The 54,641-nt window shown below is 72.6% G+C and carries 51 protein-coding genes and 3 pseudogenes (2 of these 54 cut by a window edge); 28 read left to right on the top strand and 26 right to left on the bottom strand.

Annotated elements, in window-relative coordinates:
• Positions 1-447: the 3' portion of a TetR/AcrR family transcriptional regulator gene (locus ACTOQ1_RS12855; protein ID WP_440066826.1), read on the top strand. Its footprint begins 186 nt before the window's first position; 447 of the gene's 633 nt are visible here — the last part of the coding sequence; the start codon falls outside the window, past its left edge; the stop codon is at positions 445-447.
• A 183-nt stretch (positions 448-630) separates the two neighbouring features.
• Here ACTOQ1_RS12855 and ACTOQ1_RS12850 read toward each other — a convergent pair whose 3' ends face one another.
• Positions 631-1,200, bottom strand: coding sequence for a dihydrofolate reductase family protein (locus ACTOQ1_RS12850; protein ID WP_440066824.1), 570 nt, complete (start codon positions 1,198-1,200; stop codon positions 631-633).
• 373 nt (positions 1,201-1,573) lie between these two features.
• Here ACTOQ1_RS12850 and ACTOQ1_RS12845 point away from each other — a divergent pair, with 373 nt between their 5' ends.
• From ACTOQ1_RS12845 to ACTOQ1_RS12835, 3 genes and pseudogenes are all read left to right on the top strand, one after another.
• The gene (locus ACTOQ1_RS12845; RefSeq protein ID WP_440066822.1) at positions 1,574-2,161 is read left to right on the top strand and encodes a TetR/AcrR family transcriptional regulator; all 588 of its coding nucleotides are present in this window, start codon (positions 1,574-1,576) and stop codon (positions 2,159-2,161) included.
• 310 nt (positions 2,162-2,471) lie between these two features.
• A pseudogene (locus ACTOQ1_RS12840) lies at positions 2,472-2,840 on the top strand (VOC family protein); the annotation flags it as partial.
• 353 nt (positions 2,841-3,193) lie between these two features.
• Positions 3,194-3,733 (top strand): DUF1062 domain-containing protein, encoded by a 540-nt coding sequence (locus tag ACTOQ1_RS12835; protein WP_440066821.1) that lies wholly within the window; start codon positions 3,194-3,196, stop codon positions 3,731-3,733.
• Between the two features lie 583 nt (positions 3,734-4,316).
• Here ACTOQ1_RS12835 and ACTOQ1_RS12830 read toward each other — a convergent pair.
• Both ACTOQ1_RS12830 and ACTOQ1_RS12825 read right to left on the bottom strand, forming a co-directional pair.
• A complete protein-coding gene (locus ACTOQ1_RS12830) occupies positions 4,317-4,967 on the bottom strand; it encodes a cytochrome b/b6 domain-containing protein (protein ID WP_440066819.1) in 651 nt (216 codons plus the stop codon).
• Positions 4,924-5,637: a molybdopterin-dependent oxidoreductase gene (locus ACTOQ1_RS12825; protein WP_440066817.1), complete on the bottom strand. Its 714-nt coding sequence runs from the start codon at positions 5,635-5,637 to the stop codon at positions 4,924-4,926. Before ACTOQ1_RS12825 ends, ACTOQ1_RS12830 begins: the two co-directional genes overlap by 44 nt.
• A gap of 283 nt (positions 5,638-5,920) precedes the next feature.
• Between ACTOQ1_RS12825 and ACTOQ1_RS12820 the strand changes: the two genes are divergently transcribed.
• Positions 5,921-6,349, top strand: coding sequence for an organic hydroperoxide resistance protein (locus ACTOQ1_RS12820; RefSeq protein ID WP_440066815.1), 429 nt, complete (start codon positions 5,921-5,923; stop codon positions 6,347-6,349).
• 253 nt (positions 6,350-6,602) lie between these two features.
• Here ACTOQ1_RS12820 and ACTOQ1_RS12815 read toward each other — a convergent pair whose 3' ends face one another.
• Positions 6,603-8,099 carry a GMC family oxidoreductase gene (locus ACTOQ1_RS12815; protein ID WP_440066813.1) on the bottom strand — a complete coding sequence of 499 codons (1,497 nt, stop codon included), beginning with the start codon at positions 8,097-8,099 and terminating at the stop codon, positions 6,603-6,605.
• Between the two features lie 76 nt (positions 8,100-8,175).
• On the opposite strand from ACTOQ1_RS12815, the gene ACTOQ1_RS12810 reads away from it, so the two are divergent.
• Entirely contained in the window at positions 8,176-8,733 is a 558-nt protein-coding gene (locus ACTOQ1_RS12810) for a CGNR zinc finger domain-containing protein (protein ID WP_440066811.1), read from the top strand.
• Positions 8,734-8,767: 34 nt separating this feature from the next.
• On the opposite strand, the gene ACTOQ1_RS12805 is transcribed toward ACTOQ1_RS12810, so the two are convergent.
• The 3 genes from ACTOQ1_RS12805 to ACTOQ1_RS12795 form a co-directional block, all read right to left on the bottom strand.
• Positions 8,768-9,652, bottom strand: coding sequence for an SDR family NAD(P)-dependent oxidoreductase (locus ACTOQ1_RS12805; protein WP_440066809.1), 885 nt, complete (start codon positions 9,650-9,652; stop codon positions 8,768-8,770).
• A 138-nt stretch (positions 9,653-9,790) separates the two neighbouring features.
• The gene (locus ACTOQ1_RS12800; protein ID WP_440066807.1) at positions 9,791-10,369 is read right to left on the bottom strand and encodes a TetR/AcrR family transcriptional regulator; all 579 of its coding nucleotides are present in this window, start codon (positions 10,367-10,369) and stop codon (positions 9,791-9,793) included.
• A gap of 85 nt (positions 10,370-10,454) precedes the next feature.
• Positions 10,455-12,470, bottom strand: a complete 2,016-nt coding sequence (locus ACTOQ1_RS12795; protein WP_440066805.1) for an AfsR/SARP family transcriptional regulator — start codon at positions 12,468-12,470, stop codon at positions 10,455-10,457.
• Between the two features lie 117 nt (positions 12,471-12,587).
• Here ACTOQ1_RS12795 and ACTOQ1_RS12790 point away from each other — a divergent pair, with 117 nt between their 5' ends.
• Positions 12,588-13,484, top strand: coding sequence for an alpha/beta fold hydrolase (locus ACTOQ1_RS12790; RefSeq protein ID WP_440066803.1), 897 nt, complete (start codon positions 12,588-12,590; stop codon positions 13,482-13,484).
• Between the two features lie 163 nt (positions 13,485-13,647).
• On the opposite strand, the gene ACTOQ1_RS12785 is transcribed toward ACTOQ1_RS12790, so the two are convergent.
• The gene (locus ACTOQ1_RS12785) at positions 13,648-14,058 is read right to left on the bottom strand and encodes a VOC family protein (protein WP_440066802.1); all 411 of its coding nucleotides are present in this window, start codon (positions 14,056-14,058) and stop codon (positions 13,648-13,650) included.
• A gap of 166 nt (positions 14,059-14,224) precedes the next feature.
• Here ACTOQ1_RS12785 and ACTOQ1_RS12780 point away from each other — a divergent pair, with 166 nt between their 5' ends.
• The 4 genes from ACTOQ1_RS12780 to ACTOQ1_RS12765 are packed head-to-tail and all read left to right on the top strand — an operon-like array spanning position 14,225 to position 17,448.
• The gene (locus ACTOQ1_RS12780) at positions 14,225-15,214 is read left to right on the top strand and encodes an acyl-CoA dehydrogenase (protein WP_440066800.1); all 990 of its coding nucleotides are present in this window, start codon (positions 14,225-14,227) and stop codon (positions 15,212-15,214) included.
• Positions 15,211-15,987 carry a PIG-L deacetylase family protein gene (locus tag ACTOQ1_RS12775; RefSeq protein ID WP_440066798.1) on the top strand — a complete coding sequence of 259 codons (777 nt, stop codon included), beginning with the start codon at positions 15,211-15,213 and terminating at the stop codon, positions 15,985-15,987. The genes ACTOQ1_RS12780 and ACTOQ1_RS12775 overlap by 4 nt, the downstream gene beginning before the upstream one ends.
• 49 nt (positions 15,988-16,036) lie before the next feature.
• Positions 16,037-16,663, top strand: coding sequence for a class I SAM-dependent DNA methyltransferase (locus ACTOQ1_RS12770; protein WP_440066796.1), 627 nt, complete (start codon positions 16,037-16,039; stop codon positions 16,661-16,663).
• Entirely contained in the window at positions 16,660-17,448 is a 789-nt protein-coding gene (locus tag ACTOQ1_RS12765; protein ID WP_440066794.1) for a glycosyltransferase, read from the top strand. Before ACTOQ1_RS12770 ends, ACTOQ1_RS12765 begins: the two co-directional genes overlap by 4 nt.
• 87 nt (positions 17,449-17,535) lie before the next feature.
• On the opposite strand, the gene ACTOQ1_RS12760 is transcribed toward ACTOQ1_RS12765, so the two are convergent.
• Together ACTOQ1_RS12760 and ACTOQ1_RS12755 are read right to left on the bottom strand one after the other, a co-directional pair.
• On the bottom strand, positions 17,536-18,273 hold the full coding sequence (locus ACTOQ1_RS12760) for a sulfite exporter TauE/SafE family protein (RefSeq protein ID WP_440066792.1): 738 nt from the start codon (positions 18,271-18,273) through the stop codon (positions 17,536-17,538).
• A gap of 140 nt (positions 18,274-18,413) precedes the next feature.
• Positions 18,414-19,553: a TetR/AcrR family transcriptional regulator gene (locus ACTOQ1_RS12755; protein WP_440066790.1), complete on the bottom strand. Its 1,140-nt coding sequence runs from the start codon at positions 19,551-19,553 to the stop codon at positions 18,414-18,416.
• 103 nt (positions 19,554-19,656) lie between these two features.
• Here ACTOQ1_RS12755 and ACTOQ1_RS12750 point away from each other — a divergent pair, with 103 nt between their 5' ends.
• Together ACTOQ1_RS12750 and clpX are read left to right on the top strand one after the other, a co-directional pair.
• Positions 19,657-20,892, top strand: coding sequence for a cytochrome P450 family protein (locus ACTOQ1_RS12750; protein WP_440066788.1), 1,236 nt, complete (start codon positions 19,657-19,659; stop codon positions 20,890-20,892).
• Between the two features lie 48 nt (positions 20,893-20,940).
• Positions 20,941-22,227 carry an ATP-dependent Clp protease ATP-binding subunit ClpX gene (gene clpX / locus ACTOQ1_RS12745; RefSeq protein WP_440066785.1) on the top strand — a complete coding sequence of 429 codons (1,287 nt, stop codon included), beginning with the start codon at positions 20,941-20,943 and terminating at the stop codon, positions 22,225-22,227.
• 260 nt (positions 22,228-22,487) lie between these two features.
• Here the strand turns inward: clpX and ACTOQ1_RS12740 are convergent, their stop codons facing one another.
• A complete protein-coding gene (locus ACTOQ1_RS12740) occupies positions 22,488-24,011 on the bottom strand; it encodes a hypothetical protein (protein WP_440066783.1) in 1,524 nt (507 codons plus the stop codon).
• A gap of 151 nt (positions 24,012-24,162) precedes the next feature.
• Between ACTOQ1_RS12740 and ACTOQ1_RS12735 the strand changes: the two genes are divergently transcribed.
• Positions 24,163-24,825: a response regulator transcription factor gene (locus ACTOQ1_RS12735; protein WP_440066781.1), complete on the top strand. Its 663-nt coding sequence runs from the start codon at positions 24,163-24,165 to the stop codon at positions 24,823-24,825.
• On the top strand, positions 24,822-25,937 hold the full coding sequence (locus tag ACTOQ1_RS12730) for a sensor histidine kinase (RefSeq protein ID WP_440066779.1): 1,116 nt from the start codon (positions 24,822-24,824) through the stop codon (positions 25,935-25,937). Before ACTOQ1_RS12735 ends, ACTOQ1_RS12730 begins: the two co-directional genes overlap by 4 nt.
• A gap of 46 nt (positions 25,938-25,983) precedes the next feature.
• On the opposite strand, the gene ACTOQ1_RS12725 is transcribed toward ACTOQ1_RS12730, so the two are convergent.
• From ACTOQ1_RS12725 to ACTOQ1_RS12710, 4 genes are all read right to left on the bottom strand, one after another.
• Positions 25,984-27,237 carry an RNA polymerase sigma factor gene (locus ACTOQ1_RS12725; RefSeq protein WP_440066778.1) on the bottom strand — a complete coding sequence of 418 codons (1,254 nt, stop codon included), beginning with the start codon at positions 27,235-27,237 and terminating at the stop codon, positions 25,984-25,986.
• An 8-nt stretch (positions 27,238-27,245) separates the two neighbouring features.
• The gene (locus ACTOQ1_RS12720) at positions 27,246-27,662 is read right to left on the bottom strand and encodes a YciI family protein (protein ID WP_440066776.1); all 417 of its coding nucleotides are present in this window, start codon (positions 27,660-27,662) and stop codon (positions 27,246-27,248) included.
• Between the two features lie 175 nt (positions 27,663-27,837).
• Positions 27,838-29,202 (bottom strand): hypothetical protein, encoded by a 1,365-nt coding sequence (locus ACTOQ1_RS12715; RefSeq protein ID WP_440066774.1) that lies wholly within the window; start codon positions 29,200-29,202, stop codon positions 27,838-27,840.
• 153 nt (positions 29,203-29,355) lie between these two features.
• On the bottom strand, positions 29,356-30,291 hold the full coding sequence (locus tag ACTOQ1_RS12710) for a DUF4394 domain-containing protein (RefSeq protein WP_440066772.1): 936 nt from the start codon (positions 30,289-30,291) through the stop codon (positions 29,356-29,358).
• A gap of 583 nt (positions 30,292-30,874) precedes the next feature.
• Here ACTOQ1_RS12710 and recD2 point away from each other — a divergent pair.
• Positions 30,875-33,091 carry an SF1B family DNA helicase RecD2 gene (recD2, locus tag ACTOQ1_RS12705; protein WP_440066770.1) on the top strand — a complete coding sequence of 739 codons (2,217 nt, stop codon included), beginning with the start codon at positions 30,875-30,877 and terminating at the stop codon, positions 33,089-33,091.
• On the opposite strand, the gene ACTOQ1_RS12700 is transcribed toward recD2, so the two are convergent.
• From ACTOQ1_RS12700 to ACTOQ1_RS12685, 4 genes are all read right to left on the bottom strand, one after another.
• A complete protein-coding gene (locus tag ACTOQ1_RS12700) occupies positions 33,066-33,830 on the bottom strand; it encodes an ArsR/SmtB family transcription factor (RefSeq protein WP_440066769.1) in 765 nt (254 codons plus the stop codon). The two genes, recD2 and ACTOQ1_RS12700, sit on opposite strands and share 26 nt — an antisense overlap.
• A gap of 71 nt (positions 33,831-33,901) precedes the next feature.
• A complete protein-coding gene (locus tag ACTOQ1_RS12695) occupies positions 33,902-34,237 on the bottom strand; it encodes an STAS domain-containing protein (RefSeq protein WP_440066768.1) in 336 nt (111 codons plus the stop codon).
• Positions 34,238-34,243: 6 nt separating this feature from the next.
• Positions 34,244-35,347 (bottom strand): cobalamin B12-binding domain-containing protein, encoded by a 1,104-nt coding sequence (locus tag ACTOQ1_RS12690; protein ID WP_440066767.1) that lies wholly within the window; start codon positions 35,345-35,347, stop codon positions 34,244-34,246.
• Positions 35,344-37,020, bottom strand: coding sequence for a SpoIIE family protein phosphatase (locus tag ACTOQ1_RS12685; RefSeq protein WP_440066766.1), 1,677 nt, complete (start codon positions 37,018-37,020; stop codon positions 35,344-35,346). The genes ACTOQ1_RS12690 and ACTOQ1_RS12685 overlap by 4 nt, the downstream gene beginning before the upstream one ends.
• Before the next feature lie 382 nt (positions 37,021-37,402).
• On the opposite strand from ACTOQ1_RS12685, the gene ACTOQ1_RS12680 reads away from it, so the two are divergent.
• Together ACTOQ1_RS12680 and ACTOQ1_RS12675 are read left to right on the top strand one after the other, a co-directional pair.
• A complete protein-coding gene (locus tag ACTOQ1_RS12680) occupies positions 37,403-38,596 on the top strand; it encodes an Ig-like domain-containing protein (RefSeq protein WP_440066764.1) in 1,194 nt (397 codons plus the stop codon).
• Between the two features lie 208 nt (positions 38,597-38,804).
• Positions 38,805-39,497 carry an HAD family hydrolase gene (locus ACTOQ1_RS12675; protein ID WP_362692135.1) on the top strand — a complete coding sequence of 231 codons (693 nt, stop codon included), beginning with the start codon at positions 38,805-38,807 and terminating at the stop codon, positions 39,495-39,497.
• Positions 39,498-39,826: 329 nt separating this feature from the next.
• Here ACTOQ1_RS12675 and ACTOQ1_RS12670 read toward each other — a convergent pair.
• Together ACTOQ1_RS12670 and ACTOQ1_RS12665 are read right to left on the bottom strand one after the other, a co-directional pair.
• Positions 39,827-40,153 (bottom strand): annotated as a pseudogene (locus ACTOQ1_RS12670) (malic enzyme-like NAD(P)-binding protein); the annotation flags it as partial.
• 147 nt (positions 40,154-40,300) lie between these two features.
• Positions 40,301-41,263 carry a radical SAM protein gene (locus ACTOQ1_RS12665; RefSeq protein WP_440066762.1) on the bottom strand — a complete coding sequence of 321 codons (963 nt, stop codon included), beginning with the start codon at positions 41,261-41,263 and terminating at the stop codon, positions 40,301-40,303.
• A 142-nt stretch (positions 41,264-41,405) separates the two neighbouring features.
• Between ACTOQ1_RS12665 and ACTOQ1_RS12660 the strand changes: the two genes are divergently transcribed.
• Entirely contained in the window at positions 41,406-41,732 is a 327-nt protein-coding gene (locus ACTOQ1_RS12660; protein ID WP_440066760.1) for a DMT family transporter, read from the top strand.
• Positions 41,733-41,795: 63 nt separating this feature from the next.
• Positions 41,796-42,380 carry a GNAT family N-acetyltransferase gene (locus ACTOQ1_RS12655; RefSeq protein ID WP_440066758.1) on the top strand — a complete coding sequence of 195 codons (585 nt, stop codon included), beginning with the start codon at positions 41,796-41,798 and terminating at the stop codon, positions 42,378-42,380.
• Positions 42,381-42,570: 190 nt separating this feature from the next.
• On the opposite strand, the gene chrA is transcribed toward ACTOQ1_RS12655, so the two are convergent.
• Positions 42,571-43,761 carry a chromate efflux transporter gene (chrA, locus tag ACTOQ1_RS12650; protein WP_440066756.1) on the bottom strand — a complete coding sequence of 397 codons (1,191 nt, stop codon included), beginning with the start codon at positions 43,759-43,761 and terminating at the stop codon, positions 42,571-42,573.
• Between the two features lie 116 nt (positions 43,762-43,877).
• Here chrA and ACTOQ1_RS12645 point away from each other — a divergent pair, with 116 nt between their 5' ends.
• Positions 43,878-44,645, top strand: a complete 768-nt coding sequence (locus ACTOQ1_RS12645) for an arsenate reductase/protein-tyrosine-phosphatase family protein (RefSeq protein ID WP_440066755.1) — start codon at positions 43,878-43,880, stop codon at positions 44,643-44,645.
• Positions 44,642-45,049, top strand: a complete 408-nt coding sequence (locus tag ACTOQ1_RS12640) for a VOC family protein (RefSeq protein ID WP_440066753.1) — start codon at positions 44,642-44,644, stop codon at positions 45,047-45,049. Before ACTOQ1_RS12645 ends, ACTOQ1_RS12640 begins: the two co-directional genes overlap by 4 nt.
• Before the next feature lie 52 nt (positions 45,050-45,101).
• Here the strand turns inward: ACTOQ1_RS12640 and ACTOQ1_RS12635 are convergent, their stop codons facing one another.
• Positions 45,102-45,893: a CPBP family intramembrane glutamic endopeptidase gene (locus ACTOQ1_RS12635; protein WP_440066752.1), complete on the bottom strand. Its 792-nt coding sequence runs from the start codon at positions 45,891-45,893 to the stop codon at positions 45,102-45,104.
• A gap of 75 nt (positions 45,894-45,968) precedes the next feature.
• Between ACTOQ1_RS12635 and ACTOQ1_RS12630 the strand changes: the two genes are divergently transcribed.
• Entirely contained in the window at positions 45,969-46,241 is a 273-nt protein-coding gene (locus ACTOQ1_RS12630) for a hypothetical protein (RefSeq protein ID WP_440066750.1), read from the top strand.
• Between the two features lie 145 nt (positions 46,242-46,386).
• Here the strand turns inward: ACTOQ1_RS12630 and ACTOQ1_RS12625 are convergent, their stop codons facing one another.
• Together ACTOQ1_RS12625 and ACTOQ1_RS12620 are read right to left on the bottom strand one after the other, a co-directional pair.
• Positions 46,387-46,809: a hypothetical protein gene (locus ACTOQ1_RS12625; protein ID WP_440066749.1), complete on the bottom strand. Its 423-nt coding sequence runs from the start codon at positions 46,807-46,809 to the stop codon at positions 46,387-46,389.
• A 162-nt stretch (positions 46,810-46,971) separates the two neighbouring features.
• Positions 46,972-50,751, bottom strand: coding sequence for an nSTAND1 domain-containing NTPase (locus tag ACTOQ1_RS12620; RefSeq protein ID WP_440066747.1), 3,780 nt, complete (start codon positions 50,749-50,751; stop codon positions 46,972-46,974).
• 188 nt (positions 50,752-50,939) lie between these two features.
• Here ACTOQ1_RS12620 and ACTOQ1_RS12615 point away from each other — a divergent pair, with 188 nt between their 5' ends.
• From ACTOQ1_RS12615 to ACTOQ1_RS12595, 5 genes and pseudogenes are all read left to right on the top strand, one after another.
• Entirely contained in the window at positions 50,940-51,290 is a 351-nt protein-coding gene (locus tag ACTOQ1_RS12615; RefSeq protein WP_440066745.1) for a DUF952 domain-containing protein, read from the top strand.
• Complete coding sequence (locus ACTOQ1_RS12610; RefSeq protein ID WP_440066744.1) at positions 51,287-51,835, top strand: NUDIX domain-containing protein; 549 nt, start codon at positions 51,287-51,289, stop codon at positions 51,833-51,835. The genes ACTOQ1_RS12615 and ACTOQ1_RS12610 overlap by 4 nt, the downstream gene beginning before the upstream one ends.
• Positions 51,836-51,981: 146 nt before the next feature.
• Positions 51,982-52,251, top strand: a complete 270-nt coding sequence (locus ACTOQ1_RS12605; protein ID WP_440066742.1) for a hypothetical protein — start codon at positions 51,982-51,984, stop codon at positions 52,249-52,251.
• Between the two features lie 314 nt (positions 52,252-52,565).
• Positions 52,566-53,831: pseudogene (gene nhaA, locus ACTOQ1_RS12600) on the top strand (Na+/H+ antiporter NhaA); the annotation flags it as partial.
• 30 nt (positions 53,832-53,861) lie between these two features.
• Entirely contained in the window at positions 53,862-54,464 is a 603-nt protein-coding gene (locus ACTOQ1_RS12595) for a DsbA family protein (RefSeq protein ID WP_440067173.1), read from the top strand.
• An 86-nt stretch (positions 54,465-54,550) separates the two neighbouring features.
• On the opposite strand, the gene ACTOQ1_RS12590 is transcribed toward ACTOQ1_RS12595, so the two are convergent.
• Positions 54,551-54,641, bottom strand: partial view of a glycosyltransferase gene (locus ACTOQ1_RS12590; protein WP_440066740.1) — the final stretch only. It continues 1,169 nt past the right edge of the window; only the last 91 of its 1,260 coding nucleotides appear in the window; its start codon lies off the right edge, out of view; the stop codon is at positions 54,551-54,553.

The following is a 54,641-nucleotide window of genomic DNA, read 5'->3' as shown; positions in this document are numbered from 1 at the left end:
CTGCTGAAGGAACTGGTCGACGTCACGATCGCGGGCGACGAGGAGCCCGTGGCCACGATGGACCGGCGGTGGTACACCGACGCGCTGGCCGCGGACACCGCCCACGACATGGTCCGCGCCTACGTCGCCGGCACGACCTCCATCCTGGAACGAGCCGCGCCCATCGGCAAAGTCCTGGAAGGAGCGGTCGCGAGCGACCCCGAGGTCGCCGCCCTGTGGCCGCACGAGGTCGATCCGCGCTACGTCGTCCATCGAGAGGCCGCCGAAGCGCTGGTCGCCAAACCGGGCGCACGGGAACGACTGCCGGCGGAGGAAGCGGCCGATCTGCTGTTCGGCCTGCTCAGCCCCGAGCTGTACCTGCTGTTCACCCGCGAGCGGGGCTGGTCACGTGAGCGCTGGGAGCAGTGGGCCGGCCAGACCCTTCGCGCCCAGCTTTGTTCGGGCTAGGTCTGCCGGCGGGCAGCGTCGGGTTGTGGAGCGGGAGCCACCGCGCGCCGTGCTCACGGAAGGCGCGCAGGCTCGCGGCGAGCGGCTCGGCCGCGACCGCGATGCGGTCGGCGGCCGAGGCGTCCGCGTGCGGGCGGTCCAGGACGATGGGGTGATCGCCGGTGGATTGCCCCGCCACAGCGGTCACTTCTTGTCGTAGGTGAGGATGACCGTGCCGTTCTCGAGGGTGCGGGTGCCCGCGAGCTCGAAGTGGGTGGGGGAGAAGTCGGTGGTGAACAGGGGGATCCCGGCTCCGGCGACCACCGGGTAGAGCTTGATGACGAGCTTGTCGATCTCCGGGAGCAGGGTGCCCGCCAGCCGGGCGCCGCCCGTCAGGTAGACGTCCTTGCCGTCCTCTGCCTTCAGCCGGCGGATCCTGCCGACCACGTCGGTGGAGATGATCTCAACCGCGGGGTCCAGGGTCTCTTTCATGCTTTCCGAGACCACGTACTGGCGCAGGTGGGCGTACGGGCTGGTGACCCCGATCTCCAGGGCGGGCTCGTAGGTGACGCGCCCCTGCACTCCGGCGTCGAAGTTCCGGTTGGGGCCGTGCACGCCGAGCTGCTCGCGCAGGTGCGTCGGCAGGGTGTCGGGATAGTCCTCGACGATGAAGTCGATGACGTCCTGCGTCACCGGGAAGAAGTCGGCGCTCCCGTCGGGGGCGGCGATGCGGCCGTCGATGGTCATGCCGATGTAGTAAACGAGCTTTCGCATATCTAGTCCTGTTCGCGGTCTTTATTTGGTTTCAAGCGGGATGGCGTAAAGCGGCGGCGTCCTGGAGCCGGCCGCGCCGGACTACCGGTTGCCGCCGGGCTTGGGTAGGGGTTTGGGCCGCGGCACCGAGCGCGGTTGGGGATTCGGCTGCCGGCGACCCGGCTTGGCCTGGGGGAAAGGGCGTGAGGCCGGGCCGGCGGTCCATGACGGAGCGGCGGCGGACGGCGCGGTGAAGCCGGTCAGGGCGTTGAGCTGAACTCGCATCTCTGCGTTCCTCCCAGTTGGCGCTTTCGGCGTAGTACTCTGCCTGTAGTGGTTGAACCGTAGTACTATGATTGAAGTGGTGTCAACATCGATTCCAGGAGAGATCGCAATGCGGCAGAACCCGGCACGACGGGCGGCGCTCCTCGACGCGGCCATCGAGGTCCTGGCCCGCGAGGGCGCGCGCGGACTGACCTTCCGCGCCGTCGACGTCGAGGCGCGGGTGCCCAACGGCACGGCTTCCAACTACTTCGACAACCGCGACGATCTGCTCACCCAGGTCGGCCACCGCTTCTACGAGCGGCTGGAGCCCGACCCGGGGGTGATGGCCGCCGTCCTGGAGGGTCCGCGTGACCGCGACCGGGTCACCGAGCTCATGCACGACCTGGTGGACCGCGTCAGCCACTTCCGCTCCGGATACCTGGCACTGCTGGAGCTACGCCTGGAGGCCACCCGCCGCCCGGAACTGCGCCGCCTGCTCACCGAACGCATCCGTGCCGACGTCGAGGCCAACATCAGCCACCACACCCAGGCCGGCCTGCCCGGGGACGCGACCACCGTGGTCCTGCTCTACCTGGCGCTGAACTGGCTGATCCTGGAACGGCTCACGCTGCCCGACATCTTTCCCGAGGACCAGATCCACACCCTGGTCACCGACGTGGTCGAACGCATCCTGCCCGGCCCCCGACGCGCGACCTGACGCACGCGGCGTCAGGCGTCCCGGGCTCGGTCCCGAATCTCGCCGACCCCCTTCCGAGACGAGCTTCCGAGTCGTCTGGCCGGAGTGTCACCCACCTCCCGAGCCGGATCCGTCACACGGGTCCCGAGACCTGGCAGCGATCTCTCCGCCACGCACTGTCACCGCCGCGTTCGTGCCGGAGCCGTTCGATTGACGGCCCCGGTTGACGCGGGGATGCCTGGAGCGAGGTTCCGGCCGTCGCGGGACGGGCCGGCCTGCGGCAGGCGAAGGCGGACGGTTCCCTGGTCCGCGCGGGAATAAGACCGGCGGTATGGCATTGCGGCTTGTTCAGATTGCGATGAATGCCGGAGACGACTCCGCGGTCGGCCGGTTCTGGGCGGAGGCGCTCGGCTGGAGTGTCTCCAGCGAGGAACGCGGCGTGACCAACGTCGAGCCTGAGGGCTTCGTCCATCCCGACCCCGTCGCCGTCTGCGTCGACGTCCTTTCCGTCCCGGAGCCCAAGACGGTGAAGAACCGGGTGCACGTCGACCTCGCCACCACCTCCGTGGCCCATCAGGCGGAGTTGGTCGCGCGCCTCAAGGCTCTCGGCGCGACGCCCGTCGACGCGGGTCAGGGCGACGTCCCGTGGACGGTCCTGGCCGACCCGGAGGGCAACGAGTTCTGCGTCCTCACCCCGCGCTGACGCGGAGCCTTGCCGGCCCTCACCCTGGACACCGGCGACGGCCGGTGCGAGGAAGGGGAAGGAGAAGGGGCTTCCCCACCATGGCAGGGACCACTCGCCGGAAAACCGTTTGAGCCTTCCGCCCGCGTTCCCATAAGTTGCCTGCGACCGCGTCGCAGTGAGGACAGAGGAAAAACCGCGTGACCCCGCCTGCTCTTTAGACCTGACACCTTCTTTCGCTCACCTTCAAGCCGGCCCTTCCGTCGGCTCTGCCGGGCTGCCCGTGCGCGCCCGGTCATACAGCGTTTGAGGCCGCGCGCAATCGGCCTCGTGTCAGGTCTAGAGAGATCATGTCTTCACAACCTCATATCGTGCTGCCCTGGGTCGTTCGCCGGACCAGGCTGCCTCTGCTGTCGTTGCGGTGCGTGGACTGCCGGTCGGAGTCGGCCACCACCGGCGAGGGCAGGTTCCGCGTCAACGCCAACGGCAACCTGCTGGACGTGTGGCTGCTGGTCCGCTGCGTGTCCTGCGATCGGACGAGCAAGCTCACCGTGCACGAGCGAGCACCGGTCAGATCCTTCGATCCGGCCGAGCTCGACGGCTATCACGCCAACGATCCGGAGCGGGTGGCGTCCAGGCTGCTGGATCCGCTGCTCGCCCGGCGCAACCGCTTCACCCTGGACTGGAAGGGGGCCTGGCGGCTGGACACCCCGCCGGTATGGCTCGACGATGCGTGGCCGGTCCAGGTCGAGGTCGTCTTCGAGGATCCGGTCCCGGTGCGCCCGGACTGGCTCATCGCACGCGGGCTCGGCTTCAGCAGGAACGAGGTGCGGCGCCGGATCAAGTGCGACACTTCGTTGCGCCGTCCGACGAGCACCGGGTTCACCTTCACCGTGATGGCCGGGGACTAGCGGGGACTAGCGGGGACAGCGGGGACAGCGGGGACATGGCCGCGGCGCGCGTTCCTCGAGCGTCCGTGCGCGACACGCCTCGTCCGGCGGCGGCTCCGGCGGCAGGGAGTCGCCCAGGGCGGCCACGGTGCGCGGAGCGGGTCGGTGTGGCCCGCTCCGTCGGGGCCTTCATCACCGGTTCCACGACGGCACCGCGGCCGGCCGCTCATGTGCGTGATATCGGACCAGGTGTCACGTGCATGAGCGGTAGCCGATCATGGCAGAGCAGGCGATCCGGCCTCGAAGCCGGTCATCACCAGGGCGTCCGGCGGCACCGGGCCGGCGCGGGCGCTTGGCGCTCCCGTCAATGTCACGAGCAACACCGTGGTCCCCAGCGCAGTGGCCCCCGCCCGCGATCCCCGCCATGGCGGGGATCGACGACCCCGGCAAACGGGAGACGCAGGCACAGAACAACTGAAGCGACCGTGTCTCACCAAGCTTGACAAGTTGGTCTGGCCCGGGTCCTGTGGAGGCGCCGGTCCTGGCCCCACCGTTCTGGCGATCTTCGGGTTCCGGCCCGTGACCCGCCGCGGTGGGTCCGTGGTCACCGGTCCCTCTCCACCCACCTGGAGTGCTGTCTCCTCGCCCAAGCCGGTTCCACGTACCCGGTGCGCATCCCCCGCCGTGCTTGCGGATCCAGGTACGCCATCCGGATGTGCCCGAGCACCACGAGGGTGATGGCCAGGGCCGTCACGTCGTGCACGAAGATGGCGCTCGTCCGGGAGATCACCGGCAGGAGTCCGCCGAACCACATCAGCAGACCGGTGAACATCATGATCGGCACGGTTCCGGCCATCCACCCCGCGTAGATCTTCTGCCCGGCGTTGAACTTGCCGGCGGGCCGCCGATCAGGCGAGGTCCAGCCCTTGCGGACCGCGCGCAGCCACTCCTTGTCGTACCGCGCCAGCCGGTTCAGCCTGCGGAGGTCGGCGCGGAACGCCGACGAGGCGAGGCCGAGCAGGAACGGCGCCGGCAGCAGGATCCCCGACCACTCGTGGATGACGACCACCAGGTGGCGGCGGCCGACCAGTTGGGCAAGCGGCGAGAAGTACAGGCAGGCCGCCGCCGCCGCGCACAGCAACATGAGCCCGGCCGTGGCACGGTGGACCAGCCGCTCGGCGCGGGTGAAGCGCAGTATGCGCCCGGAGCGTTCAGACGGAGCGGTCGGCTCCGTCGAGCCAACCGTCGACGTCATAGCCGTACTCCTCCCAGTAGCCAGGAATGACCTTGTCGGTCACGGAGATACCGGAGAGCCATTTGGCTGATTTGTAGAAGTACATCGGCGCCGCGTACAGCCGGACGGGCCCGCCTTGGGGGTGCGAGAGCGGCTTGTCCTGCATCTTCAGGGCCACCAGCATGTCGGAACGGCGCGCCTGCGCGAGCGTGAGGCTTTCGCTGTACACGCCGTCGAAGCAGGTGAAGCGGACCGCTTTGGCCTCCGGTCGCACACCGGCCGCGTCGAGGAGGTGCGAGAGCAGCACCCCTTCGAAGGGCGTGTTCGGGACCCGCCAGCCGTCGGTGCACTCCACGTCACCGACGACCCGGGTCTGCGGCAACGCGCGCAGGGCGTCCAGCGTGTACGTCGCGGGGCGGTCGACGAGGCCGTCGATCGTCAGCCGGTAGTTCGTCCGGTCCTTCGGCGGTACCGAGCCCGCGACGCTGAAGTAGCGGAAGCCACTCGGATTGGGCAGGAGTCCGGTCAGTCCGCTGGGGTCGTTCTGGGAGACGGCTCCGAGGGCCTTCTCCCAGCCGCCCTGCAGGTAGGGCGCGGCCACAAGGCCGGCGGCGCCGGCGGCGAGCATCGAGAACATCACCCGCCGTGCGATGGGAGGGCCGCTTTCTGCTTCGTCTCGTGAATCGGTCACCCCGCCATTCGAGCAGCCACGACGGTGATGAGCCAACGGCGACGGGGAGCCGTAAGACTTCCGTCAGGCTTGCTCGGATGCCGGCGTTCTTGCGGGCGGGACGGTGTCAGCGGCCCGATCATCTCCCGTGGCGGGCCACCGTCGCGCGGCACGCCGGCCCTCCCCATGCGTTACCGGTTTGACAGGTGACGGGCGGTGCTGCCAGCATCGTCACCAGCCGAACAGGTGACGCCGGTGGGCGTGCCCGCCCGGACGACCGATCACCTCAGGAAGGAAGAACACCATGGCTGCCAGCTACACCGCGGTCGTCACCGTGACGGGAGAGGGCCGCAACGGGGGCCGCGTCACGGCCGACGACGGCCTGCTCGACACCACCCTCGCCGTCCCCAAGGAGCTGGGCGGGGCCGGGGGAGCCACCAACCCCGAGCAGCTGTTCGCCGCCGGCTGGGCCGCCTGCTTCCTCGGCGCGGTCAGGAGGGCGGCGGCCCAGCGCAAGGTGAGGCTGACCAGCACGAGCGTCACGGCCGAGGTGACCCTGAACCACAGCCAGGACGACGAGTTCGGCCTCGGCGCCGTCCTCACCCTCGAACTCGGCGGCGTGGACGCCGGGACCGCCGACGAGCTCGGCGCGGCCGCCCACCAGCTCTGCCCCTACTCCAAGGCGACCCGGGGCAACATCCCGGTCACCATCCGGGCGACCGCCGCCGCCTGACGTCCCGCCGCGTCGGCGGCGCCGGGCGCTCCGCAGCGAAGGAGTAGCGAAGGAGTACCGTGTCGCACATTCTGAATCTCGCAAGGGCCCTGTCGGTGGTCCTGCTCGCGTTGGCCGTCGCCATCGCCTGCTTCGCCCAGGTGTTCTGAACCCGGCGGCGCGAACGGGGAACGCGAGGGCCGCCGAGCCGGATCGGCCGCGGCCCTCGCGTCCCGCCTCACGGCGTCCGGCGTCCTCAGGACCGCCCGCCGCGTCAGGCAGGCGCGATGAGTTCCGCGGCCCGCTCCGCGATGCCGTACACGGTCGCGTTGGTGTTCCCCGACACGATCGACGGCATCACCGACGCGTCGGCCACGCGCAGGCCCTCGATGCCGTGTACCCGCAGTTCCTCGTCCACCACCGCGCCCTCGTCCCGGCCGATCGCGCAGGTGCCGGCCGGATGGAAGTACGAGGCCAGGCCCGCGCGCAGGTAGGCCCGCAGGGCCCTGGTGTCCCGCACGTCCGCGCCCGGCAGCACCTCGCCGCCGCGCCAGCCGTCCAGCGCCCGCGCCCGGCCGATCTCCCTGGCGGCCCCCAGGCCCGCGACCATCGTGGCCAGGTCGCGCGCGTCGGAGTAGTAGCCGGGGTCGATGACGGGCGGGGACGCGGGGGAGGCGGACGCCAGGCGTACGGTGCCGCGGCTGTGCGGGCGCATCAGGGACACGCGGATGGTGTAGCCCCGCTGCGGGCCGCCGAGCGCGGGGGAGTGGCTCGGGACGTCCACGAAGATGATCTGCAGGTCGGGACCGGTCCGCGCGTCCGGGCCGCGCAACAGGCCGAGCGCCTCCCCGTGGTTGTTCCTGGGCGTGGGGATGGGGCGGGCGGGCGCGTACACCAGGCCGGCCATGACGTGGTCCTGCAGGTTCGACCCGACCCCCGGCAGGTCGTGCACGACCTCGACGCCCGCCTCCCGAAGGTGCCGGTGCGGCCCGACGCCGGACAGCATCAGCAGGTGCGGTGTCCCGATGGCACCGGCCGCGAGCACCACCTCCCTGGTGGCCCGTACGGTGACCTGCTCGCCGCCGACGGTGCAGACCACGCCCACGCACCGGCCGCGTTCGACCAGGACGCGGCGGACCGGGGCGTCCGTCATGACGCGCAGGTTGCCGCGCCCGGAGGCCGGAGCCAGGTACGCGTCGGCGGCGCTCTGCCGCCTGCCGTCGACGATGTTCAGATCGGGCCATCCGAAGCCCTCCTCCACGCCCGAGGAGATGTCGGCGGCCCTGCGGTGCCCGGCCTCCACGGCCGCCTCCACGCAGGCTTCGAGCACGGGGTTCGGCTCCGCGGCGGGGGCGACGGTCAGCGGGCCGCGCCGGCCTCGCCACCTGGTGCCGCGCCCCGGCGCCCGTTCGCTCCGCTTGAGGTAGGGGAGGAGGTCGTCGAAGCTCCACCCCTTCGCCTCCCAGGCGTCATAGCCGGAGCGGTGCCCTCGGGTGAAGACCATGGCGTTGATGGCCGACGATCCCCCGAGCCCGCGGCCCCTGGCCAGCGGGATCGACGTCCCGGTCGACGCCTGGTCGGTGGTGCGCTCCCCCCAGTCGCGTGACGTCCCGAGCAGGCGCGGCCACGCGGGCGGGTCGGAGACGAACTCGGACGGGCCGGTGCCGCCCGCCTCCAGCAGCACCACGCGCGCGCCGGCGTCCTCGGACAGCCGGGCCGCCAGCACACTGCCCGCGGTGCCCGCCCCCACCACCACGTAGTCGTACTCCACCACGCCCCCTGACTCGTCACCGGTTCAAATGGTGACGACCATTGCACGACTGGAAGTCACCTGTCAAACTGGTGATGTGAATCATGTCTTTCTGTGCGGCAACCCCGCGCTCGACTTCGCCTGCACGGTCCGCGCGCGCCGCACCGCGCACGTGGAGACGCTCGACGCTCCCGACCGGCTCGACGCCTGGTACGTGGAGTCCGGCGTCGTCGACGTCGTCTCCTCCTGCACGGAAGCGGATCTGGTCCGGGCGGTGGCGCTGCGGGAGGCCGTCTACGGGCTGGTCACCTCCCGGCTGGCCGGTGACGGATACGACGACCAGGCGCTCGCCCTGGTGAACGAGACGGCTCGCAAACCCCCGGCGACGCCCCAGCTCACGGCCGAGGGGCGGTGGGTCGAGGCGACCCCGGCGCAGGCGCTGTCCACCGTGGCCCGGCACGCCATCGAGCTGCTCAGCGGGCCGGAGATGCCGCTGATGAAGGAGTGCGCCAACCCCGAGTGCACCAAGATCTTCATCGATCGGTCGCGCGGCGGGCGCAGGGAGTGGTGCGGCATGGAGTCCTGCGGCAACAAGATCAAGGCGGCGGCCTACCGGGCGCGCAAGAAGGAGGTGCGGGCGGCAGGCGCGCGCTGACCGCGACCGACGCCCTGGGTGGTGGCGGTTCGCCTCAGGTGATCGTGATGGCAGTCGGGGCCAGCTGCCGGCTGAGCCTCAGGACGGCCTTGGCCGTTCGCGGGTCGGCGGCCGGGGCGAAGGGGCGGACGGGACGGGCCCTGGGCCCGATGACCAGGCCGGTCCGCCCGTCGAGCGAGACGTCGGCCGCGGCGAGGATCGACGACCGTGCCGCCACCGCCGCGGAGCCGGACGTGGCGTATTCGAAGGTTCGCCGGAGCAGCGGCCAGAGCAGTCGCAGTCCCGGCGAGACGATTCTGGACGACAGCATGGTGCCGTTGGTCATGTCGGTGGCCGCCCCGCCAGGATCGGCCGCGAAGACCGAGACGCCCGTGCCTCGCAGCCGCTCCGCGAGATCCAGCGTGTAGGCGAGGTTGGCGAGCTTCGCCCGGCCGTACCAGTGGAAGCCGTAGTAGCCGCCCGGCGGCTCGACGGCGTCGAAGGAGCGTTTGGCGACCCGGATCGAACCCGAGGTGACGCTCACGATCCGGCCTCGTCCTGCGGCCTGGAGCGGTTCCAGCAGCAGTTCGGTCAGCAGGTACGGGGAAAGGTGGTTCACGGCGAACGACGCCTCGATCCCGTCCTCCGTCTGCTGCCGGTCCGCGAACATCGCCCCGACGTTGTTGACCAGGACGTTCAACGGTCCTTCCCCGGCGAGGCGGGTCGCGAGCGCCCGTACGGCATCGAGCGACGCGAGGTCCGCGGCGATGAACCTCGCCCCCGGGCCGGTCGTGACCGCGTCGATTCGCTCGACCGCGCGGGCACCCCGCTCTGCGTTGCGGCCCACCACGGTCACCGCGTGACCGATCGCCGCCAGCCCCATCGCGGTCTCCAGGCCGATTCCCCCGGTCCCCGCCGTCACCACAGCCCGTTCGTCCATGTTCTCGCCCTTCGCCGGCCATCCGTTAACGGATGGCTATCCGCTTTCTGGCTCGTACCGTAGCATAAGCGGATGGGTATCCGATTAGAAGGGCGGAATGCGGCAGCGAACCTACGAGCCGGAAATCTCAGACCGTCGTCAACGCGGAGGGCGCAGACCTTCGAGGAGAACGCCGAGGTAGAGCTCCGCGTGCCCGGCGTCGTCGTCACCGGAGCGGACCGCGTGCTCGACGCCGCAGAGCAGGCGGCGGATGTCGTCCGCCTCGATGCCATGGCGAACGGCCCCCGCGAGGCGAGCGCGGTCGAGCAGTTCGGCGACGGCGCGGTCGAGCTCGGCCTTCATCGCCGAGGTCCGCGCGTCGGCGTCGCTGGCGGATCCGAGCACCGCCGCGAACCCGGCGTCGTCCAGCGCGCGTCCGAGAGCGAAGCGCAGGAGGCGGTGCAGGCCCGCGAGCGGATCCTCGTCGGCCGCCGCGGCCTGCGCCTCACGGACCAGCTGCTGAAAGCTCTCCGCCAGCAGTGCTTCCAGCAACGCGTGCCTGTTGGGGAAATGCCGGTACACGGTCCCGACGCCCACTCCCGCGAGCCGGGCGATGGTGTTCAGCATGAGCGAGTCGTCACCCGCGGCCAGTTGCTCCCTGGCGACCTGCAACACCCGTGCGCGGTTGCGCGCGGCGTCCGCGCGCAACGCCGTCCCCCGCTCGACATTGGGTGTCACGGGCCCAGCCTAGGCCAAACTCGCCGAGCGTCGCCCGGCCGGCCACCGCGCCGCGGGTGCCGCGGTTCCACAAGGCCGGTCCGGGTCACCGCGCCCGCCGGGAGCGGGCCGTGGTGTCGTGGCGGGCGAGGGCGCCGGCGAGGTCGCCGAGGTGCCGGGAGACCGGCCCCAGGGTGAGCAGGCCGCTGCCCGCCCCGGCCAGCTCCGCCGCGGCAGGGGTGAGCTCCTCGCGCGCGCGTTCCATCGTCTCCCGGTCGCCGACGGCGATCGCGGCCCGCGCGACGAGGCACCACAGGGCCTCGGACATCAGGTCGCGGGGCGGGTCGGGGACGCCGCGCAGCGCCTCGGCGGCCTCGGCGGGACGGTCCCTGGACAACAGCACCAGGGGACGGGCCCATGACTCGTAGGGGCCCCAGTCGGTGATCTCGTCGGTGTGCTCGTCGGCGGGGGCGGGCGACGCGTGCCGCAGGCGCAGGCACAGCAGCGCGAGCGGCAGCAGGCCACCCTCCAGGCCGGGCATGCCGGCGCCGTCCAGCCGCGCGGCGGCGTCCCGGTAGGCCGCCTCGATCTCGGCCTCGGGTGCCCGCTCGGCCGCGGCGAGCCGCAGTGCCCGGTACCACTGGGTGAACACGCCCACCAGCGGCCGCTCGTGGCGCTCGGCCAGCCGGTCCGCGGCGGCCGCGTGCCGGTCGGCCTCGGTGAAGTCGGCGAGCGCGCCACGGGCCTGGACGCGGATGAGATGCCCGAGGATCTGGAAGGCCACCAGGTCGTGCCGGGTGGACAGGGCGATCAGCTCGGCGCCGATCTCGTCCCTGCGCGGAGCCAGGCCCGCGCGGTGGAAGGTCTGCATGAACACGCCGTTGAGGGCGAACGCCAGCAGCGCGGGTTCGTCCAGGCGGCGGGCGATCTCCTCGGCCTCGCGGGCGGCCTGGGGCCCGCGCGCCGAGCGGGTGCCGCGCGACTCCACGGCGATCGTGGCCAGCAGGCCGGCCCGTGCCGCCTCGTGCGCGCCGGGCGGGATGCCGGCCAGGGCGCGTTCGGCCGCCGCCACGACACGCGCCGCCTGTTCGGGGTCGTCAGAACGGGTCCAGATCGCCGGGACGTCGTAGGCGCCGATCACCCGGGCGGTCAGTTCCACGTCGTCCAGTTCCTCGGCGGCGGCGATGGCCGCCAGGCGGTGTCGGCGAGCCGCCTCCAGGCCGGCGCCTCCGGTCACCGCGAGGCTGCGCAGCAGGCCCACCGCCGACTCCAGCCGGGACCGGGGACCGGAGGTCACGGTGCGGTCGTAGACGGCGGCGGTCTGCGCCCACACCCGGGCCGCCGCCCCGCCAGGGCCGGACGCGAGATCGAGGTGGCCGGCGTGGTGGAGGATGTCGGTCTCCAGGCGGCGCAGGGGCGGGCCCGGATCCACCCCCAGCTGCTGGACCAGCGTCGTTCGTGCCCGGCGCAGCACGGCGAGCGCGTCGCCCTGGCGGCCGGCGCGGTACAGCGCGAGCGCCAGCAGCCGCCAGGCGTCCTCGCGCCAGGGGTGCTCGGTCACGTGCGCGTCAAGGTCCGGCACCGCCTCGGCGGCCAGGCCGAGGGCCAGCCGGATCTCGGCCTGGCGCTCGACGGCCTGCAGCCGCACCTCGACCAGGCGGGCGCGTTCCGTGCGGGCCCAGGTCCGGTCGGCGAACTCGGCGTAGGCGGGCCCGCGCCACCATCCCAGCGCCTCGGCCAGCCGGGCGAGCCCGTCCTGGGGCGGCAGCGTCGCGGCGGCCGACACCGCGCGTTCGAAGCGCCAGGCGTCCACCGCGCCCGGCTCGGCGCGCAGCGCGTACCCCGGCCCCTCGGTGACCAGCAGCCGGGCCGGGGTCCGGGGCGGGCGCCCGGGTTCCAGCGCGCGGCGCAGTGCGGCCACGAAGGTGCGCACCGCGCCCACCGCGCCGGGCGGCGGATCGTCCCACAGGTCCTCGACCAGGCCGGTGATCGGGACGACGCGACGGCGGGCGATGATCAGCCGGGCCAGCACCTCGCGGTGCCGGGGCCCCTTGAGGGCGATCACGCCTGCGGTACCGTCCCAGGCCGTCACCGGCCCCAGCACCCCGAACGTGACCCGCACCCCTTGACCCGTCCCTTCCCGGGGCATCCCCCCTGGCCACGGTAGCGCGCTGACCGGATGCTCATTCACGCCCGGCAGGCTGAAGGCGTCCAACCACCTATGGAAATGAGCGCGGCCATGGCGCCTGTCATCACCGGATTCGACTACCGGCGCGTCCCCGTCGCCGACGGCGTGTCCCTGAACGCGGCCGTCGGGGGGACGGGCACTCCGATCGTGCTGCTGCACGGTTTCCCCCAGACCCACCTGATGTGGCGGCACGTCGCCGCCGACCTGGCGGCCGACCACACCGTGATCTGCCCCGACCTGCGCGGCTACGGAGCCAGCGACAAACCGGCCGAGACCGACGGCACCGCCTACGCCAAGCGGACCATGGCCGCCGACATCGTCGCCCTGGCCCGCGCGCTGGGGCATGAGCGCTTCGCGCTGGCCGGGCACGACCGGGGCGCACTGGTCGCCATCCGCGCCGGTCTCGACCATCCCGGGACGATCACCCACCTGGCCGGCCTCGACGTGCTGCCCACGCTGGACATGTGGGAGGTGATGCACGGCACCACCGCCGCCGTCGGCTTCCACCTGTACCTGATGGCCCAGCCTCCGGGCCTGCCCGAACAGATGATCGCCGCCAGTTCCGACGCCTTCTTCGGGTATTTCCTGGACATCTGGGCCAAGGACCCGCGGGCGATCCCCGCCGACGTCCGCGCCGCCTACCTGGAGGCCTGCCGCGCGGCGGTGCCCTCGATCGTGGCCGACTACCGCGCCTCCGCCGGTGTTGACGTCGACCACGACCGGGCCGACCGGGACGCGGGCAACCGGCTGCGGATGCCGGTCACCGTGCTCCAGCAGGACTGGGGGGCCGCCCTCGGCTTCGACGCGGCGGCGCTGTGGAGCGCCTGGGCCCCCGACCTGCGGCACATCCCCGTCACCTTCGGCCACTTCATGGCGGAAGAGGCCCCCGCCGAGGTCGCCCAGGCCCTTCGGGACCTGCTCTCGCGCCGGACGACCGGCCCGCGCTGACCCCGCCGCCCGGCGTGACCCGCGCCCGGCGTGGCAGGGGCCGCCGGGATCGGCGTGGGCGGGGGCGCGAGCGTCCCCCTCGGTCATCCCCGCCTTCGACTGGGTGATCACCGCCCTGGGCGCCCACCGCTGAACCCTCCGTCCGAGGGGGACCGGCTGGAGGTCAGGTCTTCTCGATCGAGTGGAGAACATCCAGATAGTGGCGGTTGTACATGATGCCGAGGATGTTCCCGAAGGGGTCGATCACCGAGGCGCCGACGAATCCCTCGCCGAACTCCCGGGGCGGCTCGTGCTCCTTGGCGCCCATGGACAGCAGCCGGTCGAGGGAGGCGGGCACGTCGTCGACGTGCCAGTAGGTGACGACACCGGCCGGGCCGGTCTCCGCGTCGTCGGCGAGGTCCCGCGCGTAATCGCTGTCGAGCAGGCCCAGCTCGTGCTGGTAGTCGCCGAACCTGAACTCGATATACCCGGGCTTGTCGAAGTACGGCTCGACACCGAGCAATTCGGTGTACCACTTCTTGGCCGCGGCCAGGTCGGCGGCGTGAAATCTGACGGTGGTAAGTCCTCGTAACATCGGTTCTCCTTTCATCGCCGCGAATACTTGCCGAAGGAGGTAAACGAAAACATCACATGGTGCACGGATTTCGTTTTCTGCAAACGCGAGAGAAGATCTTATTGGAGTAGAACCAGCCCTTTTGTCGGAAATGATATGGATGCCTCCGGCGGGGTAGGCCCCGTCCATGGACGGGGAACGGCAGATTGACCAGGACGGCACCGCCTGGCGTGGTGAGGTCGAAAGAGGGTTCGTCGCCGAGGTGGAATCGGGGCGGCTGGACCTTCCGCTGCCCGGCGCGGGACAGACCAGGCGGCGGTGGGAGGCGTTGAGCTCGCTGGCCCGGCGGGATCTGTCGCTGGCGCGTCTGTGCGAGGGGCACACCGACGCCCTCGCGATCCTCGCCGAGCTCGCCGGTCCCGCTCCGGCGGCCGGCAGCCGGTGGGGCGTGTGGGCGGCGCAACCTCCCGGCCCGTCCCTCTCGGCGCGCCCCGAGGCGGGAGGGTGGCTGATGAGCGGGACCAAGCAGTACTGCTCGGGAGCGCGGGTGTGCACCCACGCCCTGGTGACCGCGGAGGCGCCGGACGGCCCCCGGCTGTTCGCCGTTCCTGTCCGCGGCCTGCGGCCGGTGGCCGGCAGCTGGCCGGCGACGGGGATGGCGGCCAGTGACACCCTGGACGTCCGCTTCGACGAGGTTTTCGGCGAGCCGGTGGGACCGGTGGACGGATACGTGAGGAGGCCCGGTTTCCACCAGGGCGGCGCGGGCGTCGCCGCGTGCTGGTACGGGGGAGCCAGAGGCGTGGCCGAGACATTGCTGGCCGCCGCGGCCGAGCGCGACGTCGGCCCGCACGCCCTGGCCCACCTGGGCGCGATCGACGTGGCGCTGCGGACCGCCAGGGCCGCCCTGGAGGAGGCGGCCGACGAGATCGACGCCGACCCCCACGACCTCAAGAACGCGGGAAGGGCACGGTCCCTGCGCCTCAAAGCGCTGGTGGAGGCCGTGGCCACCGACGTCATGGGCCGGGTGGGCAGGGCGCTGGGCGCCGGGCCGCTCGGTCACGACGCCGCGCACGGGCGCCGGGTCGCCGACCTGACGGTCTACCTGCGCCAGCATCACGCCGAACGCGACCTCGCCGCGCTGGGGGCCATCGTCGCCGAGCAGGGAGCCGGCTGGTGAGCGCCGAACGCACCGAACGCGCCGGCAGCATCGGCTGGGACGGCTGGGACGATTCCGCCCCCAACCCCATCGACGCCCCGGGGACCTCGGAGGCCGAGTGGCGCGCCTGGCCGGGGCTCGGCGCCCTCCCGGCACTCGCCCACGGCGGCTGGCGCAGCGCGGTGGTGATCGCCGCCCACCCCGACGACGAGGTACTGGGGCTCGGCGGGCTGCTGTCGCTGCTGGCGGCCTCGGGCGTACGGCTGCGCCTGGTCGCCGTCACCGACGGCGAGGCCTCCCATCCGGGGATCGCCGACGTGTCGGCGCTGGTGGCGCGGCGGGTGGGGGAGACCGAGTCCGCGCTGGCGGCCCTGGGGGCCGGCGGCGTCGAGATCGTGCGGCTGGGCATGCCCGACACCGGGCTGGCCGAGCGCGAGGGCGAGCTCGCCCGGGCGTTGGAACGGGCGGCCTCCGGGTTCGAGGTGTGCCTGGCCCCGTGGGAGGCGGACGTGCACTCCGACCACGAGGCCGCCGGCCGGGCCGCGGCCTCGGCGGGGCTGCGCCCCTACTTCTATCCGATCTGGGCCTGGCACTGGGCCAGGCCGGGCGACGCGCGGCTGCCCTGGGACCGGGCGCTGCGGATCCCGCTGCCACCGGCGGTCCAGGCCCGCAAGCGGGCGGCCATCGGCTGTTTCGCCAGCCAGTTGCAACCTCGCGGCGCCGGCCTGGAGGCGGTGCTCCCTCCCGGCATCGTCGCCCACTTCACCCGCGACCACGAGGTGCTCTTCCGTTGATCTCCTTCCCACGCCCGAAGGCGGGGGTCTCCACGCCGAAGGGATTCAGATGACGACTCATCCGGCGACTCTCGGAGCGGAGTACTTCGAGGACATGTACGCGGCCTCCTCCGACCCGTGGGGATTCGCCTCCCGCTGGTACGAGGAACGCAAGTACGCCGTCAGTGCCGCGCTGCTGCCCGCGCGCCGCTACCGCGAGGCCTTCGAGGCCGGCTGCTCCATCGGGGTGTTCACCGCCCTGCTCGCCCCGCGCTGCGACCGGCTGCTGGCCTGCGACCTGTCCTCCGTCGCGGTCGCGGCGGCCTCGGAACGCACCGCCGGATACCCGGGGACGCGGGTGCAGCGGCGCGTCCTGCCCGGCGAGTGGCCCGAGCAGGAGGGAGGGTTCGACCTCATCGTGCTGTCGGAGGTCCTCTACTACTTCGGCGACACGGACCTGGAACGGATGCTCGACCTGGCGGTCGCCGGGCTGAGCCCCGGGGGCACCCTGCTCGCGGTGCACTGGAGGCATCCCGTCGCGGAGTACCCGCTCGGCGGCGAGGACGTGCATCGCGCCCTGGCCGGGCGTGACGAGCTGACCCGCCTCGTCGATCACCGCGAACCGGACTTCCTCGCCGAGGTCTACCTGCGCGGTCGCGCGGCTCCCTCCGTGGCCGAGACGGAAGGACTCGTGTGATCCAGGCCGTCGGAGTCGTGGTGCCCGCCCGCGACGAGGAGGAACTGCTGCCCGCCTGCCTGGCCTCGCTGGACCTGGCCGGGCGTCTGGTCCCCGGCGTGAGGGTCCACCTGATCGTCGTCGCCGACACGTGCGGTGACCGTACGGCGTCCCTCGCCGCGCAGGCAGGGGCGACCGTCGTCGAGGGCACCATGACCAACGTCGGGCAGGCGCGGCTGGCGGGTACGCGGGCGCTCCTGCGCCGGACCCGAGGCCTGGATCCCGCCACCGTCTGGGTCGCCACCACCGACGCCGACACCCTGGTCCCGCCCTGCTGGCTCAGCCGCCAGCTCAGGCACGCCGCCCAGGGATGGGAGGCCGTCGTCGGCACCGTGACGGTCACCGACTGGTCCGGCTACCCGCCGCGGTGCCGGACCGTCTACACCGAGGGGTACGTCCACGGAACGGGGGCGAACGACACCGGGGCGACCGGCGGAACCGCGGCCGGCACGGGGGGAAACGGCGGCGCGCGATGGCATCCGCACGTGCACGGCGCCAACCTCGGCGTCACCGCCGCCGCCTACCTGGCGGCCGGCGGGTTCCGGGCGCTGCCGACCGGCGAGGACGGCGCCCTGGTCCGGGCCCTGGAATCGGCCGGCAGGCGGGTCCTGCGCACCACCGGCGTGAGCGTGGTGACCTCGGCGCGGCGCGACTTCCGGGCACCGGACGGCTTCGGCCACTTCCTCACCCGGCTCGAACGCGACACCGCCTCCATCGCGCGCCAGACATCCGGGCGGCCGTCCTGAGCCGCCGATCACCGGCACCGCCCGTCCCGCCGGCGGCGGCCGGACGGTGCCGGCCCGCGATCCCGAAGGAGTGACCGGGGCGGGACGTCACAGCAGCAGGCGTACCGCGGCGAGCAGCGTGAGGCCCAGCGTGATCCGTTCGAAGAGCGTGCGGTCGATGCGGCCGATGACGGCGCGCCCGGTCGCGGCTCCGGCGAGGACCGCAGGGGCGCCCAGCGCGGCGAAGACGAGGGAGGTGGGGGTGATGAGGCCCAGCGCGACGCTGAACGGCACCTTGAAGGCGTTGATCGTCAGGAAGAACCAGGCGCTGGTGCCCAGGAAACCCAGCATCGGCAGGCCCGCCGCCAGGAGGTAGACGGCCATGATGGGGCCGGCCGCGTTCGCCGTCATGGTGGCGAAGCCGGCGAAGACGCCCGCCAGGGCGGCCACCGGGCGGCGGTGGGCGAGCGAGTCCTCCGGCGCCCGGCGCCGGTTCCACAGGTGAACGGCGATGATCACCAGCAGGATCGCCCCGATGAGCCGTCTCATCTGCGCGTCGTCGACCCAGCGCACCACCACGGCCCCGGCGACCACGCCCAGGGCGACCCACGGGAACAGCCTGATCAGCCTCGGCCAGTCGGCGTGGCGCCGGTAGGAGGCCACGGCGACCAGGTCGCCGACGAGCAGGAGCGGCAGCAGCGTGCCGGTGGACTCCTTCGTCGGCAGCACGAGCGCGAACAGGGCGATCGCCACCGTCCCGGTACCGGAGACGCCGGTCTTGGAGAAGCCCACCAGGAACAGGGCGGCCAGCAGGATGACCCACTGGACGACGTCGAGGGAGGGCATCAGCCTCGCCGGAGGGAGGAAGTGGGAGAAAAGGTCACAGATGACCGTACATGATGCGTCAGCCGGCGAATCCCCTGGCCGGGGGCCCGAAGATTCCCGGCGGGCGCGCCGGCGGCTTCAGCGCGCCGGGGCAGGCGGTCTCATCGTCCCGGGGCCGGTGCCGAGGACCGCGCGGATCGCCCGCCGTCGCCCGCCACGGCCTCGCCCGGCGTCGAGGCGGCCGTGTGGCACGCGCCGCGGCCGTCGGCGCGCACGACGATCCGGCCCGCCTCGACGCGGACGGCGGCCTCGGTCGCGTCGCTGACGGCCAGGACACCGGCCGCCGCGGCCAGGGCGCCCGAGTCGTCGAACACCACCTGCAGGCGCGGCCACGCCGAGGGCGGGAACGCCTGGCGCAGGCAGCCGCAGAAGTCGGTGACGGCCAGCCGTGCCAGCGGTGCCAGCTCGCCGGGGTCGCCGGTGACCAGGACGGCGGTGACCGCGGCACCCGCCGGTGCGGCCCGCACCGCCTCCTCGGCGGCCTCGAGCCGGTGCAGCCCGAGGATCGCCACCACGCCGTCGCCGTCGCCGCCGGTGAACCGCGCGGGCTCGCCGCGTACCGCGTCCACCGCCGGTGGCGGGGACCACGCCTCGTCGGCGGGACGGGCCCGCGGGATCCACGGGGTGGACGGCCACCTGTCGTCGAGGCCGAGGCCGGCGAGCCGCTCGCAGGCGCCGACGATGGTGAAGGGATCGGTGAAGCCGGGGGCGGCGGCGGCCAGCTGGCTCGCGCCGTGCAGGGTCGTGAGCGTGGCCTCGGCCACGCGCATCAGGCGGCCGTCGGGAGTGGCGGGCGGGCGCAGGCGCTCCAGGGCGAGCCCGAGCAGGATCGCGTTCAGCTTCGTCAGCTGCGCGAACGGCCGCCGGGTCCGCTCGTCGGCGAGGATCTCGGGCATCAGGTCCACGCCGATCCTGGCCAGGCCGTGCCGCTCGTCGGTGGTCAGGGGGAGCCGGGCCAGCCAGGCACGGGCGAGCGCGCCGAGCGCCTCGCGGGGGGTGAGGCTCGGCTCCGGGTTCGGCGGCTCGGGGGCACGCTCGGCGAGGTCGGCCAGGACCGTGAAGTACAGGGCCCGCTTGCCGGGGAAGTTGGAGTAGACCGCGCCGCGGGTGAGCTCGGCGCGCTCGGCGATGGCGTCGATCTTCGCGTCGCGGAAGCCGCGCTCGGCGAACTCCTCCGAGGCCGCGGCCAGCACCCTGGCGCGGTTGCGCTCCTGCAACTGCGTCCTGCTGAGCCGGCTCATCGTCCTCCTCGTCACCGCGTTGCCGTCGATTCCGATCCAAGATACCGTGACCACTCAGATGACAGGATCATCTGTTTGCATCATCTGAAATTCGGGAGGACCCATGACCACTGCCGGCCAGGACGTGAGCGACATCCCCGAGGTCCCGGAGGTTCCCGAGATCCACCTCACCGACGCCGAGGTGCTGCGCGACCCCTTCGCCGCGTACGGGCGCGCCAGGGAGATCTCGCCGCTGGCGCGGCTGGTGGCCCCGGGCTTCGGCCCGATGCTGGCCCTCACCCGGCACGAGGACGTCAGGACGATGCTGAGCGATCCCCGCTTCGAGATCAACGCCGCCAGCTTCATGCGGCCCGACGTGCCCGAGGACTGCCTGCCCTACATGCGGACCATGAGCGAGATGGACGGGCCCGAGCACCTGCGGCTGCGCCGGCTGGTCTCGCCGGCGTTCAGCGCGCGCCGCGCCGCCGAGTTCCGGCCGCGGATCGAGCCCATCGTCGACGCCCTGCTCGACACCCTGCCCGGCGTGGCCGAGCAGGCCGAGCACGGCGTGGTGGACCTGCTCGGGCACTTCGCCCGGCCGCTGCCGATGGACGTCATCTGCGAGCTGGTCGGCATCCCCGGCGCCGACCGCCCGCGCTGGCGCGAGTACGGCGCCACCGTCGTGGGAGGCGGCGGCCAGAGGTTCGCCGAGGCCATCCCGGGCATCATGGAGGGCGCCAAGGCGGCGGTCGCGCGCCGGCGCGCCGAACCCGGCGACGACCTGCTGTCGGACCTCATCCGCGCCCAGGCCGACGACGGCGACCGGCTCAGCGACACCGAGCTGGTCACCATGGTCTGGCACCTGGTCATGGCGGGGCAGACGCCCACGAACCTCATCGCCAACGCCGTGGAGGTCCTGCTCACCCACCCCGGCCACCTCGCCGCGCTGCGTCAGGACGCCGGGCTCATGCCGCGCGCCGTCGAGGAGCTGACGCGCTGGTGCGGCCCGACGCTGCTGTCGATCCCCCGCTACGCGCGCGAGGACGTCGAGCTCCACGGCACGCTGGTGCGCGAGGGCGAGCCCGTCACCGCCGCGATCGCCGCCGCCAACCGCGACCCGCGCGCGTTCGCCGACCCCGACCTGCTCGACCTGGGCCGGGCCACCGGCACGGCGGGACACCTCGGATTCGCCCACGGGCCGCATTTCTGCCTCGGGGCCTCGCTGGCCCGCGTGCAGACCGAGGTCGCGCTCACGGCGCTGCTGCGCCGTTTTCCCGGACTGGCCCTGGCCCCGGAGAACGCGGGACGCGCGCCCGACCCGGGCACCTGGCGCCTGGCGTCGCTGCTGGTGACCCTCTGAACGCCCCGGCCCCACCCGCCCGCACGACCGTCGAGGAGACGTTTTCCCATGGCACGCACCGGTGAACGCGGCGACCTGCTGAGATGCACGTTCTGCGGGAAGAGCCAGAAGCAGGTCGTACGGCTCATCGCGGGCCCCGGCGGCGTCTACATCTGTGACGAGTGCGTCGAGCTGTGCAACGAGCTCATCGAGGAGGAGTTCGGGGAAGCCCCCGGCTCTCCGGGAAGCGGGCTCGGGAAGCCGCCGAAGCCGCGGGAGATCCACGACTTCCTCGGGCAGTACGTCGTCGGGCAGGAGAGCGCCAAGAGATCCCTCGCGGTGGCGGTCTACAACCACTACAAGCGCGTGCGCGCGCAGGCGCGGCAGGCCGCGGGCGGGGAGCCGGTCGAGCTGGGCAAGTCCAACATCCTGCTGGTCGGCCCGACCGGATGCGGCAAGACCCACCTCGTCCAGACGCTCGCCCGGATGCTCGACGTCCCGTTCGCCATCGCCGACGCCACCGCCCTGACGGAGGCGGGCTACGTGGGCGAGGACGTCGAGAACATCCTGCTCAGGCTGATCCAGGCCGCCGACCACGACGTCAGGAGGGCCGAGACCGGCATCGTCTACATCGACGAGATCGACAAGATCGCCCGTAGGGGCGAGAACCCGTCGATCACCCGCGACGTCTCCGGCGAGGGCGTGCAGCAGGCCCTGCTGAAGATCCTGGAGGGCACGACCGCGAGCGTGCCGCCGCAGGGCGGCCGCAAGCACCCGCAGCAGGAGTTCATCCAGATCGACACCACCGACGTGCTGTTCATCGTCGGCGGCGCGTTCTCCGGCCTGGAGCAGATCATCGAGTCCAGGACCGGCCGCGGCGGCGCCGGATTCGGCGCCCCGATCCGGGCCGGGCGGGAGCGGGACGCCCTCGCCGAGGTCATGCCCGAGGACCTGCTGAGGTTCGGGCTGATCCCCGAGCTGGTCGGCCGGCTTCCGGTGGTGGCGACCTTCCAGCCGCTGGACCGTACGGCGCTGGTGCGGATCCTCACCGAACCGCGCGACGCCCTGATCAAGCAGTACCGCAGGCTGTTCGAGATGGACGGCGTCGAGCTGGAGTTCACCGAGGAGGCCGTCGGCGCGATCGCCGACCAGGCGCTGCTGCGGCGCACCGGCGCCCGCGCGAGCCGCGCGATCCTCGAGGAGATCCTGCTCAACGTGATGTACGAGGTACCGGGCCGCGAGGACGTGGCCCGCGTCGTGATCGACCGCGACACCGTGCTCGGCAACGTCAACCCGACGCTGGTGCCGCGCCGCCACCCCGATCGCGGACCCGAGCGCCGCGACAGGTCCGCCTGAGAACCCCGGACCCGGCGGCCTCGGCCCTTGAACGGCAACCGATCGGCCGGTGGCGACAGCGAGCCGGCACCCGCCCGGTACCGCCTCGTCGGCCGGCGGAGCCGGCCGGGCAGGGGACGAGCGAGGCCGCCTCGCGGGTTCGCCGTCATCGCGACGGGCGCCGGCCGGTGACGCCACCGGCCACGGCCGCCTCCCCGGAGACCACGTCGGCCGACGACACCCTGCGAACCGCTGGTTCCGCACCTTCGGGTGAGCGGAACCTAACGTGGCACCTTCCCGCGGTACACAGCCATCGCCGTCCCGAAGGCAAGGGCGGCATACCCGCAGGTCACGGTCAAACCTGCCCATGGCGGGAGCGGGTAATAGCCGCCGAGCAGTGACCGGTCCACGTCCACGTGCGCGAACGTGGGGACGCTCTGCGTGATCGCGAACCCGGCGGCAGGGGTGATCGTCAACAGCCAGGGCACCAGGCCCGCGGTCGCCAGCAGGTGGGGCACGACGACCAGCGCGACGGCCAGCCCGACGGCGACGACGCCCCGCTTGACCAGCGCGGAGAGGCCCAGAGCCAGCACGGCGGCGGCCCCGGTCAGCGCCGCGTAGCCGACGATCACCCGCAGCTCGGTACCCGGGGTGATCGGCTGGATCGGGTTCCGGTTGGCCCGCAACATCGCCAGGCCGGCGGGGACCGCGATCCCCGAGCTCACCAGCCCCGTCACGGACGCGACCGCGCCGACCACCACGGCCTTGGCCGCCAGCAGCCGCGCTGGACGCGGCTCGGCCGGCAGGCCGGTCCCGCTCGGCCTCCGCCGATGTTCCGCCGTGAAAAACGAGACCGCCACCACGAGCACCGGGATCAGTCCTACGCCTCCGCCGATCAGCATGAGGTCGGCGCGCAGACCGCCCTCCACGGTGGCGGGCCCGATGTCACCGCTGCCGGTCACGAGGAGCTTGTCGCCGGACTCGACGACACCGCCCGGATGATGCGGGGTCCTGCCGTCGGGCCCCAAGGAGACGCCGACGTCGTCACGCCGCCACGAACCGTTCGCGCCCCGCAGCCTGATCTGGTCGAAGGCGGCGGTGGCCTGGGCGAAGGCTTTCGCCATCTCCCACAACGCGCCCGGCGAGGTGGCGAACAGCCCGATCTCGACCGTCTCCGGCAGCCCGGGCAGCGTGACCGTGCCGACCTCGGTCCACCTCCTGCCGTCGCCTGACTCATAGCCGGTGAGGGTGTCGCCCGACCTGGTCAGCCGCAGCCACCGGGGCCCCCGCACAGGGCCGCCGGCCACGTCGTGGGTGAAGTTGTGCTGCATTCGCACGCCGTGGCCACCGGTGATCATGACGGCGGCGTACGGCGTGCCCTGCGTGAGGCTCTGCCTCACCAGGAGCCCGGCCTTCGCCCACGGCACCACCCCCTCCTTGACGTTGCGCACCCCGGGAACGGCGTCCGGCAGCCGCATCTGCCCGGTCATGCCCGACACCCGGGCGGTGATACTGCCGTTCCCCCTGAGCGGCTGGTGCACGAAGTAGTACCTGTCCTTCACCGCCGTGCCGTCGGGTCCCACCAAAGGCGCGGGGCAGGGGCCCTCGCCCTTCGACGTCACACAGGTGCTGCGGGCGCCTCCGGCGATCAGCAGCCCGAGTGACACGGTGACCAGCACGGAGGCCGCCAGGGTGAGCACCCGGCCCCGCGCGGAGCGGAACGTGGCCCACTGCGCGCGCAGCAAGCGGGGAAAGCCGTCCCGCCCGGCCCGCGGGCCGGATCGGTGCGGCGTGAATGAACTCATGCCGACGGTTGTACGCGGCGCCCGGTTCCAGCCGGGTCGCGGCCGCCGCGACCCGGCTGGAACCGGGGGCCTGGCATCGTTGGAGCATGACACCTCGACCCGGCGACCGGTTCGGCCGCTCCGCCCGCACGACGACCGGCGATGAGCGGCGGTGAGGGTCCTCGTCGTCGAGGACTTCGAGGTCCTCGCCCGCTCCGTCGGAACCGGGCTGCGTCGCGAGGGCATGGCCGTCGACGTCGTCCTGGACGGAACCGCCGCCCTCGGCCGCCTGGCCGCCACCCGCTACGACGTGGTGATCCTCGACCGCGACCTGCCCGGCGTCCACGGGGACGAGATCTGCCGGCGGCTCGCCCATGGCCGCTGCGAGACCCGCGTACTGATGCTCACCGCCTCCGGCACGATCGAGGACCGCATCGACGGGCTCGGCCTCGGCGCCGACGACTACCTGCCCAAGCCGTTCGCGTTCGCCGAACTGGTCGCCCGCGTCCGTGCCCTGGCCCGCCGCGCCACCCCGCCGCTGCCGCCCATCCTGGCATGCGGGGACATCACCCTCGATCCGGCCCGCCGTGTCGTGTTCCGGGCCGGCCGGCGCCTCGAGCTGAGCCCCAGAGAGTTCGCCCTGCTCGAATGCCTGCTCGCCGTACCCGGCCTGGTCATCTCCGCCGAGGAACTGCTCGAACGTGTCTGGGACGAGGCCGCCGACCCCTTCAGCAGTGCCGTCAAGCACACCGTGCACCGGCTGCGGGCCAAGCTCGGCGACCCGCCCGTGATCGAGACCGTCCGCGAAGGCGGCTACCGCATCGGATCGTCATGACCTCCCGGAAGCCCGCCAGAAGGTCCTTGCGGACGCGGCTCGCGCTCGCCTACGCGGCGGGCGTCTACGCCGCCGGGGTCCTGGTGCTCGTACTCGTAGCCCTCCCGCTCGCCAGCATCGACGCGGCCACCCCCAAAGGCCGCCCCTCATCCGGCGCGATCGCTGAAACCGGGCCCGGGATCGGCCTGCCCCAGCTCCTGGCGGGATCCGCCGTCGCCCTGGTCCTGCTGGTTCCCGTCGCCCTGGCTCTGGGCTGGTTCGTCGCAGGCCGGTTCCTGCGCCCGCTGCGCGCCATCACCGCCACCGCCCAGATCATCTCCGCCGGAAACCTCCATCGGCGCCTCGATCTCGGCGAGCCCACGGACGAGCTGACCGAGCTCGGCCACACCCTCGACGACCTGTTCGCCCGCCTGCACGCCTCCTTCGACGCCCAGCGCCACTTCGTCGCCAACGCCTCCCACGAGCTGCGCACCCCTCTCGCCGGCCTGCGCACCCTCCTCGAAGTCGCCCTCGCCGATCCCGAGGCCGGCACCGACACCCTGCGCTCGGCCTGCCAGGAGGCCCTCGCTCTGGGCGAACACCAGGAGCGGCTCGTCCAGGCACTGCTCGCCCTGGCCACCAGCGAGCGCGGTGTCACCCGCTGGGACACCCTCGACCTCGCCCACGTCGTCGAAGGAGTGCTCCACTCCCGCCGCGGCCAAGCAGCGGAGACGGGCATCGACCTGGCCGGACACCTGACGCCCGCGGTGACGACAGGGGACCCGAGACTGATCGAAAGCCTCGTCGCCAACCTCGTCGACAACGCCATCCGCCACAACCACGCGGACGGGCACGTGAAGGTCACCACCCAGACCTCCGGCGCGCAGGTGACCCTTGGGGTCACCAACAGCGGGCCCGTCATCCCCGGCGACCAGATCCAGCGCCTCTTCCACCCCTTCCAGAGACTGGCGCCCGAACGTCACGGCCGCCGCGACGGCTACGGACTCGGACTCGCCATCGTCGGCGCCGTCACGCGAGCCCACCACGCCACCCTCACCACCGGCGCACGCCCCGAAGGCGGCCTGTCCATCACCGTGCGGTTCGCGCGCGGGTCCCATCCGGACCACCCCTGAGGGCAGGGGCCGGCCCGCGTGCGCGCCGAGACGCCGGCGGCCTCGCTCAGCGGATGTCGTGCCCGTCCGCCAGGCGTGCCGCCCTGGCGTGCAGGTAGCGTTGCTGCGGGAGGCTGGTCGCGCGCCGGGCCGCCTCCCGGTAGCGGTCACGGGCCGCCACGTGATCACCCGCCATCTCCAGCAGGTGCGCGCGGACCGCGTGCAGCCGGTGGTCCTCGGCGATCCGCCCGTCGGCCGCGAGCGGATCGAGCAGGCCGAGCCCGGCGTGCGGGCCGCGGGCCATGGCCACCGCCACCGCGTGGTTCAGCGCCACCATCGGGTTGTCGGAGATGCGCATCAGCAGCTCGTACAACGCGGTGATCTGCGGCCAGTCGGTCGCCTCGGCGCTCGGTGCCTCGTCGTGGATCGCGGCGATCGCCGCCTGGAGCCGGTACGGGCCGGCCGTCCCCCGGGGGAGCACGCCGGTGATGAGCGCCACGCCCTCGGCGATGGCCTCCGCGTCCCACAGGCTCCGGTCCTGCTCGGCCATCGGGACCAGCGAGCCGTCCGGCCCGGTACGCGCCGGCCGGCGCGCGTCGGTGAGCACCATGAGCGCGAGCAGCCCCGTCACCTCGCCGTCGTCGGGCAGCAGCCGGTGGACCATCCGGGTCAGCCGGATCGCCTCCGCCGACAGCTCGACGCGCTGCAGGTTCGGCCCCGAGGTGCTGGCGTAGCCCTCGTTGAAGATCAGGTAGAGCACGTGCAGGACCACGCGGAGCCGTTCGGCGCGCTCCGGGCCCGAGGGGATGCCGAACGGGACGCCGCTGTCCTTGACGCTGCGCTTGGCCCGGGTGATGCGCCGGGTCATGGTCGCCTCCGGCACGAGGAACGCCCGGGCGATCTCCGCGGTGGTCAGGCCGCCGACCGCCCGCAGGGTGAGGGCGATCTGCGAGGCCGCCGACAGCGAGGGATGACAGCACATGAACAGCAGGATGAGCGTGTCGTCGGACTCCGAGGCGGGCCGGTCGGCGGCGGGCGCGAGCCACTGGCCGGGCAACGTCCACCGGGCGACGGTGTCCTCACGGCGCCGGCGCGCCTGCTCGGCGCGCAGCAGGTCGGTCAGCCTGCGCGAGGCGACCGTGATCAGCCAGCCCAGCGGGCTGTCGGGGACGCCGTCCTTCGGCCACTGCGTGGCGGCGGCGAGGAGCGCCTCCTGCGTCGCGTCGTCGGCGGCGTCGAAATGCCCGTAGCGCCGTACCACCGCGCCGAGGACCTGCGGCGCCAGGCGGCGCAGCAGGTCCTCGAACTCGGTGCCGGGCACGGAGACGATCAGATCGCCGGCTCGCCCTGGAACTCCTCGACCGGCCGTACGTCGGCGTAGGAGTTCGCGGCGATGTCCCCGGGGGCGGGGCACTCCCCGAGGCGTGCGGCGATCTCGGTCGCCCGGTCGAAGCTCTCGCACTCCACGATCCAGTAGCCGGCCAGGACCTCCTGGGTCTCGGCGTAGGGGCCGTCCGTCACGACCGGGACACCGTCCTTCGACCCCACCCTGCGGGTGTGGACCGGGGCGGCCAGCCCCCGCGTCTCGACGAACTCACCGGACTCCTCCAGATCCCTGGAGAACGCCTGCATGAACGCGTGCATCGGCGCGAAGTCCTCCGGGGACAGGGCCGGACGGTCGCCGTCCTTGCCCGCCATGGCGTCGTAGTCCCGCTGCGAGCCGTACATCAAGATCATGTACTTCATGGTCTCTTCCTCTCCGCCGGCGCCGCCGTGGCGCCCGGCACCGGAGACGTCGGAGCCGCGGGCCTCCACCGGACATCCGCCCGCGACCGGATCGCGAAATCGACCGGATCGCCGGATCGCCGCCGCCCGCTCGCGCCGGCTCCCCAGGCTATTCGACGCCTCCGCCGGCCGGCGGTCAGGTGACGGGAATCAGGTCCGGGCCCACGACGTGCCCCTGGTGGGGCTCGGGGTCGTTCTGATCGTGCCGGAAATGCCCGGCGTACCAGACGACGACGTTGGTGGCGCTGACGCTCTCGCCGTCGACGAAGCGGTTCAGCATCGCCCGGTTGTCGGGGCCGGTGTTGCCGTCGTACAGCTCGGCCGGGTGGTGGCGCAGGAACCACAGGTCGGCGACGCCGTAGGGGTCGGTGGTGTTGTCGTGCTCGCCGGGGTGTATCCGCCACCCCCGGCCGCTGGTCTTGTCGGTGACCTGCCAGTACAGGGCGGGGTGGCGCCGCCTGCGGGCGACCTCCCGCACGATCGGCACCGCCTGGGGAACGGTCGAGCCGGCGTCGTCGAACTGCTCGATCACGTCGTTGGCCGACCCCTCCACGTCGAAGTCGAAGCGCCAGTAGACGTGGTGGCGGTGGCGCATGCAGGTGCGCGGGTTGCGCACCCCGGCGAACCCGAAGCGCGGCCTGATCGTGCCGTCGTCGGCCAGGCGCCACTCCGAGGCGTAGCGGTACCAGCCGGCCGCCAGCTCGCTGACGATCCGCAGCTCGGTGCCGTCGTGGTGGAAGGCCACGCCCTGGAAGTTGCCGGCGTCGTCGTCGGGCCGCTCCAGGATGGTCCGGGGCGGCTCGGCGCAGATCCGCCATCCCCAGCCCACCGGCTCGGTGCCGGTCGCCGAGAAACGGGTCTCCTCGTACTGCCAGTCGCGGTAGGTGACGCCGTCCTCCTCGTACTGGACGTTGAGGATCGGCACGTGCGCCTGGCGCAGCACGAGCCTGCCCCGGTGACGCACGTCCCGCAGCTCGACCCCCGAACCGTCGCCGGGGTTGATGGGCGTCGAGGCGCGCGGCCGCACCACGATCATGTTCCACAGCTCGGTGGTGCCGTCGACCACGCGCAGCCGCACCTGGTCGGGGCCGCCCCGGTCGCGCAGGCTCTCCACGGGGACGGGCAGGCGCGACTCGCAGTCGCCCGGGTGGTGCGTCGCGACGCCGACACCGGCGGGAGACCAGTCGACGACGCCGGCGGCGACGTCCACCGCGACGACGCGGTGCCGGGTGGCGCCCGAGGGGTCGTAGACGCCCAGGGTGGGGCGGCGGGTGGTGGTGCCGTCGGGGTTGTCCAGGTCGGCCAGCGGCGGCATGGGCTGGTAGACCAGCACGTCGTCCCCGGCAGGGAAGCGCTCGTCGGCGCGCAGGACCAACGCGGCGGCCCTCAGCTCCTCGTGGCGCGGGTTGGGCCGGTGGGCGCTGGGCAGCACCTGCGCCTCCTCGGGCCGGTCCAGGGTCCCGCGCAGCTCGACCCCCCGGTTGGAGACCGGGTCGAACACCCCCGCCCGGAACGGGGCGCCCGCGTCCTGAGCCGCACCGGTCAGTAAGGCCGGGGTCGTCCGTGGGCCGCGTCCGACTCGGCGGCCCGCGGGGCGGCTCGCCTCGGCCGAAGGGGGCCGGGGCCGAAACGGTGGACGGCGGCGCCGCCCGCCTCAGCCACGGTCGAGCCGGATGGCGATGTCGAGCACCTGCCGGTTGGCGGGGAAGAGGCCGTAGCTGTAGTTGACGGCACCCGTGAGCAGGTTGATGCCGTAGAACCCGTAGCGCCCGCCGACCTTCAGCGCGGCGAAGGCGCTGTTGGAGACGGTGACGCCGTTGCGCAGCGAGCTGTGGACGTCGAAGCCCGCCGCGCCGGTCGCGGCCACGCGCAGGTTGCCGGTCGCCACCAGCGTGCCCGCGTTGGCGGGGGACTGCAGGCTCATCCGGTCGGACGTGGTGTCCACGTCGAAGAGCGTGGTGGCGGTGGCCGGGCTGAGGTCGTTGTTGGTGTATCCGGCGCCCGAGACGCCGGTCGCGACCGCTTGCGCGACGACCGGCGTGAAGGACGGGTCGCTCGGCGGACCGGCCGTCGGGGCGGCCGGCGGGTCGCTCGGCGGGCGGGTCTGCGCGCCGGTCAGCGGCCCGTCGGCCACGGTCTGCCCCGCGGCCGGCGCGCCTGTCGGGTCGTCGAGGTTGTGGCGCAGGTTCTGCCCGGTGTCGCTGATCACGCGCAGCCGGTCGGTGGCGGGGTTGAAGTCGACGCCGAAGTCGACGCCGCTCAGCGGCACGGTCAGCTGCGAGACCTTGACCGCCCTGGCCGGCCCGCTGAGCGTGTAGACGCCGCCCTGGTTCCCGACGCCGTACAGCTTGCCGTTGCGCACGCGGTGGTCGATGCCCACGAGCGCGGTGTCACCGGTGAGCCCGCGGACCCTGCCGAGGTCGCGGGTGCGGCCGGGGGAGCGGATCTCGAAACCCACCAGGCGCTGGTCGCCGGTGAGCCCGATGACGTCGATGCCGGGCCCGCGCCCGGCCATCGCCGGCGCGCTGCCCGTCACGCCGCCCGCCACCGTGCCCAGCGCCACCACGGCGGCGATGAGTGTCCTTCGCATGTGCCTCTCCTTCTGCGGTCGGGTGCCACGGCACCCGTGTCTTCGGCGACAAGGCCGTTACGGATCGCAGAGACTTCATCACACACGGCGACGGTGTGGCCTGCGAAAGGGCCGCGGGTCACCGGCGTGTCCGGGATCGGCGGGGGATCCGCGCCGCCCGCACCCGGACGGAGCCTGGCGAAACCAGCGAAACCCCGCTCCCGCGCTCCACCGGGTCCACCCGCGGCCCCGGCACGGCGGGAACCGCGTCCCGCCACGCTCGCCCGGGTCGTGCAGGGGCGGGAACTCCGCCGCGAGCACGCGGGCGAACGCGCGGGACGCACCCGAACGAACACCCACCACCCCCGAGTTTTCAAGACCGCCGCCGTGCGAGTCGCCCTGCTCGTCGATCTCGTGCGGTGAATCGAATTGTCGGCATGCCGAAGGAACGCCTACGTGAACGGTCCGGCGGCCGATCCCCGCACGAGTCACCTTCCGAGAGACCGCGGGGACTTCGGGGGACTCCGGAGGCGGGGAACACGCGCCTGGGGTTTCCGCGGCTGTCCTACACTTGCGCGAGCGGGTTCAGCGCGAGGGAGGTGGCGTGCAGCCGGAGCAACGCGGGGTCACGGGTGTCTCCATCTCGGCCGTCCTCGAACGCATCACCTACGCCAACGAGGAGACCGGCTACACCATCGCCCGGGTGGCCACCGACCGCTCGGGCGCCGACCTGCTGACCGTGGTCGGGCCGCTGCTGGGCGCCCAGCCGGGTGAGTCGCTGCGGCTGACCGGGCGCTGGGCCTCCCACCCCAAGTACGGCAAGCAGTTCGAGGTGTGGTCCTACGCCACCGTGCTGCCCGCCACCATCCAGGGCATCCGGCGCTACCTGGGCTCCGGGCTGATCAAGGGCATCGGGCCGAAGATGGCCGAGCGGATCGTCGACCACTTCGGCGTCGACACCCTGGAGGTCATCGAGACCACCCCCGAGCGGCTGGTCGAGGTTCCCGGGCTCGGCCCCAAGCGGACCAAGATGATCGGCGTCGCCTGGGAGGAACAGAAGATCATCAAAGAGGTGATGATCTTCCTGCAGGGGGTCGGCGTGTCCACCTCGATCGCGGTCCGCATCTTCAAGCAGTACGGCGACAAGTCCATCACGGTCGTCAGGAGCGAGCCGTACCGGCTGGCCGACGACGTGTGGGGCATCGGTTTCAAGACCGCCGACACCATCGCCCAGGCCGTGGGCATCCCGCACGACAGCCCCGAGCGCGTCAAGGCGGGCCTGCGCTACACCCTGTCCCAGGCCGCCGACGACGGCCACTGCTACCTTCCGGCGCCCAACCTCGTCGGCGACGCGGTGAAGATCCTGGAGGTTCCCGCCGAGCTGACCGCGCGGTGCCTGGAGGAGCTGGTCGCCGAGGAGGGCGTGGTCCGCGAGGACGTCCCGGTCGGCGACGGCAGCGTCCCGGCGGTCTACCTGGTGCCCTTCCACCGCGCCGAGCTGTCCCTGGCCGGCGCGCTGCGCTCCCTGCTGGCCTGCGAGCACGACCGGCTGGGCGCCTTCGCCTCCGTCGACTGGGACGCGGCGCTGAAATGGCTGCGCACCCGGACCGGCGCCGAGCTCGCCGAGGAGCAGGCCCACTCGGTACGGCTGGCGCTGACGGAGAAGGTCGCCGTGCTGACCGGCGGCCCCGGCTGCGGCAAGAGCTTCACCGTACGCTCCATCGTCACCCTGGCCCGCGCCAAGAAGGCCAAGGTGATCCTGGCCGCGCCCACCGGCAGGGCGGCCAAGCGCCTGGCGGAGCTGACCGGCCACGAGGCCACCACCGTGCACCGGCTGCTGCAGCTGCGTCCCGGCGGGGACGCCACCTTCGACCGCGACAACCCGCTGGACGCCGACCTGGTCGTGGTCGACGAGGCCTCGATGCTGGACCTGCTGCTGGCCAACAAGCTGGTCAAGGCCGTCGCCCCGGGCACGCACCTGCTCTTCGTGGGAGACGTCGACCAGCTGCCCTCGGTCGGCGCGGGCGAGGTGCTGCGCGACCTGCTGGCCGCCGAGGAGGAGATCCCCCGGGTGCGGCTGACCCACATCTTCCGCCAGGCCCAGGAGTCGGGGGTGGTCGTCAACGCCCACCGGGTCAACACCGGCCTGCCCCCGGCGCTGGAGGGCATGACCGACTTCTTCCTGTTCCCCTGCGAGGAGCCCGAGGAGATCGCGGCGCTGACCGTGGACGTGGTCGCCAACCGCATCCCGCGCAAGTTCGGCCTCAACCCGCGCCGCGACGTGCAGGTCCTGTCGCCGATGCACCGGGGCCCGGCCGGGGCCGGCAACCTCAACAACGCGCTGCAGGAGGCGCTGACCCCCTCCAGGGAGGGCATGCCCGAGCGCCGCTACGGCGGGCGGGTCTTCCGGGTCGGCGACAAGGTCACCCAGCTGCGCAACAACTACGAGAAGGGCGCGGCGGGGGTGTTCAACGGCACCGTGGGCATGGTGGTCGACATCAGGCCCGACGACCACAAGCTGACCGTGCTGACCGACGAGGACGAGAACGTCGAGTACGCCTTCGACGAGCTGGACGAGCTGGCCCACGCCTACGCGGTGTCGATCCACCGCTCCCAGGGCAGCGAGTACCCGGCGGTGGTCATCCCGCTGTCCACCAGCGCGTGGATGATGCTGCAGCGCAACCTGCTCTACACCGCGATCACCCGGGCCAAGAAGCTCGTCGTCATCGTCGGCTCGCGCCGCGCGCTGGCCCAGGCGGTGCGCACCCGGGGAGCCGGGCGCCGCCACACCAGCCTCACCCACCGCCTGCGCGGCCACTGAGGGCCCGTACGGACCGCGGTGCCGGGTCGGCCGGGCCTGCCTCCAGGCCGGTGAGGCCCAGCAGGCCGGCCAGGGCCTCGTGCCCGGCGCGGGTGACGGTCAGGGCGCGCCCCGAGCCGATCCGCCCGACCCAGCCGCGCTCCAGCGCGGTCGCGCACAGCACGGCCCCGGCGGTGCCGGCCAGGTGGTGACGGCGTTCGGTCCAGTCCAGGCAGGGCCGGGCCAGCGGGCGCCGCCCGCCGCCGGGCAGCGGTGCCCCCAGCTCGACGGCGAACCACGACAGTCCCTCGTCGCTGAGCGCGAACCCGGCGTCCTGGCGCAGCAGGCCGCGGGTGGTGAGCGCGTCGGTGATCGCCACGCCGAGCCGCCCGGCCAGGTGGTCGTAGCAGGTCCTGGCCCCGGCCAGGGCGCGGGCCGCGCTCGCGGCGCGCAGCGTCGCGGGCCGGGCGGCGGCCTCGAGGCCGGCGTGGGCGGCCAGGTCCTCGATGAGCTGGGCCACCCCCGGCCCGGCCAGGCGCACGTACCGGTGGCGTCCCTGGCGCTCCTCGGCCAGCAGGCCGCCGCCGACGAGCTGGGACAGGTGCTCGCTGGCGGTCGAGGCCGCGACCCCCGCGTGCCGGGCCAGCTCCCCGGCGCTCCAGGCCCGCCCGTCCAGCAGGGCCAGGCAGAACGTGGCGCGGGTGCCGTCGGCGAGCAGGGCGGCCAATGCCGCCAGCGGGACCGGAGCGGTCGACGTCATGGTCTCCATCCTCGGCCGGGGACGCTTCGGCGCCGGCCGAAGCGTTTCCCGCTACCGCCGGCCGCCGGCGCTCACTCCTGCTCCTGGGGGAGCTTGAAGAGCCGGTCGAGGGCGGTCACCCGCAGCAGGTGGCGCAGGTAGGGGGTGAGGGCGACGATCCGCATGGCGATGCCGTGCTCGCCGGCGGAGTTGTAGACGTTGATCAGGGCCGCCACCCCCGAGGAGTCGATGAACTCCAGGCCCGACAGGTCCAGGTCGAGGTTGCGCACCTCCCCGGGCAACAGCTCCTGTGCGAAGCCGAAGAGCTCGGGGGCCGTGTCGTAGTCGAGGTCACCGCTGAGGACGAGCAGGGTGGTGTCCGGAGCGGTGACGCGCACCTCGGTACGGAACGGGGTCTTGTCGAACATCAATCGTCAGATCTCCTGATCGGTGCCGGGGACGGGTGCCGCCTCGATTCCCTGGACCAGCATGTGGCGGGCACGGGGGAAGTCTCGCAGCTCGTCGTGGAAAACGCGCAATCCCACCGTCAGGGCCTCGGCGGGGACGCCGCGTGCCGCGAGCACGGCGCCGGTCCAGCCGATGAAGCCGGTGAACAGCGGCGCGTCGTCGACGTACAGGGCCGCGGACAGGAAGTCGAGCAGGTGGCCCAGGTCGGCGGCGGTGGCGTCGAGCTGGTGGAGGTCGTAGGCCTCCATCGGCGGGTAGGCGCGGGCCAGGGTCTCCATCGCCCGGGTGAGCAGCTCGGCGCGCCGGCGCGTCAGGTGGGTGTACTCCTCGTCGGCGAGGTGGGCCGGCGCGTCGGCCGGGCGGGGCGGGCCGGTCAGGTCGCCGCGCTCCAGCCGGTCGGCCGCGACGTCGGCGGTGGGCGCCCAGGCGTCGGCGCCCAGCAGGCGGGCGTAGCGGCCGTCGGCGCCGAAGCCGGCCCCACCGGCCATGACCGGCACGCCGACGGCCTGGCAGGCGGTGAGGGTGGCGTGCGCCCGGGGCAGGCGGGTGGCCAGCGCGCAGCCCAGCGCGACCGCGTCGGGTCCGGTCTGGTGCAGGTGGGTGATCAGGTGCGGGCCGGGCACGCTGGCGCCCAGGAAGTCGACCCGCCAGCCGCGCAGGCGCAGGACCTCGGCCAGCAGGCGGGTGGGCAGCGCGTGGTACTCGCCGTCGGCGCAGGCGACGGTGAGGCGCCCGCGGGTGGGCTCGGGCCGGACGCGGGCGGCGATCGCGGCGACGGCGCGCTCGCTGACGGCGGTGGCGCCGTGCTCGCGGGCGATGGACCACTCGTTGGCCGCCCACAGCTCGCCGACGCGCCGCTGGGCGGGGGCGATGAGCTCCAGCAGCAGCCGCTCGGCGTCCACGCCCTCCTCCAGCAGGCCGAGCACCAGGTCGATGGCGGCGAACTCGTCGGCCCGCCCGATGTGCTCCAGGTATCGTTCGACGGCCTCGCGCAGGTCCGCGGCCGTGTCTCCGGCGCCTCCCGCGCGCGCCGCGCTCCCGGTGCTCAGCGAGGTGCTCAGCGTGCTCATCGGGCCGGCCTCGCCTGCACCGCCAGCAGTGCCCGGTCGTCCTGGACGTCGCCGCCCAGCCAGTCGGTGCTGATCTGCTCCAGCCGCTCGACCAGTGCCGCGACCGGCATGCCCGCGCAGCCGGCCAGGGCGGCCTTCAGCCGCTGGGCGCCGTACATCTCCCTGCCGGTGGGGCCGCCGAAGGCCTCGGTGATGCCGTCGCTGTAGAGCAGGCACACCTCGCCGGGGGCCAGGTCGACGCCGACGGGGACCAGGACGGCGTCGGCGAACGCGCCGAGCATGGAGCCGTGGGCCGTGCTCTCCTGCACGGTGCCGTCGAGGCGCAGGATCAGCGGCGCCGGGTGCCCGGCGACCGCCAGGTCCACGCGTACGTGCCCGTCCGGGGCGGCGCTGAGCGTGCCGAGCACCAGGGTGGCGTAGGAGTTGGGCGTGGGCGAGCCTCGCAGGGAGCGGTTGAGCAGGGCCACCAGCTGCTCGGGGCGCTCTTCCAGCAGCAGCAGCGTGCGCAGGCAGTGGCGGATGTGCCCGGTCAGGACGGCGGCGCGGGCGCCCTTGCCGCAGACGTCGCCCAGCACTACCAGCGGCTCGCCCGGCCTGCCGGTCTCGGGCAGGTAGACGTCGTAGAAGTCGCCGCCGATGAGCCCGGCCTGGCGGGCGGCGCGCAGCGATCCGGCCAGCTCCAGGCCGGCCAGGGCGGGCAGCGGCGGGGGCAGCAGGTCGTTGCTGAGGATCGCGTTGGTGGCGCTCTGCTCCTGGTAGAGGGCGGCGGCGGAGATGGCCGCCCCGGCCCGGGCGGCGAAGATCCGCACCAGGGTCTCGGCGTCCTCGTCGAAGGGCGGGCCGTCCTCGTGGCGGGCGAGCACGAGCGCCCCGGCGGGCACCCCGTTGCCTGGCAGCGGGGTGACGAGGAGGTGCCCGGCCGCCCCGAACCTGTCGGGCAGCAGCCAGCCGGGCACCTGGCCCGGATCCAGCCAGCGGCTGGGCACGGGCGGGAAACCCGCCAGCGCCTCGGCCAGGCCGGGCACCTGCGCGGTGTCGGCGACGGCGACGTTGCCCTCCTGCAGGGCGCGGTCGGTGCTGGTCAGGCGCAGCCAGCCGGCGTGGCGGCGCCCCGAGGGCGGCAGCACGATCATGGCCGCGTCGGCCAGGAAGGGGGTGGCCAGCTCGATCGCGGTACGGGCGCAGCGGCGCATGTTGAGCGAGGCCGACAGCCTGCGGCCCGCCTCGATGAGGAAGTCGGTGCGCCGGCGCTCGGCCAGCAGCGCGTCGGTCCTGGCGGACTCGGCGGTGACGTCACGCAGGTACCAGGCCCGGTGGGTGAGGCCGAAGACCTCGCGGCGCACCCGGATCCTGCGCTGCCCGTGATCGCTCTCGCGGCTCTCGCCCTCGGGGTGGTCGCCCTCGAACAGGGGCGCGGCCGGGCCCGAGCACAGGGGGCGGCCGGGGACGATCTCGGGTGCCATCTCGGCCGCGGCGGCGTTCAGCATCACCACGACGCCGTCGGTGCCGCACAGCACGACCCCCTCGCCGCTGGCCTCCACGATGGCGCGCAACAGCTCTTCGCCCGGTGCCCGCGGGACGTCGCGCTCGTCACCCGCGTCGCGGTCGTGGTCGGCGTCCAGGCCGGCGGTGAGCGTGTGGCCGGGGTCGCGCAGGGGGGGAGGTCTTGTCATCACCCATGACTTCCGTGTGGAGAGGGATCGATCAGATTATCTTCCGTCCGCCGTCAGGGCGGGCCGGGGGGATCCGGTACGCGACGCCAGGGGTCTTCGACTGTCCCATGCCCCTCGGGGGGCCGTTGATGCGGCCGGGGCGCGACGGCTTGTGGCCGGATGTCGCCCGCGCGGGCGCTCACCTCGCCGGGGCGGCCGTTTTACGTCCAGCCCCGTGACGTGGCCACTTTGCCTTTTCCTGACTCCCGGTTGGCATTTTTCTGACTTTACGAAGAGTCCGAAACGTTACCAAATCGGGCGCAACCATGTTCAGTCATCATGCATCTCCTATTAGTGTTTTAAGAGCAGTTTGCTGTAGTTGGGGAGAGAAATTGTGCTGATCGTGGAACGCCGACGCCTCAGGACGCCGCTGGCCGGTCTGGCCCTGGCGACCGCGGCGGTGCTGGTCACCGCCTGCTCCGGAGGGGCGGCCCCGGAGGCCTCCGCCGGTCCCGGCTCCGGATCGGGCGCCGTCGCCGCCACCGCTCCGGCCGCGACGGAGATAAAGATCAGCCCGGCCAAGGGCAGCAAGACCGTACGTCCGAACAAGAAGGTCGTCGTCGCGGCCTCCAACGGCGCGTTGGAGGAGGTCATCGTGGAAAGCGGCGGCCGGAAGCTGGAGGGCGACTTCGACGCCGAGCGCACGAAGTGGGTCTCCTCCACGCCCATGATGCCGGCCAGCAACTACACCGTGTCGGCCCGGGCGGTGGACGGCACGACCGCCGCCAGTTCCTTCAGGACGCTCAAGCCCGAGCACGAACTCGAGGTGGCGGACGTGACCCCGGCGATCAAGGGGGAAAAGGTCGGCGTGGGGGCGCCGATCATCGTCACCTTCAACCAGCAGATCGCCAACAAGGCCGGAGTGGAGAAGGCCCTGGAGGTCAAGGCGCAAAAGCCGGTCCAGGGCGCGTGGCGGTGGATCAACGACACAACCGTGATCTACCGGACCGCCAAGTTCTGGCAGCCGCACCAGAAGGTGACTTTCACCGCCCGCCTCAAGGGCGTGCAGGGCGGCAAGGACATGTACGGCGTGAAGGACATGACCAAGGTCATCCAGATCGGCGCGGCCCAGATCTCCACGATCGACACCCGCAAGCACAAGATGATCGTCAAGCGGGACGGCAAGGTCGTGCAGACCATGCTGATCAGCGCGGGCAACGCCACCACCCGCGAGTACACCACCACCAGCGGCGTCCACCTGGCGATGGGCAAGGCCAATCCCGAGCGCATGATCTCCCCGGGCCGCAAGAAGGGCGACCCCGGCTACTACGACCTGATGATCAACCACGCGGTCCGTTTCTCCAACAGCGGCGAGTACGTGCACGCGCTGAACAACGTGTGGGCCCAGGGACGCCGGAACGTCAGCCACGGGTGCATCAACTCCCGCCCCGACCAGGCCCGGTGGTTCTACAACCAGGTCCAGCGCGGCGACGTGATCACCATCACGGGCACCGACCGCGAGATGGAGTGGAACAACGGCTGGGGCTTCTGGCAGATGTCGTTCAAGGAGTGGCGCAAGGGCAGCGCCCTGGCCTGACCACCCCGGCTCAGGAGCCCGCCCGCGGAGACTCGCGGGCGGGCTCCTGGCTTCGGGCCGGGTGACCCCGGGGCGTGATCTCGGGGTGGCGGTAAGGGTGGTGAAAAACGGGCCGCGTCCGGCAGGGCGGGCACGGTAGCGTGTGCGGCGACCACGACGGCGGGCGCGATCGGCGCGGCCGATGAGGACGTTCTCGGGGGAGGACCGTGTGAGGCTCCAGGCGCAGGTGCTCATCTTCGACGCCGACGACACGCTGTGGGAGAACAACGTGCTGTTCGAGCGGGTCGTCGAGGACTTCCTCGACTGGCTGGCGCATCCGACCCTGGAGCGGGCCCAGATCCGCGCCGTCCTCGACGACATCCAGGCGGCCAACGCCGTCACCCACGGATACGGCAGCACGATGTTCCTGCGCAGTCTCGGCGAGTGCTTCGAGCGGCTGAGCGAGCGTCCCGCGACCGAGGCCGAGCGCCGCCGCATCGACGAGCTGGCCCTGGCCCTCGTCGAGCGCCGGGTGGAGCTGGTCGAGGGCGTCGCCGAGACGCTCACGGCCCTGGGCGAGCGCCACGAGCTGCTGCTGCTCACCAAGGGCGACCTGGACGAGCAGCGGCGCAAGCTGGAGGCCTCGCGGCTGGCCCACCACTTCCGTGACGTGCACATCGTGGCGGAGAAGGACGTCGGCACCTACCGGTGGCTGGCCCGCGAGCACGCGCTGGCGCCCGCGACGACCTGGATGATCGGCAACTCCCCGAAGTCGGACATCCTTCCGGCCCGGCAGGCGGGGATGAACGCCGTGTTCATCCCCAACGACCACACCTGGGCGCTGGAGCAGAGCGACCTCGACCCCGGTGACGAGCGGGTGCTGCGGCTGGGCAGGTTCCCCGAGCTGCTGGACCACTTCTGAGAGGTGGCCTCAGGTCCCGTCGGCGGGGTCGGCGGGGTCGGCGGCTGCCGAAGCCGGTCTGCCAGACGTACAACGGGAACTCCGCGTCCAGGTCGCCAACGACGACCTCGTCGCAGACCCGGCAGCTCAGGTCGGCCTTCCAACCGGGCAGGCGCCCGGCCTCGCCGTTGACGAGGGCCGCGGCCTCCCGCGCGCGGCGCGGATGGCGGGCGGCCACCGTCAGGCCTCCTGACCGGCCGGTAGTGCGGCTGCCACATCGCGTCCTGGACCTGCTGGACGGGGTCGGGCAGGTCCAGGCGGGCCAGATGCTCGGCGGCGGCCCGGCGGGCGACAGCGACGGCGACGGTGGCCGAGACCTCCCGCAGGTCGCCGACCGGGGGCAGCAGCGAGGCGCCGGGGGCCGAGACGCCGGCCATCGAGCCGGCCGCCTCGGCCGCGGCCTGGAGCATGCCGTCGCTGACCCGCCGGGCGCGCGAGACGATCACCCCCAGTCCCAGTCCCGGATACACCTCGCCCAACCCGATCCCGTTCTCCTTGGCGTCCCTGAGCCAGCCGGTGACCTCCAGGCCGCGTCCCGGGGTGGTGCGGCTTCCGTCGGGGTTCTCCGTGAAGCCGCGGCGCGTCCGCGTGGGCTGCCGGTTCCTGCCCGGCGACATCGTCTTGCCCATGGTCTTTCCCCGTCCGTCGGCGCTTTTCGGCCGCACGCCCGGCGTGCGGACTCGTACTCGCCGTGCCCTCCCCAGAGCACGGCGACAGACGCCACAATCAGGACAAAGATTCTCTTTGCTGCTTACTGTCTCTTTTCAGATGAGGGTGAGCTGAGCCTGCCGGGGCAGGGCCAGCGGCAGGGGCTGCTCGGGCCGTGCCGGGCCCATCCCGTAGCGGGCGGCCAGCCGAGCCACCTGGCCGGTCAGGCCGCGCACGTAGCCGGGCTCGGCGTCGGCGCCCCTGCCGTACAGCTCGGCGTAGCGAGGCGCCAGCGCCGGATGGTGCTCACCCAGCCAGGCGAGATACCACTCACGGGCACCGGGGGGCAGGCGCAGCACGTGCGGCACGAGACTGACGGCCCCGGCGTCGGCGACGCGGCGCACGGTGGCCGCGAGCTGGTCGGGGGAGTCGGTCAGCAGCGGCAGGATCGGCGCCATCGCCACCCCGCACGCCACCCCCCGCTCGTTCAGCTCGGCCACCAGCTCCAGGCGTTTTTGCGCGCTGGGGGCGCCGGGCTCCACGCTGCGGCGGATCCGGTCGTCGACGAAGGCGATCGAGACCACCACTCCGGCCCCCGGGGTGGCGGCCAGCAGATCGGCGTCACGCAGGATCAACCGGCTCTTGGTGAACACGGTGAACGGCGCCCCGGCCTCGCGCAACGCGGTGACCAGGCCGGGCATCAGCCGGTAGACCTCTTCGGCGCCCTGGTAGCAGTCGCCTCCCACACCGACGGTGACGTGCTCGCCGTCCCAGCGCGAGCCCAGCTCCGCGCGAAGTCTCCGCACGATGTTGGTGCGCACCACGATCCGGGAGTCGAAGTCGTCTTCGGCGTTCAGCCCCAGGTAGCGGTGTCCCCGGCGCACCGAGCAGTAACGGCAGGCCTGGGCACACCCCCGGTAGGGGCTGACCGCCCAGCCCTCGGGGGTGCGGTCCAGTGCGGTGCGCGCCTGCACCTCGTAGCAGGTGAGGGCCCCGTGGACCCTGGTCAGCGCGGAGCGCTCGATGCGCGGCCTGACGTCGGGCGGCGCGGCGAGAAGGGCGGGCGCGTCCCATGGCATGCGGCCCAGTGGAACACGCTTTCGACACCGCTCGCAAGCCGGGCAGGTCGTGGCGCCGGACGGTCTCGTTCCCGGGACCCGGCCATCACCGATCAATGGAAAATGGTATGTTTGTGCCGATTTTTGGGGGAGTGGGGGAATTATGGCGTGGTTGATCCTTGCCGGGGCGATCATCGCCGAGATCGTGGCGACCACCGCCCTCAAGCTGAGCGACGGGTTCGCCCACAAGGGCTGGTCGGTCCTCGTCGTCGCCGGCTACGCCGCCGCGTTCATCCTGCTGGCCCAGGCGCTCAAACTGCAGATGGAGGTCGGCACCGCCTACGCGGTCTGGGCCGGAGTGGGCACCGCCGCCATCGCCGCCATCGGCGTGCTCTTCCTCGGTGAGACGATCAGCCTCGCCAAGATCGCGGGCATCATCTTGATCATCGGCGGTGTCGTGGTGCTCAACCTGGCCGGGAGCACCCACTGAACCCCGCCCGAGCCCGCCGATAATGCCTCGCCCGCCGCGCGGCGGGCGGCCTAATCTGGCCCGGTGCTGAAGCCTTCCTACCCCATCCGGACCGACCGCCTGATCCTGCGTCCCTACACCCCGGCCGACCTCGACGGCCTGTACGCCATCCACCGCCTGCCCCAGGTCGCCCGCTACCTGTACTGGGAGCCACGCGACCGCGAGCAGACCCGCGAGGCACTGGAAAGAAAGATCGGCGAGACGGCGCTGCTGGAGGAGGGACAGTCCCTCACCCTGGCGGTGGAACTGGCCGCCACCGGCGAGCTGCTCGGTGACGTCCTCCTCATCTGGCACAGCCGCTCACAGCGCGCCGGCGAGATCGGCTACGTCTTCCACCCCGGCCACCACGGCAGGGGATACGCCACCGAGGCCGGCCGGGTCATGCTGGAACTCGGCTTCGACGGCCTGGGCCTGCACCGCATCGTCGGCCGCCTGGACGCCCGCAACGAGGCCTCGGCCCGGGTGCTGGAGAAACTCGGCATGCGCCGCGAGGCCCACCTCGTCGACAACGAGATCGTCAAGGGCGAGTGGACCAGCGAGCTCGTCTACGCCATCCTGCGACGCGAGTGGCACGCCCGGCACCGGACCACCCCCGTACCGGCTGGATGAGAAGGACCTCGCCCTGCCGGCGAACACGGCCGGGACCGCGCGACCCGGCGTCGCCCCGATGCCGAAGTTCCTCGAACCGGAGGCGCGCCTCCCGCCGCGCGAGGACGCGCCGCGGGTCGCGGTGCCCGGCCGGCGGTCAGGGGCGGGTGGGCGCGGCGTCGTTCGCCGGGGAGGCCTTCAGGTCAGTCCTTTAGGTCAGCAGGGTGTGGGCCAGGCCGATGGCGGCGCCGGCGGCGATGTACCAGGCGTTGTTGAGCCTGGTCCTCCACAACAGCGCCAAAGTGGCCAGGGCGATCACGGCGGTGAGGGGGTCGACGATCGCGGTTCGGCCGAGCTGGAAGGAGACGCCGGCCATGAGGGCCAGGGCGGCGACGTTGAGGCCGTCGAGCAGGGCGGAGGTCCAGGCGCTGGAGCGGAGCCTGTCGGTGAGCTTGGTGAGCAGGCCGACGAAGACGAAGGACGGCAGGAAGATGGCGACGGTGGCCAGGAACGCTCCGGCGGGGCCGGCGATGAGATAGCCGATGAAGGTGGCGGTGGTGAACACCGGGCCCGGGGTGACCTGGCCGATGGAGACGGCGTCGACGAGTTGCGGGCCGGTGATCCAGCCGAGCCGCTCGACGAAGTCGCCGCGCAGGAAGGCCAGCAGTACGTAGCCGCTGCCGTACAGCACCGATCCGATCTTCAGCATGGTGAGGAACAGCTGCGCCAGCTGGCCCCCGGTGGGATCGGGGAAGAGCGGCGAGCCCAGGCCGAGCAACGGCAGCGCGAGCATCCCGTGCGCGGCCTCCTGGCGGCGGCGGAACGCGTGCGCCGCCGCCGCGAGCATCGCGCCGGCGGCCATCACGAGCAGCTCGTTGATCCCGAGCAGGTAGGCGGCCAGGGCGGCGACGGCCAGCAGCGCGAACCACACGTTCTTGATCACCGTGCGCAGCAGGCCGAACAGGGCGTGGGCGATGATCGCGATCACCGCCGGGACGATGCCGTACAGGATGCCCTCGACGGCGGGTGTCGTCCCGTAGGTGACATAGGCCCAGGCCAGAGCGGTGACGATCAGTGCGGCCGGGAGGATGAAGCAGAGGCCGGCGGCGATCAGGCCGCGCCGGCGGGCGCGGTCGAAGCCCAGATGGATGGCCAGCTCGGTGGAGTTGGGGCCGGGGATGAGGTTGGTGGCGCCCATCAGGTCGACGAACCGCTCGTCGCTGACCCAGCCGCGGCGGCGTACCAGCTCATCACGCATCATCGCGGTGTGCGCGGCCGGGCCGCCGAAGGCGATGGTGCCGAGCTTGAGGAACAGCAGCGCCACCTCCCGAACCGTACGCCAGGACACCTTGCCGCCTTCGGGGCCGTCGGCCGGACCGCCGGTGACCTGTTCGTCTGCCACTGTCGCTCTTTCCCTTGGTCGCGCGGGTCGCCCGGCGCGGGGACCCGCATCAGGGCCCAGGCCGGATATGCCCGCCGAGCCTGATGCATCAAATCTGTTTGATGTATTATCACGACGTGGTGACTCCCGCTCAACCCGCCCCGGCCTTCTTAGGGCTGGCCGGCCATCCGCTGCGGTGGCGGCTGCTGACCGAGCTGGCCACGAGCGACTACCGGGTACGCGAGCTGGTGGACCTGGTGGATCACCCGCAGAACCTGGTCTCCTACCATCTGCGGCTGCTGCGCGACGGCGGCCTGGTCACCACGCGGCGCAGCAGCGCCGACGCCCGCGACAGCTACTACCACCTGGACCTGGACCGCTGCGCCCACGCCCTGGCCGCCACCGGCCTCGCGCTGCACCCCGCGCTGCGCCTCACCCCGGCCCCGCCGCCACCCCGGCCACCCCTGGCGCCCGCGCTACCGCCCGCCGTCCTGTTCGCCTGCACCGGCAACAGCGCCCGCTCACCGATCGCCGAAGCCCTGCTGCGTCACCGCGGCGGCGGCCACCTCGAGGTCGCCAGCGCGGGCAGCCACCCCCGGCCGCGCCTGCACCCCGACGCCGTCCGGGCCCTGCGCGAGGGCTACGGCATCGACCTCGGGGACCAGCGCCCCCGGCACCTGGACACCCTGACCGGGCGCCACTTCGACCACGTCGTCAGCCTGTGCGACAAGGTCCGCGAGGTCTGCCCCGACTTCGGCGACCACTCCCGGCGCGTCCACTGGAGCATCCCCGACCCCGTCGCCGAACAGGCCGGATATCCCGCCTTCGCCCGCACCGTGGCGGAGATCGACACCCGTGTCCGCCACCTGCTCCCCGTTCTCACACCGCGAGAGGCCCAGCCATGACCGCACCCGACCAGTTCGCCACCGTCCGCTACCTCGTCGACGACGTGACCGCGGCCGTCGGCTTCTACACCACCCACCTCGGCTTCACCCTGCGCCTGGACGCCACGCCCGCCTTCGCCGACGTCGTACGCGGACCGCTGCGGCTCCTGCTGTCCGGGCCCGCCAGCTCCGGCGCCCGCGCCACGCCCCCGGGCACCCCCGCCGGCCGCAACCGCATCCACCTCGTCGTCGACGACCTCGACACCGAGACCGACCGGCTCCGCGACGCCGGCCTGTCCTTCCACGGCGACGTGGTCGCCGGCCCCGGCGGACGCCAGATCCTGCTCACCGACCCCGCCGGCAACCTCGTCGAACTCTTCGAACCCGCCCGCACCCCGGCCGCCACCACACCGGCCCGAGCCTGACCGGCGCCCGCCGCGACCGCGTCCTGGCCGGCCTTCGACAGCACCGAGGAGGTCAGCGCAGCGAGCCTCGCCGCGGTGAGGTCAGTGCCCCGGCGAAGACGATGACCACGGCGACGGCCGTCATGAGGGCCGCGACCAGCGGCATGTCGAAGTGCGATCCGTTCACGGGGAACAGCTGCCAGGCGACGTTGAGCATCATGTGGAAGAGCGTCATGGCGAAGACGCTGCGGCCCATGTGGTTGAACAGCCAGACCATGATCACCCGTGCGGCGATGGTGCCGAGCGACCACCAGGCGATCCAGGACGCGGAGCGCTGGACCTGCAGCAGCGGCACCCAGTGCCACACGGCCCAGACCGCTCCGAGGACGAGACCGGCCCGTACGGCTCCCCATCGCTCCTGCAGGGGCTGCGTGGCATACCCCGACCAGCCGAGTTCCTCGCACAGGGCGCCGACGAAGAACCCGAGGAGGAGCAGCAGCGTCGACGACAGGGAGAAACGCGGATCCGGCAGGGCGGTCCCCGTCAGGCGGAGCAGGAAGAACGACGCCGTCACCACGGCGGGATACAGCAGCAGGGTGGGGACGTACCAGGCTTTCACCGAGACCCGGTGGCCGTCGAACGACCGCGCCAGAAACGCCCGCGCGCCCGCGATCCCGTCCTCGCGGTACCTCAGCACGACGGCGGCGACGGCCGGGCAGACGAAGGCCAGCCCCGACAGGGGGATACCGGGCAGGATCTGCGACCCGCCCATGGCGTCGAGCGCCAAGAAGGGCGCGGTGAGGGCGAAGACCAGCAGGAAGAACGCGCCCGGCGACCTTCTGGGGGGAGTTCCGGTCCCTGTCACCGACGTTGATCTCACGGGCACGCGGGGCGGCTCGGAACGACGGAGACCCTGAAAGAACTCGGCACGCAATGTCTCATGAGCGGAAAATACCTAACCGAGCCGCACGGCAGGCACGATCTCATCACCGAGATGCCGCGGGTGAGCGCCGGCAGCGATTTCGAGGCCGTCCACCGGGACGTGTGTTTCGCCCTGCTCGATGTACTGGCGCAGGACGCTGATCGGTGCGCCGCCCACCGACCCGGCGAAGTACGAGCCCGGAATCTCCGTCCTTCAGGGCGGAGTGGATGTCAAAGCCAGATCATCGCGGTGCTGGACGACATCAACGCGAACAAGATCGAAGTGTACTGACCGGGCTGGGCGTGTCCCGGGAATCCCGGGACACGCCCTTCAGCCCGCCGCCTCCGGGGTTGATGCCGGTGACCCGCCTGGAGCCTTCGACGGGGGCCACCGGCATACGGCAGCCGGTGGCACGCTCGTTGACGGCATTCCTGGATCATCCGCAGTAGGGGTCGCCGGCTGAGGCGGTTGTGAACCTGATGGGCACGGTGAACCCCAGTTCGGCCTTGACCACGAAGCAGCCGCCCTCGGCGTAGGCCTCGGTGAGGCGCTTCTTGGCCTTGTTGTAGGGGAAGAGCAGCGCCGCCGAGCACGCGAACCTGACCAGGCGGTTGGGAATGCGGAGGCAGATGATGTCGGCGGTCGGTCCGGCGAGCCAGCCGGCCCGGTCGGCGGCCTTCTTCATCGCGGCCGTCGTGGCGGGGGAGAAGGAGAACGAGCAACTCGTTCCCGAGCACCTGCCTCCTCCGGCTGAGGCGGACGCGGCTTGGGCGGGCGCGGCTTGGGCGGGCGCGGTGGAAAGGACGGCCGACAGCAGCGCGGTGGAGAGGAGGGTGGCGGTGAGCGGGTAAGCGCGCATGGAAGGGCTCCAGGAAGCAGGGAGGTTTGGTCGAAGCCCACAGTGCGGACGCGACGGCCTGTCCGGCCAGCGGGCCGGACGCTTTCCCCGTGCGTGGTTTCTTCCGGCCTGGTCAGGCCCTGGCCTCCGCCGGTTCCCCGGTGTCCGGCGGCACCGGACAGCTCACGGACACGTCGCCGTGTACGGCTCGCCCGCGGGCAGGAATTCCCGCCACTCCTTCGGCGTCAGCGACCGGCCGGCCACCGCGCACACCTGCCGGTAGGGGTCGGAGGTCAGCCGCAGCGGCCACCGCTTGGCGGTGCCGTCGCGAGCCACGGCCAGCAGGGTGGTGCCCTCCGGGTCGAACGTCACGTTCACCGGCTCCTCGGTGGGGCCGACGGGCGGCGCGACCGCGATCTGGCGCCGCGACCGGACGTCCCACAGGCGCAGGGAGCCGTCGTCTTCACCGGTCGCCAGATAGGCGCCGTCCCGGCTGAGGGTCATGGCCGTGACGGAGGCGGGGCTGGGGAAGGGGTTGCCGAGCTGCGCCCAGTCGCCGACGCGCAGTACACGGATGAGGCCTCCGGTGTCGGCGCCATTGGTCTCCGCCGTGACGATCGCCTTGCCGTCGGGGGTGAAGGCCATGGCATAGACGTCGAAGCCCAGGGCCGGCGAGGCCGCGATCTGCCGCAGGGTCGTCGTGCTGCGCAGCGTGAGATTGGCCCCTGCCGTTGCGATCACGCTGTCGTCGGGGCTGATCGCGATGGCGTTGACCGAGCCCGGGAGACGGTCGACCGTGCTCACCTGGCGGCGAGCCGCCAGGTCCATGACCCTGAGCCGGGTGCCGTCGGTGGTCATGCCACCGTCCTTGCCGGAGAGGAAGCGGCCGGCGCTGATCCCCAGGAGGCGGCCATCGCGGCCCATGACGATGCCGCTGGGGAAGGAATCGCTCGGCCCGAGGTCGAGCGGGTCGCCGGTCGGCCGCCCGGTGGCCGCGTCCAGGAGGCGGACGGAACTCCGCGAGGGACCACGCGGGCGTATTCCATCCGTCTGGATGGCCATGACGCGGCCGTCGCCGCTGATCGCGGCCGCGCTGACGAACCGGTCGGCCGCGGGCGCGGGCGCGGGTCCGGACACCTGGGCCCAGCTCGTGGTGTCCCAGATGCGGGCGTTGCGCTCGGTGGCGGTGGTCATCAGGTGGGCGCCGTCGGCGGAGTAGGCCAGATCGGAGACGAAGGTGCTGTGCCCGCGCAGGACGGCCCCCGTCGGCCGGCGGGTGCGGGCGTCGAGGAAACGGACGACGCCGTCACCACCGCCGATCGCGACGGTCCGGCCGTCGGGACTGTAGGTCATCGAATAGATCGACGTGCCGACGCGCACCGGGGTGCCGATCTTGCGGTGGGTGGTGAGGTCCCACTGCTGGATCAGGCCGCCGTCCTCACCGAGGTTGTCGTTGGAGGTGGTGACCGTCCGGCCGTCCGGGCTGAACGCCAGTTCACCGGCCACGATGGGGGGCCCGTACGGCCGGCCGGTGGCCAGATCCCGGACCTGCCAGCTCGAGGTGTTGCTGAAGCGGTCCGTCCGGACGGCCAGCGCCGAGCCGCCGGGACCGAACAGGGTCCAGGCGTCATCGCCCTCGCGCAGCGGCCCGAAGGCGGGTCCGAGGCGACGCCAGGTCTTGGTGTCCCAGCGCTGGACGATCTGGTTCTCATCGGCCGTGCTCAGCGTCGCGCCATCGTGGCTGAAGGCGATGGCGCTCAGAGCGCCTCGGTGGCCGGTCAGCGGTGAGGTGAGCGGCCGGCCGGTGGCGGCGTCCCTGATCAGGACGACACCGTCATGCTCCTCGTCCCCGTCGCCCGAGGCGATGACGGCGCCGTCCGGGCTGAACACGATGGGGTAGACACCGGACCTGTGTCCGGTCAGCGGCGCCCCCTTGGGCCGTCCGGTGATGTCCCACAGACGCACCGTCCCGCTCGTGTCTCCCGTCGCGACCGTCTCGCCGTCCGGGCCGATGGCGACCGCGCCGATGTCGGCGGACGGACTGTTCAGCACGGCCTCCAGCGGAGTGGCCAGCGCCGCCAGCATGCTGTACCTGGCCTCCTCGGTGGGCGTGTAGCGCCATGCCGCCACGGCGAGCAGGCCGGCCACGATCGGGTCGGCCGTGCGCATCGCGTCGCTGCGCGCCGTCAGCAGCCGTGACACGGCCTCGCGGCGCTGTGCCTCGGCCCGGTCGGCCGTGCGCATCGCCAGCACCCCGGTGGCCGAGGCCGCCAAAGCCAGGACGCTCACCAGGACCAGTGCGGCACGGGCCAGTCGCCGCCTGCGCACGGCCGCGCGCCTGGCGTGGGCGGCGGCCTCTTGCGAGGCGGCCAGAAAGGCGTGGGCCAAGGCGTCGTCGGCCGGACGCGCCCACGAGGCCGCATCGTAGGCGTCACGCGCCGTCTGCAGCCGGTTGCCGGCGTACAGGTAGGCCGCGTCGCGCCCGCCCTCCTGCCAGGCGGCCGCGTCGGCGTCCAGACGCTGCAGCACCACCAGGTGGGCGCGATCCTCCTCGATCCAGGTCCGCAGCCGCGGCCAGCCGCGGATCAGCGCCTCGTGGGCGATCTGCACGCTCTGGGCGTCGACGCTCAGCAGCCGGGCCCGCGCCAGATGATCCAGTACCTGCCGCAGGCGCGGATCGGCGGGCAGGCCGGTGAGCGGCATCCGCCGCGCGGTGTCGGCGGCATCGACGCCCACGTGGACCAACCGCGTCAGCAGACGGCGAGCCGTCTGGCGAGCAACCGGGTCCAGGCCGTTGACGGTGGCGTCCGCGCTTTGGGCCAGCGACCGGATGATGCCCCCCGAGGCCCGGTACCCGGCCAACGTCAGATCCGTGCCTTCGCGGTGCGCCCACGTCTCACGCAGCGCGTGGGACAGCAGCGGCAGCACCCCCACGGCATCGGCGTGATTGCGATCACTGCGCAGGTCCTCCAGCAGCAGCTCGGCGAGGCCGTCCTGTAAAGTCAGGCCGGCCAGCCGCGCTGGGCCCGTGATGACCTCCAGCAGGTTCTCCCGCGTCATCGGCGTGACGACCACCGGGCGCTCGACCGCGGGGACGAGGGCCGAGTACTGGGCACAGTGGCCGAGAAAGTCGGCTCGCACCCCGAGAACGACCACCAGCGGGCCGCCCGCGCCGGCACCCAGTGCTGTGACGACCTCGACGAACGTGCTGCGGCGGCTTTCCTGTCCGGCGGTGAACACCTCTTCGAACTGGTCGATGATGACGGCCCTGTTCGACCATCGCGTCCTGAGAATCCCGGCCAGCCGGTCGGTGCCGGCCTCGTCGCCGCTCTGGGCCAGGTCGCACAGGGTTCGCAGCGGTTCGGCGCCCGGGGTGAAGACGACCGGGGCGGTGACGGCGTCACGGGCGAGCGCGGGTACCAGGCCGGCTCGCAGCAGGGAGGACTTGCCCGAACCTGACGGGCCCATGACGATCAGCAGGCCGCCGATGCCGGTGATCCGATCCAGCAGCGCGGCCGTCAGCGCGTCGCGGCCGAAGAAGTAGTCGGCGTCGGCAGGGCCGAAGGCCTCCAACCCCCGGTAGGGCGACGACGGTTCCGCCGTGCGGGTGATACGGGGGACGGAGCGGACCGGCTCGCGCTCCTCGATCTGATCGTTCAGTGCCCGGTAGGCCTCATCCCACGCCTCCCGGTCACCGAGCCCATCGGGCAGTACACGTCCGGTCTCGGCGGCCACCCGGATACAGGTGTCGACGAACACCTCGAAGTTGTGCCGCTCAGGCCGCACGGGCCTGCTCTGACTGATCATCCCGTCGACCGTGCTGTGCGGCAGCCGGATCGGATCCCGGCCCTCACGGCGGCGAGGCGTACGGGCGCTGGCGATCGTCAAAGCGCGCACCGAGAGCCCCGAGGCGTCCTTCAACGCCCGCAATCGCCGAGCGAACCGCGCTCTGGCGTCCTCCATGCCGCGATCGTAGAACAGGCGCCCTCGGCTGTCTGACAGCTCCGGACATTTGTCAGGAGGAGGACATCCCTCCCTCGCCAAGCGGTCGGCGACGACATCCGCGAGGTCACGCAGCGGGAACCGGGTGGGGGGCCGCCCAGGACGCCCCCGGTTGAACGACGGGCGTGGGCAGGGCAGCATGTCATCCGATGACCATTCTGCATCTCGCCCTGGCCTCCGACTGGGACGCCGCCCGGCAGGCGGGGGAGTACCGCGTCTCCACGATCGGCCGCACCCTCGACGACGTCGGCTTCATCCACGCCTGCGCCGACCACGAGCAGCTGCGCGGCGTCGTGGAGCGCTTCTACCGCGACGTCACCGACCCCCTGGTGCTGCTGAGCGTCGACCCCGCCGGGCTCGACGTCCGCATGGAGGAGGTGCCCGGTGACTCACCCGAGGCGTTCCCGCACATCTACGGGCCGCTGCCGGTCACCGCGGTGACCGCCGTCCAGCCGTTCACCCCGCCCGGCCCCGGCCCGCTCAGTAGGCTCCGCGCATGACCGACGTATCCGGACCGACGATCCGCACCCTCGACTCCATGGTCGTCTACACCAACCCGTGGATCAGCGTGCGCGAGGACCGCATCGAGCGCCCCGACGGCTCCCACGGCATCTACGGTGTCGTGGACGCGCCGGACTTCGCCATCGTCATGCCCATGGAGAACGACGGGTTCCACCTGGTGGAGGAGTATCGCTACCCGGTGGGGCGCCGCACCTGGAACTTCCCCCAGGGCGGGGTGAAGGACAGCCCCTCACCCCTGGTCACCGCCCATACCGAACTGACCCAGGAGACCGGCCTGCGAGCCACCTCGATGACCCACCTGGGGCGCCTGGACAACGCGCACGGCACGATGGGCCAGAACTACGACATCTTCCTCGCCACCGGTCTGACCGCCGGCGCCCACGAGCGCGAGCACACCGAACAGGACATGCGCCAGGACTGGGTGTCGCGCGCCGAGTTCGAACAGATGATCCGCAACGGCGCCATCACCGACAGTAACTCGATCGCCGCCTACGCCATGCTCCTGCTGCGCGGGGCGGCCTGAGAGACCTGCCCGGCCTGAGAGACCTGACCGGCCGCCTCGGAGCCGGAAAACCCGATCGAGCATGGCCTGCAGCAGATCACCGCATCTGTCCCGAATGTAGTGATCACATCCGCCTTTTGGCGGCTTCGCGGCGGTACGCTCAGCCCATGTCGAACCCGATCGTCATCCTCCTCCTGACGGCGGTCGTCGTGGCGGCGGTCATCGCCCTGATCGTCTTCGCGGTACGAGCGGCACAACGCCCCAGGAACGCCCTGGTCGGCGGGGGAATCGGCCCCGAACTCGTCGAACGGCTCCTGGAACTCAAGGCCTCCGGCCAGTTCGACCAGGCCGTCTTCCTGGTCCGTGGCGAGACCGGCATGAGCCACCGCGCCGCCGCCCGCTTCGTCAGGAAACTCAGGTCATCACCCCCGCCCTGACCTCCCGCCCCCGTCCGGGGCGGGCGCCGGCCGAGGTGGCCGCCGCCCCCGCCCCGCTCGGCCCTCCTCCCGCTCCGGCTCGGCCCGCCCCGGCGAGAACCGCCGGGGTGGACCCTTGGGTACCCTGGGGGCGACTTCGGCGGCGACGCCGGCGACACACGAGAACGCGCCGGCGCGAGAAGCGCCACCCCCCGCCCACAGGCCACGGACGGCACCGACCGGCCGGCGACACGTGATCCACCGGTCCGCGCCCCGCGCGACGCGAGACCGCCAGGCACGGGGGAGACCACAATGCGCCCGACGAGGATCCGACGATGACGACCCCCCGCCGGGAGGGCGCCCCACCGCCCGCGCGGACCGTGTGGGCACAGACCTCCACCACTCCGCTGCGCGACTTCCTGCGCACGGAAACCGGCAGTGCCGTCGTCCTGCTCGCCGCGACGCTGGCCGCCCTGGCCTGGGCCAACGTCGCCCCCCTCGCCTACGAGCGGTTCTGGCGCGTCCCGCTGTCCGTCACCTTCGGGGACTCGGGCGTCTCCCAGGACCTGCGCCAGTGGGTCAACACCGGCCTGATGACGTTCTTCTTCTTCGTCGTGGGGCTCGAAGCGCGCCGGGAGTTCGACATGGGGGAGTTGCGCGACCGCAGACGGCTCGTCCTGCCCCTGGCCGCCGGCGCCGGCGGCATGATCGTCCCCGTCGCGATCTACCTCGGCCTCAACGCGGGCACCCCGGCCGTCCACGGCTGGGGCGCCGCCATGTCCACCGACACCGCGTTCGCCCTCGGCATGCTCGCCCTGTTCGGATCCCGCCTGCCCGCCCGGCTGCGCACCTACCTGCTCACCGTCACCGTCGTCGACGACCTGATCGCCCTCGCGGTCATCGCGATCTTCTACAGCGAGCACGTCACGCCGGTACCGCTGCTGGCCGCGGTGGCCGTCTTCGCGGTGATCCTGGCGGTGCGCGCCACCGGCGTACGCCACGGGTTCGTCTACGCCCTGCTGGGCGCCGCGGCATGGGTCGCGTTGCTGCGCTCCGGCGTCGAACCGGTCATCATCGGCCTGGCGATGGGACTGCTGACCTACGCCTCCCCGGCCTCCCGCGACGACCTGGAACGCGCCACCGACCTGTTCCGCCTCTTTCGCGAGCAGCCGACCCCCGAGCTGGCCCGCTCGGCCCGGGGAGGTCTCACCTCGGCGATCTCGCCCAACGAGCGGCTGCAATAGCTCTACCATCCCTGGACGAGCTACGTCGTCGTCCCCCTGTTCGCCCTGGCGAACGCCGGGATAACCCTCAGCGGCGACTTCCTGGCGCGAGCCCTCGTCTCCCCGATCACCCTGGGCATCCTGCTGGCCTACACGGTCGGCAAGCCCGTCGGGATCATCCTCTCCTCCTGGCTGGTCACCCTGCTCGGCCGGGGCCGCGTCCGCCCGCCGGTCGGCTGGGCCGCCGTGACGGCCGGCGGAGCGATCGCCGGTATCGGCTTCACCGTCTCCCTGCTGATCGCCACCCTCGCCTTCGACGGCCCTCAGCTCCAGGAGGCCAAGTTCGGCATCCTCGCCGCGGCGGTGTGCGCGCCCGTCGTCACCTGGGCCGTCTCCCGCGCGACCGCGATGCTCCCGGCACGGCTGCGCGTCCGCGCCCTGCTGGGCACCGCCGAGACCATCGTCGACCTGGCCGCTCCCGTCGACCCCGCCCGCGACCACCTTCGCGGCCCCGCCGACGCGCCGGTGACCGTCGTGGAGTACGGCGACTTCGAGTGCCCCTACTGCGGCCAGGCCGAACCGGTCGTGCGCCGCATCCTGGCCGACCTCGGCGACGTCCGCTATGTCTGGAGGCACCTGCCGCTCACCGACGTCCACCCCTTCGCCCAGCTCGCCGCCCAGGCCGGCGAGGCCGCCGCCGCGCAGGGAGCGTTCTGGCAGATGCACGACCGCCTGCTCGCCCACCAGGACCGCCTGCGTCCCTCCGACCTCATCGGCCACGCCCGCGACCTCGGCCTCGACGTCGAGCGCTTTCGCGCCGACCTCCACGATCACACGGTCGTCGCCCGGATCGCCGCCGACGTCGACTCCGCCGACGTCAGCGGCGTGTCCGGTACGCCGACGTTCTTCATCAACGGGCGGCGCCACCACGGCGCCTTCGACCTCGACGGCCTCTCCTCGGCCATCCGGTCGGCGCGAGCCCGGGCCGGCCTGGACTCGTCGCGGCGATAGGAACGAGCCCCTGACCGGGCGCTCGAGCCCGTGCGCGGTGAAGATTCGGGCTACCGTGTCCGGGCCGGTCGCGAAGGGCCGGCGAATCAAGTGAGTGACTCCAAGATGGCGATCGCGGCTTTCGTGCCGTCTTCGTCGCGGATGGCCTCGGCGAGCCGGTCGGCTTGCCGGGCCATG

It is taken from the genome of Streptosporangium sp. OZ121 (assembly GCF_051918885.1).
Taxonomy (GTDB): domain Bacteria; phylum Actinomycetota; class Actinomycetes; order Streptosporangiales; family Streptosporangiaceae; genus Streptosporangium.
This window is presented reverse-complemented; position numbering and strand designations above follow the sequence as displayed.

What these genes read in the sequence shown, in the direction of transcription:
- ACTOQ1_RS12850 (WP_440066824.1), bottom strand. Translation starts at nt 1,200, where the DNA reads ATGCGAAAGCTCGTTTACTACATCGGCATGACCATCGACGGCCGCATC.
- ACTOQ1_RS12845 (WP_440066822.1), top strand. Translation starts at nt 1,574, where the DNA reads ATGCGGCAGAACCCGGCACGACGGGCGGCGCTCCTCGACGCGGCCATC.
- ACTOQ1_RS12830 (WP_440066819.1), bottom strand. Translation starts at nt 4,967, where the DNA reads ATGACGTCGACGGTTGGCTCGACGGAGCCGACCGCTCCGTCTGAACGC.
- ACTOQ1_RS12820 (WP_440066815.1), top strand. Translation starts at nt 5,921, where the DNA reads ATGGCTGCCAGCTACACCGCGGTCGTCACCGTGACGGGAGAGGGCCGC.
- ACTOQ1_RS12805 (WP_440066809.1), bottom strand. Translation starts at nt 9,652, where the DNA reads ATGGACGAACGGGCTGTGGTGACGGCGGGGACCGGGGGAATCGGCCTG.
- ACTOQ1_RS12790 (WP_440066803.1), top strand. Translation starts at nt 12,588, where the DNA reads ATGGCGCCTGTCATCACCGGATTCGACTACCGGCGCGTCCCCGTCGCC.
- ACTOQ1_RS12785 (WP_440066802.1), bottom strand. Translation starts at nt 14,058, where the DNA reads ATGTTACGAGGACTTACCACCGTCAGATTTCACGCCGCCGACCTGGCC.
- ACTOQ1_RS12780 (WP_440066800.1), top strand. Translation starts at nt 14,225, where the DNA reads ATGGACGGGGAACGGCAGATTGACCAGGACGGCACCGCCTGGCGTGGT.
- ACTOQ1_RS12770 (WP_440066796.1), top strand. Translation starts at nt 16,037, where the DNA reads ATGACGACTCATCCGGCGACTCTCGGAGCGGAGTACTTCGAGGACATG.
- ACTOQ1_RS12760 (WP_440066792.1), bottom strand. Translation starts at nt 18,273, where the DNA reads ATGCCCTCCCTCGACGTCGTCCAGTGGGTCATCCTGCTGGCCGCCCTG.
- ACTOQ1_RS12755 (WP_440066790.1), bottom strand. Translation starts at nt 19,553, where the DNA reads ATGAGCCGGCTCAGCAGGACGCAGTTGCAGGAGCGCAACCGCGCCAGG.
- ACTOQ1_RS12750 (WP_440066788.1), top strand. Translation starts at nt 19,657, where the DNA reads ATGACCACTGCCGGCCAGGACGTGAGCGACATCCCCGAGGTCCCGGAG.
- clpX (WP_440066785.1), top strand. Translation starts at nt 20,941, where the DNA reads ATGGCACGCACCGGTGAACGCGGCGACCTGCTGAGATGCACGTTCTGC.
- ACTOQ1_RS12740 (WP_440066783.1), bottom strand. Translation starts at nt 24,011, where the DNA reads ATGAGTTCATTCACGCCGCACCGATCCGGCCCGCGGGCCGGGCGGGAC.
- ACTOQ1_RS12730 (WP_440066779.1), top strand. Translation starts at nt 24,822, where the DNA reads ATGACCTCCCGGAAGCCCGCCAGAAGGTCCTTGCGGACGCGGCTCGCG.
- ACTOQ1_RS12720 (WP_440066776.1), bottom strand. Translation starts at nt 27,662, where the DNA reads ATGAAGTACATGATCTTGATGTACGGCTCGCAGCGGGACTACGACGCC.
- ACTOQ1_RS12710 (WP_440066772.1), bottom strand. Translation starts at nt 30,291, where the DNA reads ATGCGAAGGACACTCATCGCCGCCGTGGTGGCGCTGGGCACGGTGGCG.
- ACTOQ1_RS12700 (WP_440066769.1), bottom strand. Translation starts at nt 33,830, where the DNA reads ATGACGTCGACCGCTCCGGTCCCGCTGGCGGCATTGGCCGCCCTGCTC.
- ACTOQ1_RS12695 (WP_440066768.1), bottom strand. Translation starts at nt 34,237, where the DNA reads ATGTTCGACAAGACCCCGTTCCGTACCGAGGTGCGCGTCACCGCTCCG.
- ACTOQ1_RS12690 (WP_440066767.1), bottom strand. Translation starts at nt 35,347, where the DNA reads ATGAGCACGCTGAGCACCTCGCTGAGCACCGGGAGCGCGGCGCGCGCG.
- ACTOQ1_RS12685 (WP_440066766.1), bottom strand. Translation starts at nt 37,020, where the DNA reads ATGACAAGACCTCCCCCCCTGCGCGACCCCGGCCACACGCTCACCGCC.
- ACTOQ1_RS12665 (WP_440066762.1), bottom strand. Translation starts at nt 41,263, where the DNA reads ATGCCATGGGACGCGCCCGCCCTTCTCGCCGCGCCGCCCGACGTCAGG.
- ACTOQ1_RS12660 (WP_440066760.1), top strand. Translation starts at nt 41,406, where the DNA reads ATGGCGTGGTTGATCCTTGCCGGGGCGATCATCGCCGAGATCGTGGCG.
- ACTOQ1_RS12640 (WP_440066753.1), top strand. Translation starts at nt 44,642, where the DNA reads ATGACCGCACCCGACCAGTTCGCCACCGTCCGCTACCTCGTCGACGAC.
- ACTOQ1_RS12630 (WP_440066750.1), top strand. Translation starts at nt 45,969, where the DNA reads ATGAGCGGAAAATACCTAACCGAGCCGCACGGCAGGCACGATCTCATC.
- ACTOQ1_RS12625 (WP_440066749.1), bottom strand. Translation starts at nt 46,809, where the DNA reads ATGCGCGCTTACCCGCTCACCGCCACCCTCCTCTCCACCGCGCTGCTG.
- ACTOQ1_RS12620 (WP_440066747.1), bottom strand. Translation starts at nt 50,751, where the DNA reads ATGGAGGACGCCAGAGCGCGGTTCGCTCGGCGATTGCGGGCGTTGAAG.
- ACTOQ1_RS12615 (WP_440066745.1), top strand. Translation starts at nt 50,940, where the DNA reads ATGACCATTCTGCATCTCGCCCTGGCCTCCGACTGGGACGCCGCCCGG.
- ACTOQ1_RS12610 (WP_440066744.1), top strand. Translation starts at nt 51,287, where the DNA reads ATGACCGACGTATCCGGACCGACGATCCGCACCCTCGACTCCATGGTC.
- ACTOQ1_RS12605 (WP_440066742.1), top strand. Translation starts at nt 51,982, where the DNA reads ATGTCGAACCCGATCGTCATCCTCCTCCTGACGGCGGTCGTCGTGGCG.
- ACTOQ1_RS12595 (WP_440067173.1), top strand. Translation starts at nt 53,862, where the DNA reads ATGCTCCCGGCACGGCTGCGCGTCCGCGCCCTGCTGGGCACCGCCGAG.